This window comes from Massilia sp. NBRC 108631 (assembly GCF_059704565.1).
This window is the reverse complement of record NZ_BAAKJE010000274.1, coordinates 1-57,671: the sequence shown is the minus strand read 5'-3', so window position 1 is coordinate 57,671 and position 57,671 is coordinate 1. Positions and strand designations below refer to the sequence as shown.

Genomic DNA, 57,671 nt, shown 5'->3' with positions numbered 1-57,671 from the left:
CGTAGCCCTTGGACGACACCATGAACGGCACGCACACCGATTCGCCGGCCGGCGCGTCGTACCAGTGCTTGCAGTCGAGCACGCGGCCGCGCAGGTCGAGCGGGCCGGTCGATTCCTGGTTCTGGCCCATGCCGTAGTAATGCTCGTCGGCCGGCGCGCTGAAGGAGGCGCCGGCCTGGTAGGTCTTTTCGGTGTTGACGGTGTGCGGCGCCAGCTCCCAGCCGGTCATGTCGAGCACCGTTTCGCCTTTTGCGTTTTTCACCTTCAGCGCGACCGGTGCGAGCTGTGGCGCGAAGTACTTTTCGCCGCTGGTCGGCACGCGCGGCAGCGGCGCCGGGGCGACGGTGAGGCTCAGTGCGGAGGACGCGAAGGTGTCACCGTCCTTGCCGCCGGTGTGGCGGAAGGCGGAGTTGTCGGCGTTCTTGGGCAGGATGCCATGGCCGGGGCCTTTCAGCGCCTCGGCCTTGTCGGCCGCTATCGTGAGGTGGATAACGTTCGGACCGTAGGCCTCCACCGATACCCATGCGCCATTGCGGTCCAGCGTGGTGATGGGCGCGGCCAGTGCCTGCGCTGCTGCTCCGAGAGCCATCAAGGAAATCGAGGCGGCCAGGGCCTTGCGCTTGTGATGCACTTTCATGTCGTCTCCTGCATGCGTTTTGATAATCCGGTGCATCTTCACAGACTCGCCAACCGGCGGCAATTATGAAAATGACCGACGCTGCGTATGATTTGCCGTAATCAACGCGGCAGCCGTTCCTGGCGCAAAACGATGGTGATAGCATCGCCTCCACTACTGAAAACGGGGGTAAGGAAGAATGAAACATGTACCGCGTATTTGCCTGGCCGCGATTGGCGCCGCCTGCCTTTCCGTCGCTGCCGCGGCGCCGGCGTCGAAGGCGCCGCCGCGCCAGGTCGTGCTGGATGCGGCCAGGGCAAGCGAGCCGCTGGACCGCTTCTTCGACCTGTCCATCGGCTCCGACTATCCCGGCACGCTGATACGCGACGACAGCATGGCGCAGCTGAAGACGCTGACCGGGGAGACCGGCTTCCGCTACATCCGCTTCCACGCCGTCTTCCACGACGTGCTGCAGACCGTGCGCAAGGAGAACGGTGTGCTGGTGTACGACTGGACCCGGCTCGACGAGCTGTACGACAAGCTACTGGCGCGTAACATCAAGCCCTTCGTGGAACTGGGCTTCACGCCCAAGGCGCTGGCCACCTCGAACAACAAGATCTTCTACTGGGAGGGCAACACCTCGCACCCCGAGCACGCTGGCTGGAAGGACTTGATCGGGGCCTTCGTCAACCACATCCAGCAGCGCTACGGCAAGGAAGAAGTGCGGACCTGGTTCTTCGAGGTGTGGAACGAACCCAACCTGGACGGCTTCTGGGAGAAGGCCGACCAGAAAGCCTACTTCGAGCTGTACGACCTGACTGCCAAGACCATCAAGGCGATCGATCCCGCGCTGCGCGTAGGCGGCCCGTCCACAGCGGGCGCTGCCTGGGTGCCGGAGTTCCTCGACTACATGGACAAGAGCGGCGCGGCGGTGGACTTCGTCACCACCCATACTTACGGCGTGGAAAGCGGCTTCCTGGACGAGAAGGGCGTGGACGACACCAAGCTGTCGCCGTCGCCGGACGCCATCATCGGCGACGTGCGCCGCGTGCGCGAGCAGATCACGGCCTCGAAGTTCCCCAAGCTGCCGCTGTACTTCACGGAGTGGAGCACCAGCTACACGCCGCGCGACCTGGTGCATGATTCCTACATCAGCGCACCCTACATCCTGAGCAAGCTGCAAGGCAGCAAAGGCCTGGCGCAGGGCATGAGCTACTGGACCTATACCGACCTGTTTGAGGAGCCGGGCCCGCCGACCAAGCCGTTCGAGGGCGGCTTCGGCCTGATGAACCCGCAGGGCATCCGCAAGAGCGCCTACTTCGCCTACAAATACCTGCACGCGCTGAGCGGCAAGGAAATTCCCGTGAAGGACGCGCAGGTGATGGCGGCCACGGACGGCAATGCGCTGCGTGCGGTTATGTGGGACTTCCAGCAGCCGGACCAGAAGCTCAGCAACCGCTCCTTCTACAGCCGCGTGCTGCCGGCCACCCCGTCGGCGCCGGTGGCGGTGCAGTTCCACCACGCCCGGGCGGGCAAGTACCGCCTGCAAGTGCGCCGCACCGGCTTCAAGGCCAACGACGCCTACACGGCCTACATCGAAATGGGCGCGCCCAATACGCTGACGCCGGCTCAGGTCGACCAGCTGCACACGCTGACCAACGATGCGCCCGAGACGGACCGGGTGGTCACGGTAGGCAAATCCGGCGCCTTCAACACTTCCGTGCCGATGCGCAGCAACGATATCGTGCTGGTAACCCTGGAGCCGCTGAGCCGGTAGCTTCGTCGTTCGCGCCCCGCTTTTCGCGCTTCGTCGCCTGGCCCCTCCCGCGGGGGGCGCGCCGCCTCACATTGCCGTCATGGGTACGATCATGACATGCGAGGGAGGCCGCCTAGCGCCTGGAGTGCAGGTGCACGGCAGCGCGGAAAGGCTGCCGGCCAGCCGCACCTTCGCGCACCTGTTCCCGGACTGAGGCGATTGCCGGGCTAGCGGCCTGCCGGCGCCGCCTGGTATTGCCATTGCACCGTATCGGTGGCGGCGCCCGCCGTCAGTTCGATGCGGTTGACGCCTTCGGCCAGCCGCACTTGCCAGACCGCCACGTGCCCTACCACGGGCTGTGTGCCCAGCTCAACTCCGTTAAGGCGCAGGCTGGCGCTGGCCTGGTTGCTGTACGCCTTAAGCTGCACGTCGGCCGCGTGGCGCTGCACAAGGCGGCGCGAGGTGATGTAGGCCATCGGCCGTGCGCTCCAGTTGGCCTGGTACCAGAAATACGCATCCTTCTTCACGTTGCGGTCGAAACTGACCAGGCCCTTGTCATTGAAACCCGGCCGGTCGCCCTCGTTGCGCCCGGCCGAAGGGAAGTCGAATCCCACCCAGATGAAACTGGCCCACAGCCAAGGCCGTGCGGCCAGCTGTGGCCAGGCGGCTTCGTGGTACAGCGCCTGGTACTGCTCCGGGTGCCAGCGGCCGTCCGGCTTGGGACGGCGCGGCGGATCCTCCTGCTGCAGCGCGCTGCCGCCGGCCCCGTATTCGCTGACCGAGAGCGCCGTGGAAGGACGGCGCGCACTGTTTGCGTCCAGGAAGGGCCCGAGGCCGCCGAACTCGCCGTCGTACCAGCCGTAATACACGTTCGATCCCACGGCGTCCGTGTGCGACGCTTGGGGACCGTCGATGGGCGCGCAGCAGTTGGCGTATGCTGTCGGCCGGCTGTCATCCTCCTTGCGCGCCAGCCGCTGCAGCAGCGCCAGGACTGCCGCGCTGTCGGCGTCCACTTTGTAGATCTCGTTTCCTAGCCCCCATACCATGACGCACGGGTGGTTGCTGTTCTGGCGTATCAGCTCGCGCAGCTGCTGCACGCTGTTGGCCTGGAATGCCTCCGTGCCGGCGACGGAAGCCGTTAGCGGCATCTCGGTCCAGACCAGCCAGCCGTTGCGGTCGGCCAGGTCGTAGGCGCGCTGCGGGTGCTGGTAGTGCGCGTAGCGCAGGCCGGTCACGCCCAGGTCCGCCAGGATGCGGTAGTCGGCATCGATGTCGGCCTCGGAGACGGCGGGGCCCTTGCCGGGCAGGGCGGTCTGGTGCACGTTCACGCCGTGCACCGGATAAGGGGCGCCGTTCAGCAGCAGGCCTTGGGCCGCGTCCAGCCGGATCTCGCGGATGCCGGTCTGGAACGACAGCCGGTCCAGTGCGCGGGCGGGGGCGCCGTCGACGCTCAGTTCGGCCTCGCTGGTGTACAGGTAGGGATCGCTCACGCCCCGCCAAAGGCGCGGTGCGGCCAGCGTGCCGTCCAGCGCAACGCCGATCACGCTGCGCGGGGGCACCGTCACCGTTCTGCGCGCGGTGGCCACCACGCGCCGTGCCGCGTCGCGCAAGCGGGTGGTGACCACTGCGCGCACGGCGCTGCCACGGTCATTGGCGACACGCGCGGTCCAGCTTAGCGAGGCGCGCTGCGCCGAGATCCCGGTGGCCTTGAAGTAGACGCCGGGTCCCCCGTAGTCCAGCATGTCGAAATGCACCCCGCCGGTGGATACCAGCCGTACCTGCCGGTACAGGCCGCCGAACATCGTGTAGTCGCCGCCCAGCGGCGCCACGTTGCCGTCGGGTGCATTGTCGACGCTGACTTCGATGTCGTTGCGCCCTGCCTTTAGCCATGGCGTCACGTCGAAGCGGAAGCGCGCAAAGCCGCCCGCATGGCGCCCGGCCGGCTTGCCGTTGACCCGCACCTCCGTCACCAGCATGGCGCCGTCGAATTCCAGGAAGTGGCGCCGGTCCGCGTCCTGGCGCGGCAATTCCAGCGTGCGCCGGTACAGGGCTTTGCCGCGGTAGGGCTGCGGGCTGGCGCCGTCGCCGGTATCGAAGCTGTGGGGCAGGGCGACGGCTTGCCAGGTCTGGCTATCGGCCTTCCTGAAATGCCAGTCTGCGTCCAGCGGCGTGGTGGCGCGCGTGGCGGCGGGCGCCTGCTGCCGGTGGGCTCGCACCTTTCCTGCTGCAGCGGCGTCGCCTGCGGCACAAGGCGCCATCAGCGCCGCCTGGCAAATCCACAGCGATGCGTGTCGTAACGTGAGCATTTTTCTCCCTTCCAAATAGTTTGCGGCCATTCTCCGCGCGCGCGCGCGGCCCGGCAATCGGGGCAGCGCCGCTTGGCTGATTTCGTTCGCCGGTTTAACGAATTTCACAATTGCCGCAGGCCGGAGCAACTCGCACAATGTTCTGCCAAGTAGAAGAGAAATTCAGAACAATTCAAACGAATGCAGGGAGACGTGCATGGAGACCGCATACAAGCGCATCGTGGTGGTTGGCGGCGGCGCGGCCGGCTGGATGGCGGCAACGGCGCTGGCCAGCGCCCTGCCGGGCAGCACGGTGGAACTGGTTGAATCGGAAGAGATCGGCATCATTGGCGTGGGCGAAGCTACCTTCCCGTCGATCCGCGCCTTTCACAAGATCCTCGGCATCGACGAGGCCGAATTCCTGCGCGCGACCAACGGCACTTACAAACTCGGTATCGAGTTCCGCGACTGGCGCGTGCAGGGCGAGGGCTACTTCCATACCTTCGGCGACTTCGGCGCGCTGGCCGGCCCGCAGGCCCTGTGGGGCCAGCTGCGCCGCGTGGGCGAGGCCGGCCTTGGAACGCTGGGCGAACAATGCCTGCCCAGCGTGATGGCCAGCCAGGGCCGCTTCCAGGCGCCGCCTGAGCGCGAAGAGTACTTCAACTACGCCTATCACTTCGACGCCGTGCTGTACGCTGGCTTCCTGCGCACGCTGGCGCTGCAGCGCGGCGTGCGGCGTACCGAAGGCCGCATCGTCGAGGTGCTGCGGCGCGCCTGCGGCGCCGTGGACCGGATCAAGCTGGCCGACGGCCGCGCCGTGGCCGGCGACCTGTTCATCGATTGCTCCGGCTTTGCATCGCTGCTGCTGGGACGCGCGCTGGACGAGCCCTTCGTGGACTTCAGCCACTGGCTGCCGGTGGACCGGGCCTGGGCCTGTCCCAGCGAACGCAGCGGCACTGAGCTGGCGCCGTACACGCGCGCCACGGCGCTGGAAGCCGGCTGGGCGTGGCGCATCCCCCTGCGCAACCGCACCGGCCACGGCCACGTGTTCGCCAGCCGCTACATCGACGAGGACCGTGCGCGGGAGCAGTTGATGCGGCAGATGGATGGCCCGGCGCTGGCCGCACCGCGCCTGCTGCGCTTTGCCACCGGCCACCGCGAGCGGTTCTGGGTGCACAACGTGGTGGCGCTGGGCCTGTCGTCCGGCTTCCTGGAGCCGCTGGAGTCGACCAGCATTTTCCTGGTGCAGAGCGGCCTGGGACGTCTGATCGAGCAACTGCTGCCCGGAGCGGAGCCCAGCGCGGAGGCGGTCGCCGGCTACAACTCGGCCATGGTGCGCCAGTTCGCGCGGGTGCGCGACTTCATCATTTTGCACTACCGCCTCACGGCGCGGCGCGACAGTGAACTGTGGCGTGCCATGGCGTCGATGGCGTTGCCTGAAACACTGGCCTTCAAGATCCACGCCTGGCGCCAGACCGGCGCGCTGCACCAGTACGGCGACGAGGGTTTCGACGCCACCAGCTGGCTGGCGATCCACGCCGGCATGGGGCACTGGCCTGAGCGCCCCGACCCGGCGCTGGCCGACCTGGCGCCCGGCCTGGCCTTGCAAGCGCTGCGCCAGCGCCGCGACAGCATCGCCGCCGCCGTGGCTGCCATGCCCAGCCATGACAGCTATCTGCGCAGTGTGCTGGCGCGCTGAACCAACTATTTACAGGAGACAGGATGAAGCGCAGAGATTTACTGAAGTCCATGGGCGCTGCGATTCCCGCAGCCGCCTTGTCCGGTGTCGCGCAAGCGGCCGACGCGTTGGCGCAAGCGCCATCAGGTTCGATCGCCGCCGGCCCGTTTTCGCCGGACTGGAGTTCGCTGGAGAAGTACCAGACCCCGGACTGGTTCCGCAACGCCAAGTTCGGCATCTGGGCGCACTGGGGCCCGCAATGCGAACCGGAGTTCGGCGACTGGTACGGCCGCATCATGTACGAGGAGGGCAGCGACGTCTACCGCTACCACGTGCGGAAGTATGGCCATCCGTCGAAGTTCGGCTTCAAGGACGTGATCCGCCAGTGGAAAGCCGAGCAATGGAATCCCGACGAGCTGATGGCCTTGTACAAGCAGGCCGGCGCCAGGTATTTCATGGCGCTGGCCAATCACCACGACAACTTCGACCTGTACCGCAGCCGGCACCAGCCGCAGTGGAATGCCACGGCCATGGGCCCGCGCAAAGACCTGATCGCCGGCTGGAGCAAGGCCGCGCGCGCCAATGGCATGCGCTTCGGCGTGAGCGTGCACGCGGCGCACGCGTGGACCTGGTACGAGACGGCACAGCGCGCCGACAAGAGCGGCCCTTACGCCGGTATTCCCTACGATGGCAAGCTGACCCGCGCCGACGGCAAGGGGCAGTGGTGGGAAGGGCTCGATCCGCAGGCGCTGTACGCGCAGAACCATCCGCTGAGCAAAGCCGACGGCGACGGCGGCGTGCATCACGAGCAGTGGCATTGGGGCGGCGGCGCCTCCATTCCAAGCCAGGCCTATTGCGACAATTTTTTCAACCGCACGCGCGACCTGATCGATTCCTACGATCCGGATATGGTGTATTACGACGACACCGTGCTGCCGCTATGGCCGTTTAGCGACGTCGGCCTGCGCCTGGCCGCGCACATGTACAACCGCAGCATCGCCGCCAGGGGAAAACTGGAGGCTGTCGTCAACGGCAAGATACTCAACGCGCAACAGCGCCGCAGCATGGTGCTGGACATCGAGCGCGGCCAGAGCAACAAGATTGAAGAGCTGCCATGGCAAACCTGCACCTGCATCGGCAACTGGCATTACGACCGGCGCGTCTACGACAACAAGAGCTACAAGAGCGCGCAGACGGTGGTCCATACGCTGATCGACGTGGTCAGCAAGAACGGCAATCTGCTGCTGAGCGTGCCGGTGCGCGGCAACGGCACCATCGACGAGCAGGAGCGCGCCATCGTCGAGGAAATCGGCCGCTGGCTGGACGTCAACGGCGAGGCCGTCTACGACACCCGGCCGTGGCGCATGTTCGGCGAAGGGCCGGTGGCGTCGGAGGCGGGGGCGCCAATGTCGGGCGCGGGCTTCAACGAGGGCAAAGGCAAGCCGTTTTCCTCGGCCGATATCCGCTTTACCGCCAAGGGCGGGGCGGTGTACGCCTTCGTGATGGGCTGGCCGGACAGCGGAAGGCTGGCCATCCAGGCCATGGCCAGCGGCAGCCCGCACATGCCCAAGCCGGTGGCGCGCGTGGAGCTGGTGGGAACGGGGCAGGCGCTGGCATTCCGCCAGACCGGCGAGGGCTTGCAGGTGACGCTGCCGGCAGGCAGGCCCGCGCTGGCCTACGCCAGTGCATTGAAGATCACCTGAGCGGAATTTTCGTTTGTTGTATTGGTGATTTTCGCAATTGCGGCTGCACTTGGCAAGTCGCACAATGAAAGCATCGCCGCCGGGGTTTGGGGTTGGACAGTCAAACCGCTGAAGTGGCGACCTGGAACTAGAAGATAAATATGGGGACGAGCAAATTGAAAAACCTTAGAAAAACCGCGATAGCCATGGGCGTAGCGCAGATCGCACTGATGGCCAGCGGCGCCGCACCGGCGCAAACCGCAAGCCCCGCCGGCGGCAATGGTAACGGCAGCACGGTGGTGGTCGTGGGGCAGCGGGCGGCGCTGGAGTCGGCCCAGAAGCGCAAGCAGGACGCGGACGAAATCGTCGATTCGATCGTCGCAGACGACATGGGCAAGCTGCCGGACAAGTCGGTCACCGAGGTGCTGCAGCGCATGCCGGGCGTGACCATCGACCGCACCATGAACCGCTCCGACCCGCAGCAGGGCGTGGGCGACGGCATCATGCGTTTCGCCGCCGAAGGCACCGGCGTGTCGATCCGCGGCATGAGCTATGTGCGTTCCGAGCTGAATGGCCGCGACTCCTTCTCCGCCAACGGCGGCCGCTCGCTGAGCTTCGAGGACGTGCCGCCGGAACTGATGGCGGGCGTGGACGTCTACAAGAGTCCTTCCGCCGAGCAGATCGAGGGCGCCGTCGGCGGCCTGGTGAACCTGCGCACCGCCATGCCGTTCGACTACAAGGGCCGCAAGGGCGCCATTTCGGTGGAGGCGACCCGTTCGCAGCTGCGCGGCAAGGTGGCGCCTTCGTTCTCCGCCCTGCTGTCGGACCGCTGGGAAACCGGCATCGGCCAGATCGGCGCGCTGATCGACGTGGCGGGTTCGCGCATCAAGACGCGCAGCGACGGCCTGGCCGTGTCGCCCTACATTCCCCGCACCGACGCCGTGGTTGGCGACACCAGCGGCAAGCTGCGCTGGATTCCGGCCGGCGGCTCGTGGAACCGCGGCGATTTCGACCGCGACCGCCAGGGCCTGTACGGCGCGCTGCAGTGGAAGAAGGATGCGTGGGCTTCCTCGCTGACCTACTTCAAGTCGAAGTACGAAATGGACACCACGGAAGCATCGCTGTTCCAGTCGGCCAATCCGGCCACCATCAAGCTCGATGCGGGCGCCACCTTCGACGAAAAAGGCGCGCTGCTCAAAGGGACGCTGCGCGCGCCGACCGAGCCCGGCGTGGGTTATGGCACCAACACGCGCGCTGTGGGCCGCGAGGCCGATACCCGCGACGTTGCCTGGAACCTGACCTGGCGCGCCAGTGACCAATGGGTGTTCCGCTCGGACCTGCAGCACATCAAGGCCACCACCACCGGCTTCGACAACACCGTCGGCCTGGGCGGCTATATTCCCAAGGAGACGCTGGACCTGAGCTCGTCGCCGCCGCGCTTCATTTTCGACGATGCGGACCGCGCCCACCTGGCCAATCCCAACAACTATTACTGGGGCTTCGCCCAGGAGCACCGCGACACGGCCAAGGCTACCCAGACCGCCGGCCGCCTGGACGCCAAGTTCACTTTCGACAGCCCGGTGCTGCAGGACTTGCGCTTCGGTGTGCGCTTCACCGACCGCGAGGCGCAAACGCGCTCCACGCACGACACCGAATGGGCGCAGATCACCCAGCCTTGGGCGGTCGGCGATTCGTGGCAGCCATTGAGCCAGCTGGCCTACCTGAGCGATCCTCGTTTCGCCGGCGGCACCACGCCGCTGACATTCAACAATTTCTTCAACGGCAAAATGCCGACCCCGCCGCAAGTGGTGGCGCCGGACCTGTCCTGGTCGCAGGGTTCGCCGCCGCCGGGCTTTGAAAAGCTGCACAGCTATACGCAGATGGTCTGCAAGTCCCCGTGCACGCAATCCTGGAACTACGCGCCGTACGGCGACGACAAGGGCTTGAACCTGCAGCATGAAAAGACCAAGGCGGCGTTTGCCCAGCTGCGTTTCTCGTTCGAGAACGTGCTGCCCTATCCGGTGGACGGTAACGTGGGCGTGCGCGTGGTGCGCACCACCTCGTCGGCGGACGGCTACACGCTGTTCAACCCACCGGCCAACCTGCTGCCGGGCGTGCCCGCGATTCCGAAGCAGTCGGACAAGCAGACCTTTGACAACAGCTACACCAACACGCTGCCCAGCCTGAACCTGCGCATGAAGGTCAGCAACGAGCTGCAGTTCCGTACCGCCTTCTCGAAAGGAATGACGCGGCCCGACTTCTACCAGATGCAGGCCTACACCACGCTGGAGCAGAAGGTCAACTCCCACCAGGACTCCGTGACTGGTCTGCCGGTGCTCGATTCGGTCGCCTATCTTGGCTCCGCACGCGGCAATCCGATGCTGCGTCCGGTGCTGTCGAATAACTTCGACCTGACCGGCGAGTACTACTTCGGCCGCAGCAGCTCGTTCACCGTGTCGCTGTTCAACAAGCGCCTGAAGGACATCATCATCGGCCAGACCTCGACCTACCGTCTGAACGACACGGCCGGCCAGCCGCATGACTTCCTGATCACGTCGCAGGTCAACGGCGCAACGGGCCGGGCGCGCGGCGCGGAGATCGGCTACCAGCAGTACTTCGACAAGCTGCCCGGCCTGCTGTCCGGCCTGGGCGTGTCCGCCAACTACACCTACATCGACAGCCGCATGAACCTCGGCTCGCCGGTGACACGCAGCTGGTGCACGCCGAAGGACACCATGGAAGCGAACCTGGCCCGCGACCTGGCCGGCTGCGACACGGACGGCCACGTGCTGGGTGGCCTGCCGATGGTGGGCATGTCGAAGAACGCCTACAACCTGGCGCTGCTGTACGACCATGGGCCGCTGTCGACGCGCCTGGCCTACACCTGGCGCGGCAAGTACCTGCAGGCGGCCAATGCCTACGGCACGGCCAGCAACGACGGTATCGACCGCAACCCGGACAGCCCGAACTTCGGCCAGGCCTATTCGGTGAACTACGCCTTGCCGACCTGGGGCGGCGCCTACGGCCAGCTTGACATGGGCATTCACTACAAGGCGACCGACAACCTGAGCGTGGCGTTCGAAGCGCAGAACCTGAACAACGCGCTGTACAAGCAGTATATGCAGCAGGGTATCGGCCTGAAAGACCGCTCGGCGTTCTTCACCGGCCGCCGCTTCACGCTGCAGGCGCGCTACTCGTTCTGAGCGTAAGCGGTCCGCATCAAGGCCTTCCGCGATCCCGCCGGTTGCGGGAGGCCTGTTCGCTTGTTCCATACGTTGCGCCGTGTCCGCCGCCCCCTTCACTTTTGCCCGAGTACATGAACAAAACAGCCAACCTTCTCGCCGTCCTGTGCGCACTGGGCTGCTCCGCCGGCCAGGCCGGCGCCGCCGCCCCGATTCCCCACCTGGTCCAGAAAGACGGGCGCCATGCGCTCATCGTCGATGGCAAACCCTACACCATGCTGGCCGTGCAGGCGCACAACTCGAGCAACTATCCGGCGGCGCTGCCGGAAGTCTGGGCCGGCGTGCGGGACGCGCAGGCCAACACGCTGGAGATACCAGTGGCCTGGGAACAGGTTGAGCCGGCCGAAGGCAAGTACGATTTCAGCTATGTCGACACACTGGTGGCGCAGGCGCGCCAGAACAAGGTGCGCCTGGTGCTGCTGTGGTTCGGCACCTGGAAGAACACCAGTCCGCAGTACACGCCGGCCTGGGTCAAATTCAACAACGCGCGCTTCCCGCGCATGCTGGACAAGGAAGGCAAGACAATCTACTGCCTGTCGCCGCACGGCGAGGAAACGCTGAAGGCGGACCGGCGCGCTTTCGTCGCCTTCATGGCGCACCTGAAGAAGATCGACGAAGAGCAGCGCACCGTCATCATGGTGCAGGTCGAGAACGAAGTCGGCACCTACGGCACCGTGCGCGACTTCGCGCCGAAGGCCGAGGCGGCATTCCGCCAGCCGGTGCCGGCGGCGGTGCTGGCGCGCAAGAAGGCGCCGCAGCCCGGCAAGGCCAGCGGCTCGTGGAGCGAAGTTTATGGACCGTACGCGGACGAGTACTTCCACGCCTATGCCATCGCCAGCTATATCGAACAGATCGCCAAGGCCGGGCGCGCCGTCTACAACCTGCCGATGTTCGTCAACAATGCGCTGCGCGATCCGATCGAGCCGATGGCGCCGTGGAAGGGCAACTTCGCCAGCGGCGGCCCGACCTTCGACGTGATCGATATCTACAAGGCGGCCGCCCCGCACATCGACATCGCCGCACCCGACCAGTACGCGCCGGAGTCGAACAAGGTCACGGCCACGCTGGCACTGTTCCAACGCCCGGACAACGCGCTGTTCATGCCGGAGATGGGCAACTCGGCGAACTACGCGCGCTACGTCTACCAGATCCTGGGACGCGGCGCGATCGGCGTGGCGCCGTTCGGTGTCGACTACGCGGACTACAGCAACTATCCGCTGGGTTCCAAGCTGAAGGACAAGAGCATGGCCGAGCCGTTCGGCAGGATCTACGCGGCATTCCGTCCGATGGCGCAGCTGTGGGCGGGCTGGGCGCTCGAAGGCCGCACCGCCGGCATTGCGGAAAGCGACGCGCGCACGCCGCAGACGCTGGCGTTCGGTAACTGGAGCATCACAGCCTCGTTCCGCGAGTGGCAGTTCGGCGAGCGCCCGGAGGCGGACAAGGCGAGCGGCAAGGACGCACCGCCTGGCACCGAGTCCCCCACGGGCGGCGTGGCGGTGGCGCAGCTGGGAGAAAACGAGTTCATCGTGATTGGGCAGAACGTCCGGCTGCGCTTCGGCGGCGCTGGCGCCAACGCCGGCAAACCGTTCATGCACGACCGTGTCGAGGAAGGGCAATTCGACGCGCAAGGCAAATGGATCATGACACGCAACTGGAACGGCGACCAGGCAGACCATGGCCTGAACCTGACCGGAAAACCGGTGGTCCTGCGGATCACCATGGGTACTTACTGAGGAAATCATGCATATCAAACCGATGACTGTAGCTGTATGGCTGGCACTGGCCGCTGCTGGCCAGGCCCACGCGGCCAGCTTTGAAAAGACCGCCACCGGTGTGGTGGTACGCCCGGACCAGGGCGCGGCGAAGGAAGTGCGGCTGGAAGTCATGCGGGACAACATTATCCACGTCGTCAAGCTGGACCAGCCGGGCAAGCGCCTGACGCCGTCGCTGATGACGGTGGCCGCGCCGTGCGCCTGCAAGTTCACGGTGGCCGGGAAGGGCCAGGCCGTCACGCTCAAGGCGGGCAAGATCTCCGCCACGGTATCGCTGGCCGACGGCCGGGTGCATTTCGCCGACAGCAAGGGCAAGGTCTTCCTCAAGCAGGCGGCGGAAGCCATCGCGCCGGTGACGGTGGGCGGCAAGCCCTATGTCGCCATCACCGAGGGCTTCAACCACGGCACCAGGGACGCCTACTACGGCCTGGGCCAGCACCAGAACGGGCAGATGAACCTGAACGGCGAAGACGTGCTGCTGGCCCAGCACAATATGGACGTGGCCGTGCCCTTCGTGGTCTCGGACAAGAACTACGGCGTCCTGTGGGACAACAATGCGATTTCCCGCTTCGGCGACCCGAAACCGTACGGCCCCATGGGGCGCGACCTGAAGCTGGTGGACGACGAGGGCAAGCCCGGCGGCCTGACGGCCCGCTACTACGTGGGCGGCAAGCTGGTGCTCACGCGGCACGAGAAGGACATCGCCTACCAGTACCTGAAGGACGTGGACGAGAACTGGCCCAAGGAACTGGGCAAGCTGAAGGAACTGAAGGACGTGAAAGTGGTGTGGGACGCCACCCTGAGCACGGACAAGCCGGGCGTGCACAAGATGCAGCTGTACTCGTCCGACTACGCCACGCTCACGGTGGACGGCAAGCAGGTGCTGGACGTGTGGCGCCAGGGCTGGAACCCGTGGTACCACAATTTCGAAGTGAACTTCACCAGGGACAAGCCGGTGAAGCTGCACCTGGAGTGGAAGCCGTCGAGCGGCATGGTGGCCGTCACCCACAACGATCCGCTGCCGCAGGCGGAGCGCCACTCGCTGACCATGTCGTCCGAAGTGGCGGAAGCCATCAACTACCACGTGATCAGCGCCGAGAGCATCGACAAGGTGATAGCCGGCTACCGCCACCTCACCGGCCAGGCTCCCATGATGCCGAAGTGGAGCTACGGCTTCTGGCAGTCGCGCCAGCGCTACGAGACCCAGGAGCAACTGCTGGACGTGGTGCGCGAATACCGCAAGCGCGGCTGGCCGCTGGACGCCATCGTGCAGGACTGGTTCTACTGGCCGCAGGACGGCTGGGGCACGCACGATTTCGACAAGGCGCGCTTCCCCAATCCCAAGGCCATGGTGGACGAGGTCCACAAGAACAATGCCCGCATCATGCTGTCGATCTGGGGCAAGTTCTACGCCAACACGGACAACTACAAGGAGTTCGCCGCCAAGGGCCATATGTGGACCAAGAACGTCGAGGACGGCGCGCTGGACTGGGTGGGCCCGGGCTACAAGAACAGCCACTACGACCCCTACACCAAGGAGGCGCGCGACATCTACTACCGCCAGCTCAAGACCAAGCTGGTGGACCTGGGCTTCGACGCCTGGTGGATGGACAACAGCGAGGCGGATGTGCTGTCCAATTCGCGGCTGGAAGACTTCAAGCAGCTGATCGGGCCCACCGTGTACGGCGCCGGCGAAGTCACCTTCAACCCCTACAGCCTGGTGCACTCTCAGGCCATGATAGACGGCCTGCGGCGCGACCAGCCGGACAAGCGCCAGTTTATCCTGTCGCGTTCGGGCTTTGCCGGCATCCAGCGCAACGCGGTGGCGGTATGGAGCGGCGACACGGTGGCGCGCTGGAACAACCTGTATGACCAGATCTCCGCAGGCGTGAACTTCTCCATGTCCGGCATCCCGAACTGGACGCACGACATCGGCGGCTACGCGCAGGAAGACCGTTTCCAGAGCGGCGACGTGGGCTCGGCGCAGGAAAACCGCAACGCGGGCAAAGTGCAGATCAAGCCGGAGGACCTGAGGGAGTGGCAGGAGCTGAACCTGCGCTGGTTCCAGTTCGGCGCGTTCAGCCCGCTGTTCCGCTCGCACGGCGAAGTGGTCAAGCGCGAGATCCACGTCATCTCGCCGGAAGGTTCGGAGATGCGCGATTCCATGGTCTGGTACGACAAGCTGCGCTACCGCCTCATGCCCTACATCTACGCCACGGCGTCGGACACGCACCACAACGCCGGCACCATCATGCGCGGCCTGGTGATGGACTTTCCTGCCGACGACCAGGTGAAGGACATCAAGGACCAGTACCTGTTTGGCCACAGCCTGATGGTGGCGCCGGTGTACGAATACGGCGCGCGCGAGCGCAGCGTCTACATGCCCAAGGGCGCATCCTGGTATGACTTCGACACCGGCGAAGTGCACAAGGGCGGCGCGTCCGTGACCGTGAAGGCGCCGTACGGCCGCATTCCGGTGCTGGTGAAGGCCGGCGCCATCCTGCCGATGGGGCCGGTGACGCAGTACGTGGACGAGTGTCCGGACGCGCCCATCACGCTGAATATCTACACCGGCGCCGACGGCAGTTTCAGCCTGTACGAAGACGACGGCGTGACCAACGCCTATACCAGGGGTGAATTCAGCCGCATCCCCTTGAGCTACAACGACAAAACCGGTGTGGTGACCATAGGCGCGCGCAGCGGGCAGTACAAGGGCATGGTCAGCAAGCGCGAGTTCCGTGTCCGCTTCATCAAGCCGGGCATGTCCACCTCGCAGTCGCTTGACGACGCGCAGCACACGGTCAGCTATGAGGGCAAGGCCGTCACGGTAAGGGGGAAATAAGCATGAATGATCGGCATGGCCGGGCCATCCGGAAAATTGTCATCGCCGGCGGCGGTACGGCGGGTTGGATGACGGCCGCGCCGCTGGCGCTCAGGCTGGGCAAGGCCTGCGAGATCGTGCTGGTGGAGTCGCCGGAAATCGGCACGGTGGGCGTGGGCGAGGCGACCCTGCCCACCATCGCCTACTACAACCGCGCGCTCGGGCTGGATGTGGCAGATTTCGCCCGCAAGACCATGGCAACCTTCAAGCTCGGCATCGACTTCAAGGATTGGGGCCGCCTGGGCAACCGTTTCTTCCACGGCTTCGGCGATTTCGGTCCGGCCATCGAGAAGCGCTCGCCGTATCTGTACTGGCTGCGGCTGGCGCGCGAGTCCAAGGACATGCCGTCGTACGAGGACTGGTCGGTGGCGACGGTGATGGGGCGGGCCAACCGCTTCATGGAGCCCTACGGCGACCAGCCTGCCGTGACCAACGCCTTCAGCTACGCCTATCACTTCGACGCCGGGCTGTACGCCGCCTATCTGCGCGACTACGCCGTGCAGCGCGGCGTGACGCGCATCGAAGGCATGATCACGGCGGTGGAGCAGCATCCTGGGACTGGCTTCATTACCGCCGTCAAGCTGCGCGACGGCAGCCGGGTCGAGGGCGACCTGTTCATCGATTGCTCGGGCTTCCGCGGCCTGCTGATCGAAGGCGTGTACCAGGCAGGCTACGACGACTGGAGCGCCATGCTGCCCTGTAACAGCGCGCAGGCCGTGCCGTGCGCGCGCGTGGAACCGCTCACGCCCTACACGCGCTCGACCGCGCAGAGCGCCGGCTGGACCTGGCGCATTCCGCTGCAGCACCGCACCGGCAACGGGCATGTGTACTGCAATGGCTTCACATCGGATGAAGATGCGTCGCGTGTGCTGCTGGCCGGCCTGGACGGCCGCGCGCTCGACGACCCGCGCCAGTTGCGCTTTACCACGGGCCGCCGCCGCAAGTCCTGGATCAAGAACTGCGTGGCCATCGGCCTGTCCAGCGGCTTCCTGGAGCCGCTTGAATCGACCAGCATCAACATCATTGAAAACTCGGTGGGCTGGCTGCTGCAGCACTTCCCTGACCGGGACTTCCGGCCCGCGCTGGCGGACGAGTTCAACCGCCTGGTCTCGCAGCGCTACGAGTTCGTGCGAGATTTCATCGTCATGCACTACAAGATCACCAAGCGCGACGATTCGGAGTTCTGGCGCTACTGCGCCAACATGCCGGTCCCCGACACGCTGCGGCACCAGATCGAACTGTTCCGCGAAACCGGCCGCGTCGCCATCTACGATCCGGAAGGTTTCCAGGTGTCGTCCCATATCTCCATCATGGCCGGGCTGGGCATTACGCCCAAGACCCATGATCCGCTGATCGACCTGATGGACCTGCAGGCATTGCGTACCCATTTCGACCGGGTGCGCGAGACCATCGTGCGGGCAGTGCAGGCCATGCCGGACCATGGCGCCTATGTCAGCCGGCTGGCCGGCACGCCGGCCGTTCCGCCGCTGGCTGCCTGACGCTATACATGCGGCGCAGCCGCCGCTCCACTCAGCTAAACCATGGGGCGAGGTACTTGTCGAAGGCCTGCCAAAATTCCTCGGTTCGTTGCTCCGGATCTTCTAGTGCTTCGAAAATGGACTCCAGCAGTTTGAACATCGCGGAATCCTGCATTTTCACGGCGTCCCAGCGGTTGAGAAACTCCTTGTTTTTTCTTAGATATGCCCAATCAAGAGGCACGTTATCGAGTGATCGGTAAAGCGTGCAATCCGTGACGGCTTTCATGCCCGCGCCCTTCTTTCCCGTGTACGCGACGTCATTGTTGGTGCACGGCGGGTTATCGGCGTCGTACTTGACTTCGAAGAATTGGATGGTATTGCCGACCTTGGTGGCATTGCCGCGCAGGCGGAGCGCCTCGCAGTAGAGGAAGAGGGCCTTGTCCTCCTTGGATGCAATAAAATACTTGGAAAAGACTGGCCGCTCGGGCTCAGTCGATTTAGGGTTGATTATGGTCAGGATGTTTAACTGGCCTTTTGGCGAGACACCCGTGATCCAGGGATATTTTGCCTCAATTGTCGGTGCTATCTCCTTCATGGTGTCCACAGTGATGGAAGTACCGCGGTAGATGAGATCCTTGGTTCTATCGTCGGTCATGAAGCAAGTGCGGTCGAGTATCTTCGCTACATGCAGGCCAACGGCCCGGCCGCAGCCCATGCCAAAGCCGTCGTATCCAAGCACCGTGACGCCGTGCGCTTTGAACTGATTGTAATTGGCGAGTTCTTCGTCCGACACGACAAAAAAAATATCGACTTTCTTCAGAAATCGAACCCACCAGAATTTCTCCGGAGCGCCCAGGGCTGTTCCGAGCCATTGGCCGTTCTTGCCCCCCGATGGAATGATGATGGCCGGCAGCGTGGGAAATTTGCATTCCAAACTTGCAAGCTTGGGCAGCGCGAACGCGCAGCATTGCTGGCGGTGGCCCTGCAAGAGATCGAAGAGCATTAATTTCTGGACCAGGCTATCTGTGCAGACTTTGGGCGTCATCTCTATGACGTCGGGGTATTTGATGTTGGATTTGCCCCGATAGTATTCACTCCAGCTGCGGTCCTGGAACTGGATACACATTGTTGGGCAAAGCTCGAGCGTTTCTGCATTGCGGTTTGCAATCTCGGCAAGGCGGAGTGATTTCAGCTGTGCGGCCTTGGTTGGCTGGAGGGCGCAGGTCTGGATGGCGAGGGAGATTTGCTTGCCGGGGTCGTGTTCATGCGGGCCGGTGCTCGTCTTCTCTGCTTGAATCTTTTTTAGCAGCTTTTCGAGCAGCTCTTGTTTCTTTTTTTCGGGCAGGTTCTCACTCATGTTCAAGTATTGGGTGAGGGCGCTATTGACGTCCTTTGCCAGAGTGTCGGCGACTTTGGGTTCCATAGCGATCTTATGCCCCGAACGTGATGGCGCCGGTCTGATGGAAGCCGCATTTTGCCGCCACCTTCAGTGACGGCATGTTGCCCGGTTCAATGGTGAGCACCAGTTTTTCGGTTTTTATGGCGCTTTTCAGTTGCATCAGCGCCTGGCTGGCGATGCCTTGTCCCCACGCGCGGCGGGCAATCCAGTACGAAACGCGGGTGGCCGTTTCGATGCGCGTGGCAAAGGCGGCGCCGAGGAATTGGCCCTGCCGGTTGACGACCGCGTAGCCGGTTTTGACGCCTGGTTCGCAGTTGCCGATCAGTTCAAGGGCGTCGGCGGCGCTGGTCATGGGCTTCATACGAGCGAGACGCCAGACGTCGGGATGAAGAGCATCGCGGAAGTAGGCGTCTGCATGCCGGTCTTCAAGGGGTATGAGCGAAATGGCGCTACTGCCGGGCGTGGATTTCCGGTACCGGCTGACGATATCGAATTGGGCAGCGTTATCCCAATCGCCCGGTGCGGCGTGGGTAAAGAGCGCCAGAATGCGGACGTCCCGGTCGTAACTGGTGAGAATTTCCTTGAAAGGCGGGTACTCATCGAAGAGCGGACCGACAGTCAGGGAGAGGCGAACGAATGTCTCGGCGTCGTCACGGGCGTGGAGCTCATGAACCGCGATTTTTGAGACGGCCGAGGCGAGCCGAAAGTCGAGTTCGGCCGGAGCCAGTCCAGCGACGGCGTGCGGGGCAGAGGTGCGTAGTGCGGCCAGGACGGAACGGGCCAGTTGGCGGCGGCTGTCATGTTCGAAGGTCGAGAGCTGGATAGGGCGGATCGCGAGCATGGGGGGGAGGCCTATGTCAGTCAGGGTGGATGGCAACGCTCGTCAGGGCCGCCTTGGCGGCCCCCTGCGCGCATCGGTCAGCCGCCGGCCGCAAGATCCTTGCACTGCACCAGGCACGCTTCGCGCACCCGTTGCACGGTGGCGGGCGAGTCCATCTGGAACCACTCGTTGTGGCCACGGTCGGCGCGTGCCGCCCGGACCGCCTGTTTGACCGCGAAGAAGGCGGTGGCGGCCAGCGTCATCGGCGGCTCTCCGATCTCCTTGGACGACAGCAGCTCGCTCGCGTCCGGAGCTTGCGGCGCCAGGTCGCGCGGGAACAGGATCACGTTCATCTCCAGCGGGATGGACTGCGCTGCGGGCGGCTTGTATTCCCAGGTGTTGACCGTGTACAGCGCGCCGGGCGCAGGACGGGTGGCCGAGGTCGTGGTGGCGGAGGTGGCTGGCTGGTAGCTCAGCTCCTCGCTCAGCACGTAGCCCAGGCCCTGCACGAAGCCGCCTTCAACCTGGCCCACGTCCACGGCGGGGTTCAGGCTGATCCCCGCGTCGTACACCACGTCGGCCCGCAACACCGTGGTTTCGCCCGTCAGCACGTCGATCTCGACCTCGGTGCAGGCCGCGCTGAAGGTGTAGCCGTTGAAGTAGTCCACTTCTTCGCTTGCGGCCACCAGTTCACCCTGTGCGTTCCTGACCTGCTTGAAGGTCAGGCCGGTGTCCGGCTTGTCGCCGCCCGGCACCGCGATGCGCGCCTGCGCCGACAGGTTGACGCGGGCGTTGAAGGCGCTATCGACGATGATGGCCCACATCAGTTTTGGCGGCGCGCCGTTCGCTTGGGGCATCATGGCGCGCCAGCCTTGCTGGAAATCCCAGAAGTTGATTTGCTTGGTGACGCACCAGGCGTCGCCATGCTGCAGCTGCAGATGGCGGCAGTAGTCCTCCAGCCGCTGCCGCAGCGCCTGGCAGGCTTGCTGGGCGGCCCCGCCGTTGAAGGAGGTGCCGGTCGACGCGCCCGTGCCTTCAGGGTTGGGGACCACGGCGGTATCGCATTCGGCCACACGGATCGAGGCCATCGGCACGTTCAGCGCCAGTGCTACCACCTGCGCCACCTTGGTGTCCAGGCCCTGGCCCATTTCCACGCCGCCGTGGCGCACCAGCACCGCGCCGTCCGGCGAGTAGACCTCGATCAGGGCGCCGCCCTGTTCCAGCGCGGTCAGGTTGAACCCGGAACCGTATTTGACCGGCAGCAGGGAAATGCCGCGCTTGCGCCAGCGGTTGTTGGCGTTGAACTCGTGCACCGCCTGCTGGCGGGCATGGAAGTCGGACTTTTCGATGGTGTAGTCCCACACTTCGCGCATGTAGCAGGACTCCAGCGGTTCGCCGTAGGGCGTGCTGTCCCCCGGCACGTACAGGTTCTTTTCCCGCACCGTATGGGCCGGCAGGCCGACGCTGTGCGCGGCCGCTTCGACCGCATCTTCCACGATCAGCACCGCCTGCAGCATGCCCATGGTACGCATCGAGGTGTTGCTGGTCTTGTTGGTGCGGCACACGTCAGCCGCGCAGTTCCAGTTCGGAATGTTGTAGGCGGTGTCGCTGCGCAGCGCCAGGCAGTCGCTGACGATGGGCGAACATTCGTAGGTGCGGCCGCCGTCCAGCCAGAAATCGGCCTGGAAGCCCAGCAGCTTGCCGTGCGTGGCGGGATTGGAAGCGTCGCCGACGGCGATGTTGTAATTGCCCAGCACCGGATGGCGATGGCCGAACATGGCGCTGTCGACCTGGCGCAGCAGGGCCAGGCGCACGGTGCGGTTCTGCTTCCAGGCCGCCACGGCGGCCATGCTGGAGGCGTAGGCGGAGATGTTGCACTTGCCGCCATAGCCGCCGCCGGTGCGGCGCACCTGCACGCTGACCTGGTTCGACGCCAGCCCGATCACGCTGCATGCCGCGCTTTGCACCGAGGCCGGACTCTGGGTGGACGGATGCAGCCGCAGCTGGCGGTCGCCCAGCACTTCGGCCACGCAGGACTGGGTTTCCATGTAAAAGTGGATCTGGCTGCCGACTTTCTGCTTCGACGACACGCGCGTGCAGGCGACCTGCGTGCCCAGCCCCGGCACGGCAACGCCCTTGGCCACCACCGGCTCACCGGGGTCGGGCTGGCTGGTGTCGGCCTGCGGCAGCCACTGCAGCGTGCTGCCCTCGCGCGTGATCTGCCAGATATGGGTGGGGAAGGGCAGCAGGTCGGGGAACACGATTTTCTCGCGTTCGGCCTTGGTGTCGGGCAGGTCGAGCAAGGGCGGCGTGTCCGGATCGGGCGCGAACAGGCACAGTTCGGTCTGCAGGTGCCAGGCGGCTTCCTGCGCTTCCTGTTCGTCCTCGGCCAGCACCATGCCGATGGACTGGCCAAAGCCGGTCAGCAGCAGCGGCGCGCAGGCGTCGTAGCCGGCCGGCAGCCTGCCGTGCGGACAGGCGGACGGCTCGACGCTGATGGCGAACAGCGGCTCGTCGGCACCGATGCCGATCACCGCCGCCGCCGGCACGTCGATCGCGGTAACGTAGTCGACCACGCCGGGGAATCGCAGGCGCAGCGCGTCGAGCACCTGGGCCGGACTGGCGTAGCCTTCCACGCCCGGCACGCGGTATGTGCAGGTGCCCAGCGCGATGGTGCTTTGCACCGGGGCGCCGTTCAGGCCGCGCCGGGGCAGCGGAATGTCATGCACATACTGGGCTTCGCCGGTGGCTTGCAGGTAGGCGCCGATCTTGATGTAGGGCAGGTTGGCCGGGTATTCGGCCGGTTCCTTCTCGTAGGCCTGGGTGCCGCGCGTCTCTTGCGGCTGGCTGCGCTGCGCCGCCGAGCGCACCGGTTCCGGCACCGGCAGGCCGCGCCATTGCGCCACCTCGATGAAAAACTTGTACAAATAGGACAGGCACAGCGCCCGCTTGTAGCCGCTGGAATAGCCCTCGTCCGGCAGTTCCGCATAGTGAGCGGCATGGCGGCGCATGATGGTGTCCACTTCGGCGCCCAGCGCCTCCAGCGCCACGCCCAGCGTCGCCTCGGTCCAGGGCTGGCCGAGCAGCGCTGCTTCGCACAGCGGCAAGCGGCAAGCCACCGGCGAGATCCCGCCCAGCACCAGCACCGCTTCGGTCACGCGCTGCTCCGCGTCCAGCAGCACCCGCATGCCGCCGTTGACGATGGAATGGGCATTGACGATGCGCTGGGCGGTCTTGTAGGTCTGCGCGTATTCGTTGTCGCGCGTGGCCGGCACCTCGTAGCGCAGCAGCACGCAGCCGCCGTCCAGCTCCGCCGCACTGTTCCACCGCGCGGCGAAGTCCAGCAGGCCGAAGCGGCGTTCGCCTTCCCAGCCGGGTGCAATGGCGAGCACGTTGGCGCCGAGCGCGGCCAGGGCCGTGAAGCAGTCGGACGGAAACGGTACGCCTTGTTCGCCGTGCCGCACCACCAGCATGGTGTTGCCCGCCAGCGTGGCGGCATTGCGCACGATGGTGCCGGCGGTGCGGCCTGCCATGTAGCGCAGGGCCAGCAGGCCGGGCACGGCGGCGGCGCCGGCAGGCGTGTCGGCGATCTGGCGGTCGAGCAGTTCCAGCAGCGCGCTGTAGCGCATGCCGGCGCCGAGGGTCAGCCTGCCGTGCGCCGCGCTGCTTTCACGCAATTCGCGCACCTGGGCCAGGTCGATGAAGACGCGCGGGTCCTCCACGGTGGCGGGATAGATGCCGATGGAGGTGTTGCCGCCGACCAGGCGCACGTTCTGGCGGTCGGGGTATTGGGCAAGCAGAGCCAGGGCCTCGCCCAGGGTGGTGGGGCGGAACCAGCGGGCGGCCGGCGCTTCGAAGGCCAGCGCGCGTGCGCGGCGGCGCAGTTCGTCCGGGAAGGAGAGCGTGAACGGCACCGCCTTGTCGATCGCCTCCGCCGGATCGATGATGCAGGCCATGCTGCCCTGTTCATCGACGGCGGGATTCCAGTCGGACGCGAATTCCTTCTTGAAGCCATACAGGATGGGACGGTAGCCGGTGCAGCGGCAGATGTTGCCGTCGAACAGCCCCTCGATCTCGGCCTTGGTGCCGGGCTTGGGGCCGCGCTCGGCGATGGCGGCCGTCATGTTCATGACCCAGCCGGGCGTGCAGAAACCGCATTGGGTGCCGTTGTTGTCCGCCAAACACTTCTGGACGGTGCTGATGGCCTCGGACTTCACGCTGCCCGTGCCTTCCACCGTGGTGACCATCATCCCGTCCAGCGCCGCCAGCGGCCGCATGCAGGAGTTGATGGATGAATTTTTCACCGTTTGCGTCGCCTCGTCCCACTCCGACAGCAGCACGGTGCAGGCGCCGCAGCCGCCCTGTTTGCAGCCGATCTTGGTGCCGGTCAGCCCAACGTCGGGTGAGCGCAAATAGTCGGCCAACAGCATTTTCGGGTCCACGTTGTGGCGCTGGACGCGCTTGCCGTTCAAATAAAAAACCAGGTCGGCGCTAAAGCCGGGAACGCTGTGGCTGTCGGGCATGGTGAATTCCTGTTCGCTGTTGGAAGTTATCGTTTTAAAAGCTATTACACGCTGGTGATCCTGATAACCTTAGCAGAAGCCAAATGGCAAATCAATCGCCCGAGGTTGAGTGCTTGCCGCCCGAACGATGGCGGCAATTGTTGTTGTTAATTTGGGAATGGCTGGAAATTCCCAAGCTGGATTCTCGAGTTTTCGAATATATTGTGAGGTCGATAGAAATGGGCGGGCCGGCTGGCGGCTTTCATTTCTTAATCAAACTTCCCGGGAGGCTCCAGATGAACGTGAAATCGGGACTGTCTTGCGCCAGCTTCACCGCAGTGCTGCTGTGCCTGTCCCAAGGGGCTGAGAATTCCTTTGAGCCACACCCATATCGAGATCACGCCGGGAATAGATGGGCAAATTTATGATATTGCCATAGACAATGTGTTCGCGCCGGATTATGACCGAACCAAGTGGTGGTTCCGCCGTCCTATGCAAAAAGCTTGACCGCGAACAGCACGGTTTATTTATGCAGCGGCAATCCCCCCCAAAGTGCCGTACGCGCTCAACGAGACCGTTGCCAGCCAGGGTGTCGACTGGGTACATACGAACTGTGCAGCGAGCGGTTATAAGTCGGCTTTTAAAAACGGATTCATCTACAGCCAGAATATCAATTTGACGAATAGCCAGACTTATTGCCGTCTTTGGCCCAATTGATATTGACTACGCCGCGCTGCGCGCTTTATTGGAAAATGCCTGGGGGATGGGGCATAATGAACCTATGAACGCCGCAGCCGACATCATTGTCATAGGGAACTTTCCCCAGCTCCGACTGATCGCATGGAATCGTAATCCGCATGAGGCGATCACCGGGGCGGAGGCGTTCGACCTCTACGAGCACAACTGGCGGTTCGTTGACGCAACTGCCATGCCGCCGCACGAGCGTGCCATGCTCGACCGCCTCACGCATGAATACGGCCATGGCATCTTGCATGTTTGACCGGCCTCGCCACCAGCGCGTCGCAAAGTTCCTCGCATCCCTCAATGCAGATTTTCTTGCCCAGTCCTGCTGCTATTTCGGCGGCGGGACCGCAATCGTGTTGTCGCTGAACGAGTACCGGGAGTCGGCCGATGTTGATTTCCTGTGCAGCTCGGTTGATGGCTACCGTGCTTTGCGCAATACGATCACTAACGCTTCGTTGGGAGACATTCTCAGTCAACCGGTTGAACTGGCCCGCGAGGTGCGTGCGGACCGCTATGGCATTCGAACGTTCGTGCGTGTGGACGGCGTCCCGATCAAATTTGAGATCGTGAATGAGGCCCGAATGCATGTCACAGGCGCGCTGAGTCCTCTGTTTGGTGTGCCAACGCTGTGCCGTGAGGATATGTACGCCGAACAGCTACTGGCTAATGCGGACCGGTACGGCGACCGCTCAGTTGCCAGCCGCGATGCCATCACTTGGCGATGCTGATTGAGCACTGGGGCCCGATCCCTGACGAGGCCTGGGCCAAAGCACGAAGGGCATATGGTCACAGCGTCGATGCGGGCTACAGCAAGGCAGTTTCATTGGTAAGCGATCAGGCATACTTGTCGTCCTGCTTGCAGAAAATGGGCATGCAGCCCGTTTTGGCCGGGCGTATTCTGGCATTGTTGCAAGGCTTCCAGTCTTCCGAAGGCTAGGCGGCAAAGCGCTTGCGTGCTTCCCGCCGTGGCGACGCCACCGCTGCCGGGTGGCGCCATGCATGCCGGGCGGCAGCGGGTCAGGTGGCGGCGGTTTGCGGCCCGTTGGCCGGCTCGGCCGTGCCGTCGTCATGGTGGAAGGGGGCCTTCCAGCACACGATGAAGGATGGGATGGTGGCCACCATGACGAACACGAAGTAGGTCACGTAGCCCATCATCTCCTGCAGGTAGCCGCTGAGCACGCCGGTCACCATGCCGCACAGGCCCATCAGGCCGGTACCGAAAGCGTAGTGGGTGGTGGCGTACTTGCCGGGGGCCAGCTGCTGCATCAGGTAGATCATGAAGCCGACCGCGCCAAAGCCGAAGAAGAACTTCTCGATCACCACGCCGGAGGCGATGGCGAACACGCTGTCGGGCTGGTAGACGCTCATCACCAGGAAGGTGGCGTTGGGGATGTTGATGGCGCAGCACAGCGTGAACAGGGTGGCTTTCAGCCCGCGCCGCGCCACGAACCAGCCGCCCAGCAGTGAACCCAGCAGCACGGCAGCCAGGCCGTAGGTGCCGTAGATGATGCCCAGTTGCTCGTTCGACAGGCCCAGGCCGCCCTTGCTCACCGGGTCCACCATGAAGAAGGGACCGATCTTTTCCAGGAAGCCCACGCTGAGGCGGAACAGGAAGGCGAAGGCGATCATCAGCCACACGCCGCGCTTGGCGAACAGGGTGCGGAAGGCGTCCAGCAGGATGCGGCGCGCTTCGGCCGCAGAGGAGGGCGTGTCCGGGGCGCGCGCGCCGTCCGGCATCACGCGTACGTGCCAGGCCATCATCAGCAGCGTCAGCACGGCGACGATGATGAAGATGACGCGCCAGGCGTCCATCCACTCCGGGCCGAAGGTCTTCGGATCATGGCCGAACACGTCGGCGTGCAGGCGGCCGGACAGGTACACCAGGCCGCCCGAGGCGACGATGGGGCCGACGTTCCACGACAGGCTCTGGATGCCGCAGTACAGCGACTGGCTGCGCGAGTCGAGCGAGGTGACGTACACGCCGTCGCTGGCGATGTCCTGGGTGGCGCCGATGAAGGACATCAGCACGAACATCACCATCAGCACCACCAGCGCGTTCGGGATCGCCATGGCCAGCGCGATGGCGCCGAAGCCGAGCGCCAGCAGCAGCTGCGTGGCCAGCACGAAGAATTTCTTGGTGCGGTACATGTCCACGAAGGGGGCGAACAGCGGCTTGACGGTGTAGGCGAAGATCAGCAGGCTGGAATAGCCGGCGGCCTGGCCGTTGTCCATGCCCAGGTTCTTGAACATGATGGAACTGACGCTGGTCAGCATCACATAGGCCAGCGCCATGGTGAAGTAACCGGTGGGCACCCATAGCAGCGGCGAGGTGGTGGGGCGGGTTGGTGGCATTGCGTGTCTCCGTTGCTGCTTGCAGCTTATTTTACCGGTGGTTTGAAAACGTTTTCACATTTTATGAAAACGTTTTCATGATACCGAGAGACTTTTCATCATGTCAAACAAAACCGCAGTTTTGCGGCAAATTGATTGCCTGGATAGGCGAACTGCCGGGAGAGGCGGGGACGGGGCGGCTTGCGGCAGCCCCGCAGCAGGCTAGTAGAATTCCGGGACCACGATCTCCTGCGGCACCGGGCGGCGTACATAGTCGTCGTTGTATTCGCGCTCGGGCAGCTGGATCAGCGGGCGCTCGACTTCGACATAGGGCATCTGCTGCAGCAAGTGGTGGATGCAGTTCAGGCGCGCCTTCTTCTTGTCCACGCCTTGCACCACCCACCATTTGGCTTCTTCGATGTGGGTGCGCTCCAGCATGATCTCCTTGGCCTTGGTGTATTCCTCCCAGCGGCGGCGCGATTCGAGGTCCATCGGGCTGAGCTTCCACTGCTTGAGCGGGTCGTGGATGCGGCTCAGGAAGCGCGCGTTCTGTTCCTCGTCCGAGATGGAGAACCAGTACTTGATCACCTGGATGCCGGAGCGCACCAGCATGCGCTCGAATTCCGGCACAGACTGGAAGAATTCCTCGTACTGCTCGTTGCTGCAAAAGCCCATCACGCGCTCGATGCCAGCGCGGTTGTACCAGCTGCGGTCGAACAGCACGATCTCGCCGGCGGCCGGCAGGTGGGCCACGTAGCGCTGGAAATACCATTGCGTGCGTTCGCGGTCGTTGGGGGCGGGCAGGGCGGCCACCCGGCACACGCGCGGATTCAGGCGCTGCACGATGCGCTTGATGACGCCGCCCTTGCCGGCCGCGTCGCGGCCCTCGAACAGGATCACCACCTTGTGGCCGGTGTGCACCACCCAGTCCTGCAGCTTGACCAGCTCGGCCTGCATGCGGAACAGTTCGCGGAAGTAGACCCGTCGCGCTTCCTTTTCCTGCTCACTGCGGCCTTGCTGCGGCAGCAGGGTGCCGGAATCGAGGTCGCGGTCGTCCAGCTCCAGTTCCAGTTCCTCGTCGTAGCTGTCGACAATGTCCTTGTGCACGCGGGCGGTCAGTTCTCTCAGTTGGATGTCCATGGTGGGCGTTCGCAGTAGCCTGATGATAGTCGTCCGAGTATAGGCGGGCGATGTGACATGCCTGTGACCGGGCTGCCGGTTTGTTGTGGCGGACAAACGGTACGCCGGTTTAGATTGCGCATTTCGGGATCGAAGTGGTAACGTTAACCTATAAAAATAATCCTGGTTGCGCTCAAATTGGAGAAACCGATGAATCTCGCTTTTCGCCCGCCGCGCCGGGGCTTGCTGCTGGCTTTGCTATTGCACGCGGGCCTGGCCGCCGTACCTGCCCGCGCCGATGTGTACGACGACATGCGGACCAAGTGGCTGAACCGCAGCGCGAGCGCGCCCGCCCTCGCGCCCGACGATCCCGACGTGGCCATGCAGGCTGCCGGCGGCAGTGCCGCCGCCACGCAGTACTGGAGCACGATGAACCGGCGCCCCGGCCGCACCGCGCTGTGGCCCGACTTGCCGCTGGGCGCAGTGTCGGCCAGTATCACTGCCAGCGTGGCGCGTTTGAGCACACTGATGGCGGCCTACCAGTCCGCCGCTTCGCCTTACTATCAGAATCCCGAGGTGCTGCAGGCAGCGCTGGAGGGGCTGGATTGGCTGCTGGCCAACGGGTATTCCGCCACCGGCACCGGCCATGACAACTGGTGGGACTGGCAGATCGGCGCTCCGGCCAATCTGAACAACCTCATGATGGCGAACTACAGCCTGCTGTCGCCGGCGCGTATCGCCGCGTGCATCGCCGCGATCGACCACTACGCGCCCGATCCGACGCGGCGCGCCAGCATGGATGGTTCGATTGCCGCCAACGCCATTGAGGAAGTGGGCGCCAACCGCCTGGACAAGGCGCTCGGCGCAGTGATGCGTGGCATATTGGGCAAGAGCGGCGCCAAGATCGCGGCAGGGCGCGATGCGATCCCCGCGGCGTTGGCCTACGTGGCCACCGGCGACGGCTACTACACCGACGGCAGCTTTATCCAGCACACGCACACGCCTTACGTGGGCGCCTACGGCACGGTGCTGCTGGCCGATATCAGCAAGCTGTATTACCTGCTGAACGACAGCCCTTGGTCCATCAGCGCGGACCCGAACTACCTCAATCCCTACGACTGGGCGATGAACGCCTATCGCCCATTCATCTTCGACGGCGCCATGATGGACAACCAGCGCGGCCGCAGCATTTCGCGCCAGGGCACGTCGGACCACCTTAGCGGCCGTGCGACCGTCAGTGCCCTGGCCGAGCTGGCACAGGTGCTGCCCGCAGCGCAGGCGCTGCAGCTGAAATCGGTGATCAAGGGCTGGGTGGAGCGCGACGGCAGCTTTGGAGAAAGCTATTTCACGCCGCAGTACGGCTCCGGCGTGCCGGTGTTCGACATCGCGCTCATCAAGGCCATCCTGAACGATGCGGGCATCCCCTCGGCGCCGGAGGGCAACGAAACGCGCATCTTCCCGTCGGCCGACCGCGCCGTGTCGCGCGGCGACGGCTATGCCTTCGCCTTGTCGATGTTCTCCAAGCGCATCAGTGCCTTTGAATTCGGCAATGGCGAAAACAAGGTCGGCTGGTGGACCGGCATCGGCATGACCCAGCTCTATAACGCCGACCAGACCCAGTACGGCAACGACTTCTGGCCCACGGTCGACCTGCGGCGCCTGTCCGGCACCACGACCGACCGCAGTGGCGGCACGCCGGTGGCGTGGAAGCACTACGGCAACACCAAGAACGCCATCGGCGGCGCGGAACTGAACCGCCAGTTCGCCACCGCCGCCATGGAGTTCGCGCTGACCAACGCCACGGCCAGTACCCTGTCGGGCAAGAAGGCCTGGTTCCTGTTCGGCGACCGCATCGTCGCCGTCGGCACCGGCATCACCAGCACCGACGGGGTGCCGGTTGAAACCATTGTGGAAAACCGCCTGCTGAACGGAGCGGGCGACAATCAGCTGACCGTCAACGACGTGGCCAACGTCATGCCTGCCCCGCTGGGCTGGAGCGAGGCCATGCCCGCCACAAAGTGGGCGCACCTGGCTGGCAATACATCCTACGGGTCCGATATCGGTTATGTCTTTCCCGATCTCCCTGCGGTGGCCGCGTTGCGCGAAAGCCGTAGCGGCGCGTGGCGTAACATCAACGATGGCGGCAGCACGGCCACGGTCAGCAACAACTTCCTGAGCCTGGCGCTGAACCACGGCGTCAATCCGGTGAACGCGGCCTACACCTACGTCCTGCTGCCAAACCGCAGCGCGGAGGAAACCGCCGCCTTTGCCGCCGCCAATCCCATCAGCGTGATCGAACGCTCCACCACCGCCACGGCCGTGCGCGACAATACGCAGGGCGTGACGGGCGTGGTGTACTGGTTCGACGCGCCGAAGACTGTCAACGTCGCGGGCCAGCCTTATCTCACCAGCGACAAGCGCTCGGTGGTCACGCTGCGGCAGGCGGGCGGCGAGCTGGAACTGGCGGTGGCCGATCCGACCCAGCTCAATACGGGCTTGATCAACCTTGAACTGAACCGCGCCGGCAACCTGGTGAGCAAGGACGACGCCATCGCTTTCCTCAATCCGGGCGGCGCCACCATCAAGCTGGCGGTCAGCGTCAACGGCGCGCTGGGCAAGTCGTTCAAGGCCAGGTTCACGCTGATCAACAGGACGGCGCTGGCGCCCGCTGCGGACGCGTATGTGCGCGATGGCACCTACGCCGGCGCCAACTACGGCGCCACCGCGACCATGGTGGTCAAGCAGGAGACGGTGAGCTATACCCGCAAGGCGCTGCTGAAGTTCGACCTTGCCGCCATCAGTGGCACGGTTACCAGCGCCAAGCTGAAACTGGTGCCGACTTCCGTCGGCATGGCGGGCGTGACGCACAATCTGTATCAAACCGCAGCAGACAGCTGGACCGAGAGCGCGCTGACTTGGAATGGCATGCCGGCCAATGGCGGCTTGCTGGGGAGCTGGGAGGTGCCGGCGGCGAATACGCCGGTCGAAATCGATGTGACGGCGGCTGCCAGCGGCGTGATGGGCGGCAGCAAGGTGTTGTCGCTGAAGCTGGAGGGCGCCGCCAATTACGGCAGCGCCTCGTCGGTGGAATATGGGACCAGGGAGCATGGGAATGCGAATTACCGTCCCACGCTGGTCGTGACTTATCAGTAATTCCTGAAGTAATTCACGAGCAACCCTTTGCCCGTTCCTGCGATTCGCCGGGGCGGGTTTTTTTTGGCCGCAGCGCGAGCAAGGCCGCCAGTCCGGCACCCATCAGCAGCAGCGATGCAGGTTCGGGCAGGGCTGCCGCATCCAGATAGTGAATGGTCAGGACCATGCCCGCGCGGTCCGCCGTGTAGGCGCCGTTGTTGGCCACTGTCCATTGCGCCACGGTGGACCCTCGCAGGTGCATGCCGAACCAGCTGTCGCGCGCGGCCAGGCTGGCCGCCAGCAGGGAAGTGAGGTCGAAATGGCTGATCGCCCGGCCCGCCAGCGTGGACACCACAGAGCCGTAGTTGGCGCCGGGCGCGTTCCAGCTGTAGGCCAGCTTGCCCGCGTTGGCGTCCGCGTCGAAGCCTACCAGCGTGCCGTTCTGCGGCCCGGTCTCGCCCTCCTTGAGTTCAAATGACAGCACCGCGCTGGAAATGGTCTTGCCCGCCAGCGCTCCGATATCGACCTGCATGATGGTGCGGCTCAAATTGCTGCGTTCTACGCCCAGGATGTGCGCCCAGGCGCTGCTGTACATGCCCAGGTAGCCGGTGCCCGCGTAGGTGCTGGCGGTATTGCTGTTCCTGAGCGTGGAGAAGGTGCCGATGTCGTCGAGCGAAATCGCCATCACGCCGGCTTGCGCCTGAGTTGCGGCCAGCAGTGGGATCAGGGCTAACAGTGTTTTCATGATGCGTCTCCGGTGGTGTAGTTGGCAACGTGTTCCGTGCGCGCGCCTTTCTTGTCTGCGCGTCCTTCGAAATAGCGTCCGATTTCCTCCAGCGTCTTGCCGCGCGTTTCGGGCAACAGGATGGCGGCGGCCAGGAAGTACACCACCGTGCAGCCGGCCCAGGCGAAGAACATGGGCGCATAGCCGTGCTGGCCCACGGTGGGCAGGAACACTGCCGCGATGGAGGTCGATACCAGCTGATTGAGCAGCAGGGCCACGCTCATGCCGTTGGAACGGATGCGGTTTGGCATCAGCTCGGACAGCGCCAGCCACACGCACACGCCGGGACCGACCGCGAAGCTGGAGACAAATGCCAACAGGCAGGCCAGCAGCAGCCAGCCTTGGGCTGGCGTGGGCGGTGGACCCAGGCGGGCGCGCTCGATCACCAGCGGCGCGCCTTGCGCCAGCCTCATGTCCGGGAAAGGGTTCAGATGCAGCGCGCGGAAGGCCGCTCCCAGCGCGCTGTCGCCTTCGATACCGCTGGGTGGGGCGATGCTCAGCGCTTGTCCCGGGCGCAGCGTGCGGACCTGGGTCAACGGGCCGTAGCTGTAGGCGATTTCGAGCTGGTAGGCGTCGTTGCCCGCCAGTGCGCGCAGCGCTGGAGCGTCCAGCGTGAGTGCCTGGTTTTTTGCCAGCGGCGCCAGCGTGGCGCGCAGGTCGGCTTTGCCGTGGTCCATGGCCAGGAACAGGGCGCCGGCGGCGCACAGCGAGGCGATGATGCCGCCGCAGCCCAGCATGAGCAGGAAGCGGCGGCCTTTGCGGTCCACCAGCACCACGGCCGCCACCGTCACCAGGGCGTTGGCCAGCTTCAGCGCCACGTCGCCCCAGTTGGCCTGCGATCCGGCCAGGCCGCCCTGTTCAAGAATGTTGACAGAGTAGGCCAGCACCGAGTTCATGCCAGTGGCCTGGTTGCAGGCCAGGATCAGGCAGGCCAGCAGGAAGGGGAGTACAAAGCGGCGCTGCATAAGGCTGCCCTGGTCGGCGGCGCCATGGTTGCCGGCTGTGGCCTTGGTCCCGGTGCTGCCTGCGGCCGCGCCGATGGCGGCCAGCTCGGCGTCGGCATCGGCGTGTGTGCGGGTGCGGCGCAGGGCGGCGAGCGCCTGTTCGCGGCGTCCGCGCGCAAGCAGCCAGCGCGGCGATTCGCTCAGGCCCAGCACGCCGGCGCAGAACAGCAGTCCCGGCGCGAGGCTGAGCCAAAAGATGCGGCGCCAGGCTGCGTCCTGCATGGCGGGCAGCCCGGCGGGATTGGTCTGCGCGACGGTTTCCACCTGCTGCGATACGATCAGGCCGATCAGCGCGGCGGCCACCAGGCCGATGGTGAGCAACAGCTGGAACAAGGCCGTGCCGCGCCCGCGCACGGCCGCCGGCAGCGACTCGGCCAGGTAGAGCGGCACGATCACGCCGACCAGGCCACCGCTGACCCCTTGCAGCAAGCGGCCCAGCAGCAGCGGCACATAGCCGTCGGCCAGCGCGATCATGGGAATGCTGGCTGAGAACAGCAGGCCAGCCACCAGCATGCCGGCCTTGCGGCCGATGGTGTCGGCCAGCGCGCCGGCGGCCAGTGAGGACAGTACTGAGCCGAGCAGCACGGCGGCCACGACCAAGCCGAGCTGTTGCGCCGACAGCTTCCACAGCTGCGCGGCGGACGACTCCAGATAGGGCAGGGCGCCGGCGATGATGCCGACGTCGATACCGTAGAGCAGGCCGCCAAGGCCGGCCACGGCCAGCAGGTAACGGGTTTGGCTAGCGTGTTTCTTAGGCGGGTAGGGGCGCATGGTGTTTTCCTTGTTGAATGTCCAGCGGGTCCAGGGGACGGCCGCGCAGCAGCACGGAACGTACTTGCAATTCGTCGTCCAGCACGACGATGTCGGCGCGCGCACCTGCTGCCAGGCGGCCGCGGTCCTGCATGCCGAGGTAGTCGGCCGGGAAGCGCGACACGCGGTCGCTGGCGTCGGCCAGCATCAGGCCGATGCCGACCAGGTTGCGCAGCGCCTGGTCCATCGTCAGCGCGCTGCCGGCCAGCGAATCGCCGCTGGCCAGGCGCACGCAGCCCGCGCATTTCATGACGCGCTGGCTGCCCAGCATGTAGGCGCCGTCCGGCATGCCGGTGGCGGACGTGGCGTCGGTCACCGCGTACAGGCGCGGGATGGCGCGCAGGGCGGCGCGCAGCGCGCCGGGTCGGGCGTGGTGCAGGTCGGGGATGATTTCGGCGTATTGTCCGTGCGCCAGCGCAGCGCCGACGATGCCGGGCGCATACTGGTTCAGGCCCGTCATGCCATTGAACAGGTGGGTGAACCCGGCCAGGCCCGCCTCGAGCGCCGCCACGCCGTCTTCATAAGTGCCGGCGCTGTGGCCGGCCTGCACCCGGATGCCCATGGCGCACAACTGGGGAATGAGCTCCAGGTGGCCGGCCACTTCAGGCGCCAGGGTCAACACGCGGATGGGCGCCAGCGCATGCCACGCCAGCACCTGTACCAGCGTGCCGGGCGTGACCAGCGGCGGCTGCGCACCCAGGCGGCCGATGTTGAGGAAAGGGCCTTCCAGGTGCACGCCGGCGATGTGTGCGGCATCCGCAGCGGGGGTGGCTATGGCAGCGGCAGCGCCGCGCAGCGCGTGCGCTATTGCCTCCGGCGGCGCGGTCATGGTGGTGGCCAGCAGCGTTGTGGTACCGTGGCGTGCGTGCAGCCGGGCCACGGTCTGCGCGGCGCCGCCGCCCTGCATGATGTCCACGCCGCCCGCCCCGTGCACGTGCAGGTCGATAAAGCCGGGCAGTATCCAGCGGTCGCCGCGCGCGGTGTCGTCGGCTTCGATGGCAACGATGTCGGCTCCATGGCGCAGGCGTCCGCGTATCCAGCCGCCGGGGGTGAGGATGCGGCCTTCCAGCGTCCCGTGCATGTCAGTTGCCATGCTCGTGCTCCGCAATGATGACGGTGATGCCCTGCGCCGCTAGCTGCTCGCGCAGCGTGGGCGCCAGGCTGGCGTCGGTGATGATGGTGTCCACATGCTTGAGCGCGCAAATGCGGTTCAGGCAGATGCGGCCGAATTTGGACGCGTCGGCCAGCACGATCACCTGGCGCGCACAGGCAGCCATGCGTGCGTTCAGGCTGGCGTCCGCGGCGTCGTGGGTGGACAGGCCGAAGGCCGGATCGATGCCGTCCGCGCCGAGAAACAGCTTGTCGAACACATAGCCGTCCAGGCTGGCCTCGGCCTGTTTGCCTTGCAGAGACTGGGACGCGTGGCGCAGCACGCCGCCTGACACGATCAGGTCGATGTCGCTGGAGTGCGCCAGTTCGGAGGCAATCGGCAGGCTGTTGGTAAACACCGTCAGCGTGCCGCGCGCGCTGAGCAGGCGCGCCAGTTGCAGGGTGCTGCTGCCTGCGTCCAGTATCAGCTTGTCGCCGGGCGCAACCAGGGCCGCCGCGCAAGCGGCGATGCGCTGCTTGCGCTCGCGGTGCTGCAGGCGTTTTTCCGCCAGCGGTGCTTCCGGCGGGGCGGAATGCGCCAGCCGCGCACCGCCGTGCTGGCGCTGCACCAGGCCGGCTTCGGCCAGCGCCCGCAGGTCCAGGCGTATCGTCACCGCCGTGACGCCGAGGCGCTGCGCCAGGCGCTGCACGCGCACACTGTCCTGCTCGCGCAGCGCATGCAGGATTTGCCGGCGCCGTTCCTCGCAGCTGGCCGTGGTGTTGCCGTGGTAGTGCGGCGCGGCGCCGCCGGCCGGGGCGAATGTCAGCATGGCGCGGCCACCCCGTTGAGCCGGCACGCGCGGGCGTAGCGCGCCAGCACCAGTGCGACTTTGTGGCGCGCCAGGTCTGCAGCACGCGCGGGCAGGCGCCCGGCGTTGACCAGTTCGGCCTGTTCCGGCAGGTATTGGCTGAGCAGGGGAAGCGGCAACGGGCCCGCGTCCAGGTTGGCTTTCAGCGTGGCGAGCGCCTGCTGTACCGGCGCCGCAGGCCAGTAGTAGCGGCTGCGGTCGGACAGCGCGTAGCGGCGCAGCGTGGCTTGCTGGCCGGGCGTGCCAGGGTAGTGCTTGTTCCAGTAGCCGGGCTGCTCCAGCATGCAGCGCTCAAGCACTGCCTTGAAGTGCGAGCGCTGCTCGACGGGCAGCAGTTCGTCCTCGATGGCGGCCAGCGCGAACCATGCCTCGCGCAGCGCGTGGGTAGCAGCCGGTCCCACCTTGAGAATGGCGAAGTGGCCGCGCACCAGCGCGTGCAGCGCCTGTTCGGACTGGTAGTCGGTGGAATGGGCTTCATACACCAGGCCCGGATGGTCCTCGATGAAGGCCGACAGTTCAAGCGCTTCCGCCGGCGCGTAGTGGCGCACCGTGCTGTGGTCGAAATCCACGCCCGGCTGCACCACCAGCGCGATCACGCGCTGCCATGCCGCCTCCAGGCCGCGCTGCGCGAAGGCCCGGCGATGTGCCTCCAGCGTAGCGGCCGCCGCCTGTGGGCGCGTCACCTGGATGCCGCCTTCCAGCGACGCTTCGCCGCCCGGCACCGGCACCTCGGTGCCAACCACGTACACCGGCGGCGTCAGGCCGGCACCGGCCGCCGCGCGTTCGGCCACATCGGCCAGGTCGGCCGAACGCGCCGCCACCAGGTCGTCCGGCAGCGGCAGCGGGTCTCCCGCGCAGGCCATGCTGCAATCGAGGTGGATTTTTTCAAAGCCTGCTTCGACGTAGGCTGCGATCAGCACGCGCGCATGCGCCATCGCCTGCTCCGGCGGCAGGTGCTGCCAGGTGTTGGGACCGAGATGGTCTCCGCCCAGGATCAACCGCTCCGCCGGGAAGTCCATCGAACGAGCCAGGCCGCGCACGTAGGCGACAAAGTCGCGCGGGCGCATGCCGGTGTAGCCGCCGAACTGGTCGACCTGGTTGGAGGTCGATTCCACCAGCAGCGGGCCGCCGTATTCCAGGGCGACGGCAATAGCCGCCTGCAGTACTTCGGCGTTGCTGCAGCAGACGCTGGCGATTCCCGCGGCCGCGCCGTTGCCGTGCTCGCGTATCAGGTTTTGGAGATGGGACATCAGGATTCCTTTGCAATGAGGTTGGGCTGGCGCGCCAGCAGGGCCGCGCCGCGCGCGCCGCCGGCGTCGCCGAAGAAGGGCGGCAGGATGGGCGGCACCGCAAGACCGGGCAGCAGGTGGGCACTGGCCGCTTGCGCCAGCTCCGTGTACAAGTGCGGCATGCGCGACAAGCCGCCACCCAGTACGATGGCGTGCGGGTCGTACGCCAGCACGATGCGGGCGATGGCCGCGCCCAGCAGGTCCAGGTGCAGCGCCACGACGCGCTGTGCCACCGGGTCGCCCGCGCAGCGCAGCGCGAGCAGGGCCTCCGCGTCCGCCCCGTTGGCGCCGTTGCCGTCAGTCGCACCGCCGATTGCGTGCCGGTGCAGGCGGCGCATGCCGGTGCCGGACACGTAGCATTCGAGGCAGGCTTGGCTACCGCAGGCGCAGTGCCAGACCGGCAGACCGTAGCGCCGCAGCAGGTCCGGACCGATGGGCCAGTGGCCCCATTCGCCCGCGATGCCGTTGCGTCCGCGAACCAGCTGGCCGTCCAGCACATACCCGGCGCCGGCGCCGGTGCCGATGATGAGGCCAAACATGCTGGGGTAACCTTGCGCCGCACCGCCATGCGCCTCCGACAGCGCAAAGCACTGGCAGTCGTTGCCGATGGCGATGGGACGCTCCAGCATGGTGCGCAGCACCGGCAGCAGGTGGCGTCCGGTCAGGCAGGGCACGTTGGCGCTGAGGTGCTTGCCGCTGGCTGCATCGACGATGCCTGGAACGCCCAACCCCACCGGTGCACGCATGCCCAGTTCCTGGTCGGCGCCGCGCACCAGGTCGGCCAGGGCGGCCACGAAGGTGCCGTAGTCGCTGCCGGGGGTGGGCACGCGGCGGCGCAGGAGCACGTTCAGCGCCGCATCGCACGCCACCAGTTCCATCTTGGTGCCGCCGATGTCGATGCCGTAGGTGTTGCCGCTGACCGGCTCAGGCGGCTTCATCGGCATACACCGTTACGCCTTGCACCACGCGGTTCACGGTGCCGTCGGGGAAGGGATTGTCCGGCGTGAGGCCGAGGCGCACCGACTGGTGCAGCGCCAGCGTTTGCGCCAGCAGCACGTAGGCCGCCGCCAGCCAGGCGTCGGGCAGGTCCGCAGGCGCGCCCAGCGCGGCGCCATCGAGCGCAGCCACGCGGCCCGCCACCCCGTCGCGCCGCAGTTCGGCCAGCAGGTCGTGCTCGTAGCGGCGCGCGTGGGCGCCCTGGCTGTGGAACAGCACCACCAGCGTGTCGCGGTTGAGCATGGACTTGGGGCCGTGGCGGAAGCCCAGCGGCGTGTTGGGCATGGCCAGCACCTGGCCTGCGGTGAGCTCCAGCACCTTGAGCGCCGCTTCGCGCGCCAGGCTTTCGAGGGCTGCCCCGCCCAGGTAGACGATGCGCGACACCGCCAGGCTGCCAAGCTGGCGCCACTCCGCGGCGAGGGTGTCCAGCCAGTGGCCGGCCAATGCCGCCACGGCGTCGATGCGCTGCGCCGCCTGCGCCAGCGGGGCAGGTTCCAGCAGCGACAGCGCGGCCAGCAGCATGGTGGTGAAACTGCTGGTCATGGCGAAGCTGCGGTCGCAGGTGGCCGGCGGCAGCAGCAGGGTGATGGTGTCGCTGCGGCCGCCGCCGTCGCGAGCCAGCGCGCCTTCGCCGTTGCAGGTGATATGCAGGAACAGGACGCCCGGCGCCTTGGCGCGCACCAGGTCCACCACGGCCTGGCTTTCCGGGCTGTTGCCGCTGCGTGCGAACGATACCAGCAACAAGGGCTTGCCGGCGGCCAGGTAGAGGGCAGGGTGGCTCAGCAGGCTGGTGGTGGCCACGGCGCGGACTTGCGCCGGCCAGGCCTGGTTCAGGCCGTCGGCGGCCACTTCGCCGATAAAGGAAGAGGTGCCTGCGCCGGTGAGGATGGCTTGCGCCGACGGGTCGGCCAGCAAGGCGTGCAGCCGGGCGCGGTCGGCTGCGGATATGCTGTTGGCGCCGGGCCCGGTTTCGTCCGGCTGCGCGTCGGTTGCCAGCGCGGCTGCCAGCTGGCGCCATACCGCAGGCTGTTGCGCGATCTCGCGCGCTGTGTGCTGTCCGCCCAGCGCTTCCCATTGTGCGCTGGCCAGGTCGTAAGGCTGTGTCATGTCATGCTCCGGTTCGATGGTGGAATTGATCGATCAAATGAATGGTAACGTTAACGCATCGACTTTTCCAGTTTCGCTTTCGGATTTGTTGTCCGAATGCGCAAACGAAGAAACGGAGATAAAAACGCTGGTATTGGCGGATTTTTGTGTGGTATCGTTAACGCATTGTTGCCGCGATGTGGAACCCGGCTTCAGGAAATTTCCCAATTCTTAACAAAGGACGCACTATGAAACCTACTTTGCTCTCCTGGTCCGCAGTCCGGCTGCTGGGCGCCGCCTTGGCGCTGACGCTGCTGGCCGGCGCGCCCGGCGCGGCGGCCGAACGCGCCGTGACGCCTGCGGCAACCCTGGCGGTCATGCAGCGCGTGGCGGACTGGCAGCTGGCCCATCCCAGTACCTACCCTGAGGATGATTGGACCCAGGCGGTTGGCGACGCGGGCATGATGGCGCTGGCCGGCATCGCCGCCGACAGCCGTTACCGCGACGCCATGGTGTCCATGGGCCGGCGCAATGAATGGAAGCTGGGCCCGAGCATGTACCACGCGGACGACTACGCGGTGGGCCAGACCTACGCGGAACTGTACCTGCAGCTGCGCGACCCGGACATGATCGCGCCGATGCGCGCCCAGTTCGACTACATGCTGGCGCACCCGCGCGAAGGCAGCCTGAACTGGATCACGCCCGGCGTGCTGCACCGCTGGGCCTGGTGCGACTCGCTGTTCATGGGGCCTCCGGCCTGGGCGCGCCTTGCGGCCGCCACCGGCGAGCACCGTTACCTGGAGTTCGCGGTAGCGAACTGGTGGCGCACCTCGGATTACCTGTACGACAAGGAAGAACACCTGTACTACCGCGACAGCCGCTTCTTCAAACAGCGCGAAGCCAATGGGCGCAAGATGTTCTGGGGCCGTGGCAACGGCTGGGTGATGGGCGGCCTGGTACGCATGCTGCAGTACGTGCCGGCCGGCCATCCTTCGCGCGCGCGCTTCGTGCAGCAGTTCACCGAAATGTCGGAAAAGCTGCTCACGCTGCAGCAGCGCGACGGCATGTGGCGCGCCAGCCTGCTGGACCCGGCCAGCTACCCGCTGCAGGAAACCAGCGGCACCGGCCTGTACACCTATGCGCTGGCTTATGGCGTCAACCAAGGCTTGCTGGACCGTGCGCGCTTTGCGCCGGCGGTGGCCAAAGCCTGGGACGCGCTGGTGGCCAATGTGGATGCGGCCGGCAAGCTGACCCACGTGCAGCCTATCGGCGAAGACCCCAAGGCTTTCGATCCCGGTTCCACCGACGTGTACGGCGTGGGCGCCTTCCTGATGGCGGGCAGCGAGCTGCACCGCATGCAAGCGCGCGGCGCGGCGAAATAGCGGCGACTGAAGGGCAACGGCCCGTCCTGCTGCCCGGCGCTGTGGAATTCTCCGCAAATCCGGTAAAATAACCTGCATCGAGGCCAAAAGCCCGATATCGTTATCAGTAGCCAAAGGACAGCAATGAAGAAATCGACGGTAACCCTGGTCGATGTGGCCAAAAAAGCGGGTGTGTCAGTGATGACGGCTTCGCGCGCGCTGAGCGGCGAAGGCTATGCATCGGACGAAACCCGGGCCAAGGTGCAGGCCGCCGCGCAAGAGCTGGGCTACGCGCCCAACGCGCTGGCGCGCATGATGAAGGGCGGCCGCACCAATGTGATCGGGGTGGTCGTCAACGATCTGGCGTCCACGGTGGTCAACGGCTTCGTCTCGGCCATCAGCGAGGAAGTGCGCAAGTACGAGATGGACATGTTCATCTACAACTCGCTGGGCGACCTGGGCGACGGCAAGGGCAAGCGCCTGAGCCAGATGCTGCACGGCTTGTGGGACGGCCTGATTTATGTGCTGCCGCGCATGAGCGACGATTATCTGCGCACGCTGGAGGCGAGCACCAGCCCCATCGTCATGATCAACTACTGCAAGCAGGAGACCACCTTGCCGGTGGTGCGCGGCGATAACGTCAACGGCGCGCGCGATGCGGTGGCGCATCTGATCGAACTGGGGCACCGTCGCATTGCCTTCGTGCGCGGCACCGGCTACACCGGCCAGAGCGACGAGCGCGAGCGCGGCTACCGGGCGGCGCTGCAGGAGGCCGGCATCGATTGCGAGCCGGAGCTGATTGCGCAGGGCGATTTCAACGAGCCGTCCGGCGTGGAGGCGGGGCGCGCGCTGATGGCGCTGGCCGAACCGCCGACGGCGATCTTTGCCGCCAACGACGCCATGGCGCTGGGCTGCATGAGCGCGCTACGCGAAAAAGAGCTGCGCATTCCGCAGGACGTGTCGGTGATCGGTTTCGATGACATGGCCGGCGCCTCGGTGGCCCAGCCCGGGCTGACCACGTTGCGCCATCCGGTGGGGCCGATGGCGCAAGCGGCCGTGCAGGAGCTGATGCGGCGCATCCAGTCGCAGCCGGGCCGGCGCCAGCGGATTGAGTTCCCCAGCGAATTCCTGATCCGCGCCTCGACCGGGCCGGGACCGGAAGCGCCTGCCGCCAGGAGCAAGCCCCGCGCGCGCAAGCGGGCGGCCTGAAGATCGGCCCGCGGCCAGCGGCCCGGGCCTTTTTTATAGCTGAATATGATAACGATACCTCAAATTCGCGCAACGCAGGCCGAACTGTTCCGGGACGCGCAGGCTGCGGCGCTGGATCAGCTGGAGCGCCACGCGCTGCGCTTCGGCACCGGTTTCCCTGACGACACCGCCACGGACGGCGTGTACCGCCTGCGGCAGGCGCCCGGCTTCCCGCGCGGCGCCAACGTGGGCTGGACCACCGGCTTCTGGACGGGCATGGGCTGGCTGGCCTACGAGTTGTGCGGGCGCGGCGTGTTCCGGCAATGGGCACAAAGCCACCATGCCAGCTTCGCTGCCCGCGTGGCACAGCGCACCGACCTGGATCATCACGACCTGGGCTTCCTGTACGGGCCTTCGGTGGCTGCGTTCCGCGTAACCGGCGAAGAGCACCACCGCGCCCTGGCGCTGGAGGCGGCGCAGGTGCTGGCCGAGCGCTTCCTGCCTGCGGCCGGCGTGATCCAGGCCTGGGGCAGGATCGGCGACCGCGCCGACCAGCGCGACCAGGGCCGCATCATCATCGACACGCTGATGAACCTGCCCCTGCTGCACTGGGCCACTGCCCAGACGCATGAGCCGCGCTACGGCGACGCGGCGCGCATGCACCTGGCCCGCTCGCTGGCGCTGCTGCTGCGGCCGGACGGCTCCAGCGCGCACAGCTGCCATATTGACCTGGACAGCGGCGCCGCGCTGCGCATCAGCACCGTGCAGGGCCACGGCAGCGATTCCTGCTGGGCGCGCGGCCAGGCCTGGGGCGTCTATGGCCTGGCGCTGAACCACCGCCACGCGCCGGGGCAGGGCGCGCTGGATGCGGCCTGCCGCATGGCGGACCACCTGCTGGCGCGCCTGCCGGACGACGGTGTATGCCAGTGGGATCTGGCGCTGGACTGGCGTGGCGGCGAGCAGCGCGACAGCTCGGCCTCCGCGATTGCGGTATGCGGCCTGCTGGAGCTGGCGGCGCAGCTGCCGCCGGGCGCGCGCGGCCAGCATTACCGGGAGCGCGCGCTGCATATGCTGCAAGGCCTGGCCGCCGGCTACGCTGCGCCGCCCGGACCGGGGCGGGGCCTGCTGTTGCATGGCGTGTACAGCTGGCCCGAGGCGCGCGGCGTGGACGAGGCCAATCTGTGGGGCGACTATTATTTTCTGGAAGCGCTGGCCAGGGTCAATGCCGGCTGGCGCAGCTACTGGAGCGGCGGCGCAGCACCGCAGCACGGTCATGCCGCCGCCTGACCGTGTGCCGCGTGCCGATGTGTAATTCGGGCTGAGTTTCGCACCTGGCTGCTACCGCTGAGTGTCCAAATCGGCTAGCATGCTACAAGTCATCAGCGGGGAGGGGGAGTGGGCCAGAAAGTGCTTTTGCGGCAGGCGCCGCCGCTGCTGCTTGCCGCCGGCCTGGCCTCGCTGCTGCCGCTATGTTTTTTTCTCCTGATGGGGGACCTGGCATGGTCGCTCAAGGAGCGCGCGGTGCAGGAAGTGGTGAAAGCCCAGCTGCGCGAGTTCAGCCGGAATCCCGTGCTGCTCAACGTGATGTTTGGCGCCTTGCCAGCCTTGCTGTCGCTGCTGTTCGGTCCCTTGGTGGGCGCCTGGAGCGATCGCACCCGCACCCGCCTGGGGCGGCGCATTCCCTTTCTGCTGTGCGGCGCGCCACTGCTGTCCGGCTCCCTGGTGGGGCTGGCCTACAGCGAGGCGCTGGCCGACGCGCTGATGGCCTGGTTCGGCATCGGCCCCGCGTTCCGCCGCGAAGCCGTGATTGCCTGCATGGCGGTGTTCTGGGCGCTGTTCGAGCTGTTCAGCATCACCGGCAACGCCCTGTTCATCGCCCTCGTCAACGACACCGTGCCCAAGCCTTTGCTGGGGCGCTTCTTCGGCCTGTTCCGCATTGTCAGCCTGGCGGTGGGCGCTGCCTTTTTCTATGTCGTCTTCGGCAACGACCTGCCGTCGTTTGCGCGCCAGGTCATGCTGGCCATTGCCGCCGTCTACCTGGCCGGCTTCGCCCTGCTGTGCGCCTTCGTGCGCGAACCGGACTGTCCGCCGCCCAGCGCGCTGGCGGCGCCGCCGGGACTGGGCCGCTTGCGCGCGCCGGGCGGCGAAGCGCCCTGGTTCTATGTGCTGCTGTTCGCCGCGCTGGGCCTGGCCACCACCAGCCTGCTGCCAGTGAATATCAACAGCTACAACGCCATCAGCCAGTTCGGCGTGGACCGCAACAGTTTCGGCCATGCGGTGGCGCTCACCTATTGCATCTCCATCGTGCTGGCGCTGCCGCTGGGCTGGCTGGCCGACCGCGTCCATCCGTTGCGGGTGGGCTTCGCCGCGCTGGCGCTGTATGCGCTGTGCATGCTGGGCGCCTGGCTGCTGGTGGTGGGGCGCACCTCCTTCCTGATCTGGTTCGTGGTGCACGGCGTGCTGGCGGGCGCTTTCCTGACCGGTACCGCCGCGTTGCTGCCGGCCTTGCTGCCGCGCGCGCGCTTCTCCGAGCTGGCGGCATTCTCGGCCTCCGTCACCGCGCTGCTGGCGATGGTGTTTACGCTGGCGATGGGCGCCGCGCTCGACTGGAGCGGCAGCGATTTCCGGCTGATGTTCCTGGCCGCCGGCCTGGTGGCGCTGGCCGGAGCCTGCCTGTGGTATGGCGTGCTGCGGCTGTTCCGGCGCGCGGGATTTAGGTCCCCATCGCAGGATCACTGACGCCGTGTTGCCCGGTCTCGAGACGGCCCGCGAAACGTCTCATCCAGCCGCCGCACTGCACGCTGTAGTCGTACCAGTAGCGCTGTGCGTCCAGCGGCAGCAGGATGCGTGCGCTTTCGCCGGGTTCTAGGGTGCGCAGCTGCACCGGCGCGCTGCCATAGGCAAGCTTGCGCAGCGCCACCTCGCACGGGGCCGCGCCGCCATTGCGCAAGCTCAGGCGCAGGCCGCCAGCCACGGTTCCCATTGCGGTTTCCAGCGCGGCCTCCAGCGTCATCGCCAGCGTGTCCGCCTCCACGCTGCCCTGCAGGTGGCGGTGGAAGCCATTCGGCCCCAGCACCCATAGATCATACTTGCCCAAGTCGCCCGGTGCGGGCGTCCACAGGTCCGACAGCGATTTGCCCGCTTCCACTGTATAGCGGCGCGGGATGCGCTCCAGGTGCAGCTTGTCGTACACATGGAATACCGCACCGGCCGCGCCGCTGTTGATGAATTCCAGCGACACGGCGCGTGGCTGCGCCGGAACGGTTTCGGACCGCAGCTCCAGGCGGTAGGGCAGGGCGCGCGATGGGCGCTCGCCCGCAGGCTGGCGCGGCGCGTCCTGGCTGCCCTCAGGCGGCACCTCGATGCCGCCGCGCGCGCGCTGTTGGCGGCGCCAGGCGTCGGCCCAGGCCTGGCCGCGCGGCTCCAGCGGCGGCGGTGCCGCGTCCGGCGTGCGGAAGTCGAAGCAGCTGGTCAGGTCGCCGCACACGGCGCGCCGCCAGGGGCTGATGTTCGGTTCGTGCACGCCGAAGCGCGCTTCCAGCAAGCGCAGGACGGAGGTGTGGTCGAACACCTGCGAATTGACCCAGCCGCCCTTGCTCCAGGGCGAGATCACCAGCATGGGCACGCGCGGTCCCAGGCCGTAGAGCCGGCCGTCCGAGTGGCATTCGGCCGCGTAGTCCACGGTGGATTTTCCGGCGCGGCCGCCGTCGCGCTGGAGCGCAGGCGCGGCGGGCGGCGGGGCATGGTCGAAGAAGGCGTCGTTCTCGTCGTACATTTGCAGCAACACGGTCTTGCCCCACACTGCCGGATCGGCCAGCAGCGCCTCCAGCACCATCTGGGTATACGCGCCGCCCTGTACCGGCGTCGATGGCCCCGGATGTTCGCAGTACAGGCGCGGCGGAACGATCCAGCTCACCTGCGGCAGGCGTCCCGCCAGCACGTCGTCCTTCAGGCCCTGCAAGCTGGCGTTGCGCAAAGTGCTGCTCAGCCCCTTGTCGGCCAGCGGGTGCGGACGGTTCAGGTGCGCCTCGCGGAAGCTGCGGAACACGGTCAGCAGATTGCAGTCGTAGTTGTCGTCCATGTCCTGGTACACCTTCCAGCGCACGCCGGCCTGTTCCAGGCGCTCGGCGTAGGTGGTCCAGGTAAAGCCCTGCGCAGCCGGCCCCAGGCCTTCCATGCGGTTGTCGATGGCAGGTCCGCCGCTGGCGCCGGCGGGGTCGTTGGTGCCGGTCAGCAGATACAGGCGGTTGGGATTGGTGCCGCCCTGCAGCGAGCAGTGGTAGGCGTCGCACAAGGTGAAGGCATCGGCCAGCGCGAACTGGAACGGCAGCTCCCGGCGCGTGTAGTAGGCCATGGAGGCGTCGGTCTTGGCGCGCGGCCAGTGGGCCATGCGGCCGTCGTTCCAGGCGGCTTGCGCGTCCGGCCAGGTGTGCGGCAGGTCCAGCGCGCACTGGGCGTTGCCGGCTTCCTGGTCCAGGTGGTAGGGCATCACCGTGCGGCGGCCGTTGTGCTGCTGCCAGACTGTGCGTCCGTCTTGCAGCGGGATGGTGAAGCGCTCGCCGAAGCCGCGCACGCCGGGCAGGGTGCCGAAGTAATGGTCGAAAGAGCGGTTTTCCTGCATCAGGATGACCACGTGCTGCACGTCCTGCAGCGTGCCGCTGGCGCGGTGCGCCGGCACTGCCAGCGCCTGCCGCAGCAGTGGCGGCATGGTTCCCATCAGGCTTGCAGCCAGGGCCTGGCCCAGGAAGCGGCGGCGTTGTTGCGGCATGGCGGTCTCCTCGCTATCAAAAAAGGGCGTACACGGATGACCGGTACGCCCAGTGGGAGAAATCCTCCCGGAGAGAAAAACTGTTACAGCGGCTGATACATCATTGTTGCATCAGAACTGCATGTCGGCGCGCACCGAGAAGTAGCGCTGGTAGTCGCGGGCCGGGGTCCAGTTGGTGGTGTTGACCGGCACCACGGCGTTGGGCGCCTTGGCGCTCCAGGTGCCGTTCACCCAGCTGTTGGCCAGGCTGGTGGCGTAAGACTTGTTGAACAGGTTGTTGACCATGAAGCTCAGCTTGAAGCCATCCTTCTTGTCCTTGATGCCGGCGCCCAGGTTGACGATGCCGTAGCCGCCTTGCTCGGTCATCGGGTCCTGGTTCAGGTTGAACTGCGTGCGGCTCTGCCAGCGGAAGGCCGTGGTGATGAAACCGTTGTAAGAGCGGTCGGTCAGGATGTCATACTGGCCGCCCAGGTTCAGCTTGAACTTCGGCGCGTTGGGCAAGGTGGCGCCCGCCAGGTTGGCCACATTGGTGTTGTTGTACTTCGGATTGGCCGCGCAATTGCCGCCCGGGACCGTGCCGGTGCCGGCGGCGTTCAGCACGCTGTGGCAAGGCCCGTTCTCGAACTCGGTCACGATGGCCTTGGTGTAGGCAAAGGCGCCGTTCAGCAGCAGTTCGCGAGACACGCGCCAGTTCAAGTCGGACTCGAAGCCGCTGGTGCGCAGCCCGCCGATGCTGTGCAGGGTGGTGCGGAAGATGCCGTCGGCATCGGTGAAGCCGGCCGACTGCTGGAAGCCGGTGAAGTTGGTGCGGAACACGGCCAAATCCAGCGACATGCGGTTGTTCAGCAGGCTCAGTTTCACGCCCGCCTCGATGCTTTTGGCGTCTTCGCCCGGGACCGGCTGGGTCTTGGCAATGGCGGCGTTGAAGGTGCTGGTCAGGTCATATGCCTTGCCCTTGTGGCCGGTGGTGTAGGTCGCATAGGCCATGGCCGACTGGTCGAGGCGGTGCTCCAGCCCCAGCTTGCCGGTGGTCTTGCGCTCGGTGTCGTCGCCCCGGAAGTATTCGGTCAGCACGCGGCTGGTGGCGGGCGGCGGGTTGTAGCGGCTGAAGGTGTAGCCGGTGTCTTCCTTGTTGTAGCGCAGGCCCGCCACCACGCTGGTCTTCGGCGTCAGGTCGAAGCTGCCCTGGCCGAAGATGGCGTAGTTGGTGTTGTAGGCGGTGGCGCCGTAGTCGGTGACGTAGGTGGTGACCGGAGCGCGGGTCAGCTCGCGTTCCAGTTCGTTCTTGCCGTACCACAGGCCGGCCACGTAGCGCACCGCGCTTTTATCGGGCGAGGTCAGGCGCAGTTCCTGCGTCTTGGCCTTGACGTCGAACTTGCCGAACTGGTACAGGCCGCCGCTCACGCCGATGGGCTTGTTGCCGATCAGCGCCTTGCCCAGCACGTCGCTATCGGTGCCGTCGCCGTCCTGGTAGTCGTTCATCTCGTAGTGCGACCAGGAGGTCACCGAGGTCAGGGTGTGCCTGGCCAGCACGCTGTCGTCGCCGAAGGCATAGCTGACCTTCAGGCCGGCGCCCACGTCGCGCGCCTTGCCGCCTGCGGGGTAGTCGTTGCGCACCGAGACATTGTCCGGGCCCGGTACGATGCCTTTCAGTACCTGCGACGCTGGCATATAGTTGCCGGCCGCGTAGGTGGTGCCGTTGTTCAGGTTGTACACGGCGCCGGCCATGTTGGACATGGAGTTGAGCGGCTGGACGCAGCATGCCTTGGTGAAATTGCTGGCGCGTGGCGAGAACACCACGGTCCAGTTGTCGTCCGGGGTCCATTCCAGCTTGCCGGACAGATTGGTGTCGCGTGAGCCGTTCAGCTTGCCGCCGTCGTAGAGGTTTTTCACCACGCCGCCGAAGCTGGTCTTGCCTCCCGCCAGGCGCATGCGCACGGTGTCGCTCAGGGCGCCCGAGACCGAGGCGCCGGCACGCCATTCGCCGTCGCTGGTGAGCAAGGTGGAGGTCTTGGTCTTCCAGATGCTGTCGATCGGCTTGGTGCTGATATTGACCGCGCCGGCAATCGAGCTTTTGCCGAACAGCGTGCTCTGGGGGCCTTTCAGTACTTCGATGCGGTGCACGTCGGCCAGGTCCTTGAAGGCGTTGGCCTGCATCGCATACGGCACGTCGTCGATGATGACCGAGACGTCCGACTCCACGCCGATGCCCAGCGAGTAGGTGCCGATGCCGCGCATATTGATGCTGAAGTTGCCCGGCTGGGTACTGTAGGAAACGCTCAGGGCGGGCGACAGGGCGGGCAGGTCGTCGAAGTCTTTCACGTTATTGCGCTGCAGGACGGCGTCGTTCAGTACGGTGATCGCCATCGGCACGTCTTGCAGGTTCTGGGCGCGCTTGTTGGCGGTGACGACCACTTTCTCCAGTTGCACTTCGTCTTTGGCTGCCGGCGCCGCTTGCTGTGCGTGCGCCAGGCTGGCCATGGCCAGCGCGACCGCCGCTACGACAGGCCGCACTGCGAATCCGGCGGCTGAATGCTGATTGTTCGTGTTCATGTACTCTCCTCGGTCGAAATTTAACATGTGCTTGCCAGTTGCAGTGCGGCTGGCGTCTCTTATTTATGCGAACGTTATCACTCGGCGTCCTAAAAAACACAGCGGACAATGCTGTGTTGCTGTGATAACGATACCAGCAAATTTTTTTGATCACAAGAAAATTTCATATGCTTGCGCGAAAAACGACAGATTTCTTGCGCGCGGAAGCACGAATTGAATTGCATTTGCCGAAATGCTTAGGTAACGTTAACACATCGCATTTTCCGTCCCTGCAAACAAGGAGTATTGATGACACAGACAGCACCCCCAGTCCTGCGGCAACGCCGGCTGCACGCGGCCCTATGCCTGGCTTTGCTGGCGGCGCCGGCGGCAGCGCTGCGCGCCGAACCTGCAACTGCCGCGCGCGCGGTATCCAGCCACGCCGGCGCGGCCGCCGTGCTCGGCGTGATGCAGCGCGTAGCGGACTGGCAGCTGGCCCATCCCAGCAGCTATCCGGAGGATGACTGGACGCAGGCGGTTGGCGATGCGGGCATGATGGCGCTGGCCGGCATCTCCGGCGAACGCCGCTACCGCGACGCCATGCTCGCTGTGGGCGAGCGCAACCGCTGGAAGCTGGGCCCCAGTATGTATCACGCGGATGACTACGCCCTCGGCCAGACATACGCCGAGCTGTATCTGCAGACGCGCGAGCCGAAGATGATTGCGCCCATGCGCGCCCAGTTCGACTTCATGCTGGAGAACCCGCGCGACGGCAGCCTGTATTGGGAAACGCCGGGCGTGCTGCACCGCTGGGCGTGGTGCGACGCGCTGTTCATGGGGCCGCCGGCCTGGGCGCGCCTGTACGCGGCCACCGGCGACCAGCGCTATCTCGATTTTGCGGTGAAGAACTGGTGGCTCACATCGGACTATCTGTACGACCAGGGGGAGCACCTGTACTACCGCGATAGCCGCTACTTCAGCAAGCGCGAAGCCAATGGCCGCAAGGTGTTCTGGGGGCGCGGCAACGGCTGGGTGATGGGCGGCCTGGTGCGCATGCTGCAATATCTGCCCGCGAACCATCCGTCCCGCCCGCGCTTCGTGCAGCAGTTCAGCGAGATGGCCGCCAAGCTGTTGACGCTGCAGCAGGCCGACGGCACCTGGCGCGCCAGCCTGCTCGACCCGGCCAGCTACCCTTTGCAGGAAAGCAGCGGCACCGGCTTGTACACTTATGCGCTGGCCTACGGCGTCAACCAGGGCATACTGGACCGCGCGCGCTTTGGACCTGCTGCGGGCAAGGCCTGGGACGCGCTGGTGGCCAACGTCAACGCGGACGGCAAACTGACCCACGTGCAGCCCATCGGCGCGGATCCGAAATCCTACGATCCCAACTCCACCGACGTCTATGGCGTGGGCGCCTTCCTGATGGCGGGCAGCGAGATTTACCGCATGCGGCTGCTGGAAGGCGCGCGGTCCAGCGTGGTCGTGGTGCGCAACGGCGGCAGCCTGCACCGGGCGGACGAATCGGTGGAGGCGCCGCTGGCGGCAGGCATGGCGGGTGCCACGGGTGCGGCCCACGCCACGGGTGAGATAGCGCTGCTGGACGCAGCCACCTCGCGCATCGTGCCCAGCCAGCGCGTAGAGCAGGGCGTGCTGTTCCAGGCCACGCTGGCGCCGGGAGAAACGCGGCGCTACCACGTGCTGCCGCGCGCCGCGCTGCCGGCCGTGCCGCCGGTGGACGCCAAGGCCCATGCCCGCTTCGTGCCGGAGCGGCTGGACGATTTCGCATGGGAGAACGACCGCACCGCGCACCGCGTCTACGGCCCGGCCATCATGCGCGATCCGAAGGAGATGCTGGTCAGCGCCGGCGTGGACGTGTGGTCCAAGCGCACCCGCGCGCTGGTGATGGACAAATGGTACGCCAGCGGCGACTACCACACGGACCGGGGCGAGGGCATGGATTTCTACAAGGTGGGCAAGGCGCTCGGCTGCGGCGGACTGGCCGTGTTCGACGGCGGCCGGCTGCATCCCGCGTCGTCCAACTTCAGCAAGTGGAAGGTGCTGGCGGACGGCCCGCTGCGCGCCGTCTTCGAGCTGACCTACGAGCAGTGGGACGCGGGCGGGCGCCAGGTGTCCGAGCTGCGCCGCGTGTCGATCGACGCGGGCACCAATTTCAGCCGCGTGGAGAGCCGCTTCGCCGTGCGGGGCGCGCCCAAGGCCGGCCTGGAGATCGGTGTCGGCATTGCGCAGCGCGAAGGCGAGGGGCGCTACAGCCAGGGCAAAGGCTGGATGAGCTATTGGGAACCGCCTCACGGAACAGCCGGCGCGGACGGCAGCGCGGCGTGCGCGGTGCTGCTGGACGGGCGACACATGCCGCATGAGGGCCAGTACCTGGCGGTTGGCAAGGCGCAGGCGGGCAAGCCCTTTGTCTACCACCTGGGCGCGGGCTGGAGCAAGAGCGCCGACTTCCCCACGCCGGAAGCGTGGGAGCGTTACGTCAAGGAAGCTGCGCAGCGCCTCGCCGAGCCACTCTCCGTCAACATCGAAGCCGGAAAATAACGTTAATATTCGCCCCTACGCGGGGCGATCCTATAAAGGAATAACTGATGAAGTTTGCGACACTTGCAGTGATGCTGGCGGCAGCGTGGGGCGGGCATGCGCGGGCAGCGGATACTCCGCCCGCGGTGCATATCGATTGTTCGGCGGCCGCAGCCGGCGCGGGCAGCCTGCGGCAGCCCCTGAACAGCCTTGCGCAGCTGAACGCCATCCGCTTCCAGCCTGGCACGCGCATCCTGTTCAAGCGCGGCGCCACCTGCCACGGCAGCTTCCAGCCCATGCCGGGCAGTTCGGGAACGCCGGGCGCACCGATTGTGGTGGACAGCTACGGCGATGCGGCCTTGCCGCGTCCCGCGATCGCGGCCGGCTGCCGTTCATCGCGCCCCGACCCCACGCAGGAGAGGACCGAGGCCAGCAAGCGGCCCGAGGGCGTGAGCCCCTACCATACGCTGTGTACCGCCGGCGACGGCCCGGTCAACCGCGCCGCGCTGCACCTGTTCAATGTCGAGCACTGGGAAATCAACGGGCTTGAACTGAGCAATGACGGGCTGGAGGAAGCGGGGCGCGTCGGGCTGCTGGTGCATCTGGAGGACTTCGGCACCGGACGCCACTACCGCATCAACGACGTGCTGGTGCACCATGTGCGCGGCTACCTGAAGGACGAACCGGGCCGCAAGCTGGCCTACAAAGCCACCGGCGGCATCCTGTTCGAGGTCACGCGCGACAGCGAGCGCAGGGGCGCGCGCCAGAAGAAGACCAATTTCGACGACGTGCTGGTTGAAAACAGCGAGATCTACCACGTGGACGGCATCGGCCTGTCGAACCGCTCGGCCTGGATGTGCCGCCCGCGCGGCGCGCCTTGCGGCGATTTCCCGCCCTATAAGAACAACCCCGGCTACCTGCAGGAGAGCGCGGCGCAGGCCGCGACCGAGTTTTATCCGTCCACGCGGCTGGTGTTCCGCAACAACCGGATCCACGACATTGGCGGCGACGGCATCGTGGTGCGTACCGCAACGGCGCCGCTGGTTGAAGCCAACCTGCTGTACGACATCTGGATGCGCTCGCCCGGCAACAGCGCCGGCGCCTGGGCCATCAACACGGACGGCGCCGTGTTCCAGTACAACGAAGTGCATGGCGTGCGGCTGCGGCCGGAACTCGAGGCGGTCGACGGCATGGCTTTCGACGCCGACATGGGCACGCGCGGCACGCGCATCTACGCCAACTACAGCCACGGCAACGCCGGCGGCCTGATGCTGTTCTGCGCCTGCGGCAAGGATGGACTGGGCCAGCGGGCCATGGTGGAGGATGTGGTGGTGGAGCGCAACCTGAGTCTGAACGACCGGCGGCGCGCCATCCTGATGGCTGGGCTGGACAACGCGGTCGTCAGCGGCAACCTGATCGTGACCGCCGGCGCCACGCCGCTGCTGGAAAGCCACGACAACGGCACCAGCGACACGATCGAATTGCGCGGCAACCGGTTTGTCGACACCAGCGGCAGCGGGGCATTGTACCGCCCGTTCAAGAAATCCGGCAGCTACGCCCGCCATGCCTGGCGCGGCAACACTTTCCACGGCTATCCGGCCAGCGCGGAAAGCGGCACGGCGGTGCCGGCGGCGGAGGCCGATGCAGCGGCGCTGGTCGAGCAATGGTTCACCGACACCCAGTTCCGCCAGCGCGGCTACCGCCCGCGCTGAGTCGGGCGGCAAGGCGGCCCGGGGCCGCTTCAGGGCCGCTTCAGTTCGAAGCGCGCCTGATGGGATTTACCCGCCGAGCCTTTCACCGCCACGGTCATTTTGATGGTGGGGCTCAATTGCTGCACCGTGATGGCCGGGTCGTGCAATAGCACGGCGCGCGCGCTGCGGTGCAGCTCCAGGTGGATCACGTCCGTGTTCTCCTGGGTGGGATCGGCCACGGCCAGCTGCAGGCCGGCGCCATCCTGCTGCACCACCACGGCGGCCTTGCGGTCGCTGGCCAGGTAGGGCTTGCCCGACACCTTCACGGTCTTGGCCGCGTCTTCCCAGAACACCATGCCGGTCAGGCCCAGCGCGCTGTCGGTCACCGCTGTGGCGCTGGCCGAGCGTTCCGCCACGCGCACCGGGTTGGCGGCCGCGAACGCCGCCACCTGGGCCGCGCTGCGGTTGGGCAGCAGGATGAAAGTGTAGGCGCCGTCTGTAGGGCGCACGCCATGCGGCAGCGCCAGGCTCAGATAGCTGGCGCTGACTTGCCGGGTGGAGCCTTCGGCATTGATGTCGCGCCAGGCGCCGGTGCGCGTCTCGCGCAGGCCTTGCACGGTGGGCGCATCCGGGAACACATAGCCGATGTCCGCGCCGGGCACGCTGCCCGCGAGGTGCGCCCATTTCGTGTTCGGCAGCGCCTGCGACCAGCCCGCGCCAGCCGGCTGGCGCATGCCGTTGACGGTCAGCGCATTGTCGCCGCCGGCATTGAGCTTGCGGTTCTCGACGATGGTTTCCACCGGCCTGGCGGCAGGGTCGGCGGGGGCGGCGGAGATCGCCGAGCCCACCGCCACCACGCGGTCGCCGAACAGGAACCAGGCTTTCCTGCCCTGCAGGCCGCTGTCGCTCCATGCCTTGGTGGAGAAGTCCATGCCGATGGCGGCATGCTGGCCCGCCAGCTCCGCGCCGCCCACGGCGGACTTGTCGTTGCTGTACAGCTTCCATTTCTCCGGCGTGCCGCTGCCGCCATGGTCGGTGGTGGTGCCGGGCATGCGCCATGCATCGGCGGTGGGCCAGTAGTTGCCGCTGTACTGGGTCTGGTCGGCGTTGTAGAGGGAGTGCGTGCCGGCGCCGGTCCACCAGCCGCGCAGGTTTTCGCCGTTGCCGGATTCGAAGGAGCTGATGCGCTTCGAGAACATCGCCAATGCGAAAGCGTGACCGGGACGGCGCTGCACGGCGCGGTCGGTGGCCGGGTAGTAGCGGGTTTCCACCGCCTCGGCCAGTGGCGCCACGGCGGCATCCCGCTGCAGCGCCTTCAGCAGCCCCATTTGATAGACCGGCAGGCCGGCGTAGATGCCGGGCACCGCCGTCGCCACCGGCGTGAAATAGGACGCGCCGAAAGTGCGGTCGCGCTGCAGCCAGCCTTTCAGCACGGCTTTCAGCTGCGCCCCCTGCGCGGGCGGCAGCACTTCGGCCAGTTCCGCCATCGTACCCGTGACCGTGCGGCCCACGCCGTGGTCGGAATAGAATTCGCGCGAAATCGAGCGGCCGCGCTGCATGTCCATCATGGCGCCGTCGTAGATGAACGGGCGGTAGGCCCGCATGGACCACTCGAAGGGCAGGCCGGCATTCGGGTCCGTGAGCTGCCAGGGCGAGCCGTTCAGCACATAGTACAGCGCCGCGATATCGGCCATGATGACCACGCCGTAGCCGCCGATATAGGTCACGTAGCTATGCTGGACAAAGGAGCCGTCGGTATAAAACCCGTCGCCGCTGCTCACGTAGGGCAAGGCCTGGCTGATGGCGTCGCGGCCCTGGGCGATCTTGGCGGCGTGCTTGCCGTTCACGCCGCGCATAATGGCGACGAAAGCCTTGTCGAGGCGGTTGGCGCCGGTTTCTTCGGTGCGCGACAGGGTGCCGGATGGCGTGGTGCGCCAGGCGGGATCGGGCACATGGAAATCGATGGCGGCCAGGCAGCGTTCCAGCTGTTCCGGCGCAAGCAGGCCGCGCACCGCCAGCACGGCCTCGTTGAGCGCCATCGGCGCGCCGATCTGCCAGTCCCACCAGTTGTTGTAGGCATGCCGGCCGGCGGTGTAGCGGTGCTTGCTCATCCAGTCCAGCCCGTCCACCACGGCAGCGCCCAGCGCGGCATTGCCGTGCAGCGCAGACTTGGGCGAGGCATACACGGCGGCCATGGCGGCCAGACGCCGGTAGGCGCTGGTGACGTGGGCGGACACGGTGGTGGAGGCCAGGTCGGGCCAGAGCGCGGCGCGTTCCGGCGCGGTCTGCATGGACGACCAGTAGCGCTGCGCGTTGGCGTCGTCGAGCTGGAGTTGGGCGGCGATCTGCTGGTCGGCGGTATCGGCCGCAGCGCCGCCGGCCGCGCGCAGCAGCCACTTGGCGCGCATGTCGTCGAAGTCATCGGCCAGCGCCGGCGTCACCGGCTGGCAAGCGTGCAGCACAGCGGCCAGCAGCAGGCTGCGCCGCCAGGCCGGGCGAAACGGTGGTAAACGATGCCGCATCAAGCTCTCCTCAAGATTATCGGTTCGAGCCTATGATAACGTTAACCTAGCCGTCGCGCCACATTTGGCTACACCCGCTGGCAGTCCTGCGCTTCCCCGGTGCTCACTTCGAAGGCGTGCAGCTGTTCTATCATCGCCGCCGGCGTGAGCAGCACTTCGGGCAGGTAGCGGCCTGCGGCCGCCGGAGCGCCGCTGTCCAGTCCCAGCAGGCGTTCCAGTCCCAACGCCACGCCCAGCGCGGTCAGCGGCGCCGCCCATGTCCTCGTCGTCCAGCACTGCACCTATGCCGACGGTGTCGAGCGCGGCGAATTCATTGGCGACATGCAGCACCGGGAAGACGGCGGCATAGCTTGCAAGCGCATGCCGCCTTGCCTGACGCTTACGCCGGCTGCTGGCGCTGCCTGCGCGGGGAACGCATGGCCAGCAGGCCCACGGCCATCAGCAGCGCCGTGCCGGGCAAGGGGATGGCGTTGATGGCGAAGGATTGCAGCGGCGAATCGTCCAGCTGCGCCGGGCTGTAGAAGGCGTCATTGCTCCAGTCGAACAGGCCGTTGCCGGCCGAGGTGTCCAGCGTCAGCGTGGCGCCCAGGTCCAGCAGCGTGAGGTAGAAGCCGGCGTCCTGCTCGCCAGGAACCGCCGGATTGGTGTTGGCCAGGAATACCCACGATTCCGGCTGTGCGTTCTCCAGGTTCCACACCTTGTCGATGGTGGTGGTCTGCGCCAGGTCCACCAGCGTGCCGGTGATTTGCGTGATGCGGTATGGCGAGGCGCCGTCGTAGTAGAACTGGCCGCTGAACTGGCCGTCGCGCCAGGTGGCGTCGAGCTGGTACCAGCCCATGTGCGCAGCCAGGGCCGATGGCGAGAACAGGCTGAGCGCGAGTGCGCCCAGTGCGCAGAGTGCATAGAACTTTTTCATTTGGTTTCCTTGTTATGGCACGAGCAGTTCGTCGATATTGGCCAGGCTCTGGCCGGTGGATTCGAAGCGCAGCGTGTTGTTGCTGCCGGCGGCCAGGTTGACGGTGGCGGTCATGGTGGTCCAGGCGGTCCAGCCGCCGGTGATCTTGAAGGTGATGGGCTGCGGCACGCCGTTCACTTTCAGCACCCCGGTGCGCGGCGTCGGATTGCCGTTGGCGTAGCGGATGGTGATGGTCTTGGCGCCGCCCGCGCCGCCGTTGATGCGGCCGAATTCCGCGCTGCCGCCGCTGGACGGGAAGGACAGGAAACCGGTGTGGCGGTATCCCGCGCGGTCGGTTTTCGCAGCCGTTCCGCCGCCCACGATGGCCGTTTCCGCCTGCACCGTGCCGCTGCCGTCGTACGGGATGTGCACCGGGTCCTGCGGGAAGGACGTGGCGCCATGGCCCAGGTAGAAGCTGGGGTGCGGCGGCTGGTTGTAGCCGGCGTTCTGTCCCGCCACCTGGGTGCGGTACTGCGGGTTGTGCATCAGGGTGTTGATGCGCGTGGCGGTGGGAATGGTGGTGCTGTAGACCTGCAGCTCGGTATTGGCGGCGTTGCGCCAGACGACTTCCTCGCGCCAGTCGCCGAACAGGTCGGCCGTGAGCACCGGCGTGGCCTTGGTGCCGTTGTTGGAGGCGGCGCCGTTGAGGGCCGCGTCCACGATCTTGCTGCCGGTGCGGGTGACCGGGTCGAACTTGTCGATCGAGGTGCTGCCCATCGGTTCGCGCAGCAGGTCGCCGTCCCACCAGGCCGCGA

Annotated in this window: 36 protein-coding genes (1 of these 36 running past the window's edge); 16 read left to right on the top strand and 20 right to left on the bottom strand. The window is 66.2% G+C overall.

The window, feature by feature from the left end:
- Positions 1-637, bottom strand: partial view of a glycoside hydrolase family 31 protein gene (locus tag AC6H42_RS30610; RefSeq protein ID WP_497549692.1) — the 5' portion only. It extends 1,712 nt beyond the left edge of the window; only the first 637 of its 2,349 coding nucleotides appear in the window; the start codon lies at positions 635-637; its stop codon lies beyond the left edge, outside the window.
- A 178-nt stretch (positions 638-815) separates the two neighbouring features.
- Between AC6H42_RS30610 and AC6H42_RS30605 the strand changes: the two genes are divergently transcribed.
- Positions 816-2,393 carry a GH39 family glycosyl hydrolase gene (locus tag AC6H42_RS30605; RefSeq protein WP_497549691.1) on the top strand — a complete coding sequence of 526 codons (1,578 nt, stop codon included), beginning with the start codon at positions 816-818 and terminating at the stop codon, positions 2,391-2,393.
- A 206-nt stretch (positions 2,394-2,599) separates the two neighbouring features.
- Here AC6H42_RS30605 and AC6H42_RS30600 read toward each other — a convergent pair whose 3' ends face one another.
- Positions 2,600-4,678, bottom strand: a complete 2,079-nt coding sequence (locus AC6H42_RS30600; protein WP_497549690.1) for a glycoside hydrolase family 2 protein — start codon at positions 4,676-4,678, stop codon at positions 2,600-2,602.
- Between the two features lie 196 nt (positions 4,679-4,874).
- Between AC6H42_RS30600 and AC6H42_RS30595 the strand changes: the two genes are divergently transcribed.
- The 6 genes from AC6H42_RS30595 to AC6H42_RS30570 all read left to right on the top strand — a co-directional run bounded on the left by AC6H42_RS30595 (position 4,875) and on the right by AC6H42_RS30570 (position 17,411).
- Complete coding sequence (locus AC6H42_RS30595) at positions 4,875-6,356, top strand: tryptophan halogenase family protein (protein WP_057153801.1); 1,482 nt, start codon at positions 4,875-4,877, stop codon at positions 6,354-6,356.
- A gap of 23 nt (positions 6,357-6,379) precedes the next feature.
- Positions 6,380-8,038, top strand: coding sequence for an alpha-L-fucosidase (locus AC6H42_RS30590; RefSeq protein WP_497549689.1), 1,659 nt, complete (start codon positions 6,380-6,382; stop codon positions 8,036-8,038).
- 185 nt (positions 8,039-8,223) lie between these two features.
- The gene (locus AC6H42_RS30585) at positions 8,224-11,220 is read left to right on the top strand and encodes a TonB-dependent receptor (protein WP_497549688.1); all 2,997 of its coding nucleotides are present in this window, start codon (positions 8,224-8,226) and stop codon (positions 11,218-11,220) included.
- Between the two features lie 113 nt (positions 11,221-11,333).
- Positions 11,334-12,992, top strand: coding sequence for a DUF5597 domain-containing protein (locus AC6H42_RS30580; RefSeq protein WP_497549687.1), 1,659 nt, complete (start codon positions 11,334-11,336; stop codon positions 12,990-12,992).
- Positions 12,993-13,014: 22 nt separating this feature from the next.
- Complete coding sequence (locus AC6H42_RS30575) at positions 13,015-15,873, top strand: glycoside hydrolase family 31 protein (protein ID WP_497549686.1); 2,859 nt, start codon at positions 13,015-13,017, stop codon at positions 15,871-15,873.
- A 2-nt stretch (positions 15,874-15,875) separates the two neighbouring features.
- A complete protein-coding gene (locus AC6H42_RS30570; RefSeq protein ID WP_497549685.1) occupies positions 15,876-17,411 on the top strand; it encodes a tryptophan halogenase family protein in 1,536 nt (511 codons plus the stop codon).
- A 31-nt stretch (positions 17,412-17,442) separates the two neighbouring features.
- On the opposite strand, the gene AC6H42_RS30565 is transcribed toward AC6H42_RS30570, so the two are convergent.
- The 3 genes from AC6H42_RS30565 to AC6H42_RS30555 all read right to left on the bottom strand — a co-directional run bounded on the left by AC6H42_RS30565 (position 17,443) and on the right by AC6H42_RS30555 (position 24,132).
- A complete protein-coding gene (locus AC6H42_RS30565) occupies positions 17,443-18,813 on the bottom strand; it encodes a hypothetical protein (protein WP_057153806.1) in 1,371 nt (456 codons plus the stop codon).
- A gap of 7 nt (positions 18,814-18,820) precedes the next feature.
- Positions 18,821-19,630, bottom strand: coding sequence for a GNAT family N-acetyltransferase (locus AC6H42_RS30560; protein WP_497549684.1), 810 nt, complete (start codon positions 19,628-19,630; stop codon positions 18,821-18,823).
- 77 nt (positions 19,631-19,707) lie between these two features.
- Positions 19,708-24,132, bottom strand: a complete 4,425-nt coding sequence (locus tag AC6H42_RS30555; RefSeq protein ID WP_497549683.1) for a molybdopterin cofactor-binding domain-containing protein — start codon at positions 24,130-24,132, stop codon at positions 19,708-19,710.
- Between the two features lie 760 nt (positions 24,133-24,892).
- Between AC6H42_RS30555 and AC6H42_RS30550 the strand changes: the two genes are divergently transcribed.
- The gene (locus AC6H42_RS30550) at positions 24,893-25,111 is read left to right on the top strand and encodes a hypothetical protein (RefSeq protein WP_497549682.1); all 219 of its coding nucleotides are present in this window, start codon (positions 24,893-24,895) and stop codon (positions 25,109-25,111) included.
- Positions 25,104-25,583, top strand: coding sequence for a nucleotidyl transferase AbiEii/AbiGii toxin family protein (locus AC6H42_RS30545; RefSeq protein ID WP_497549681.1), 480 nt, complete (start codon positions 25,104-25,106; stop codon positions 25,581-25,583). The genes AC6H42_RS30550 and AC6H42_RS30545 overlap by 8 nt, the downstream gene beginning before the upstream one ends.
- A gap of 289 nt (positions 25,584-25,872) precedes the next feature.
- On the opposite strand, the gene AC6H42_RS30540 is transcribed toward AC6H42_RS30545, so the two are convergent.
- Positions 25,873-27,207, bottom strand: a complete 1,335-nt coding sequence (locus AC6H42_RS30540; protein ID WP_497549680.1) for an MFS transporter — start codon at positions 27,205-27,207, stop codon at positions 25,873-25,875.
- A gap of 201 nt (positions 27,208-27,408) precedes the next feature.
- Complete coding sequence (gene ppk2 / locus AC6H42_RS30535; protein ID WP_057153813.1) at positions 27,409-28,326, bottom strand: polyphosphate kinase 2; 918 nt, start codon at positions 28,324-28,326, stop codon at positions 27,409-27,411.
- A 189-nt stretch (positions 28,327-28,515) separates the two neighbouring features.
- Between ppk2 and AC6H42_RS30530 the strand changes: the two genes are divergently transcribed.
- Positions 28,516-31,458 carry a polysaccharide lyase family 8 super-sandwich domain-containing protein gene (locus tag AC6H42_RS30530; protein WP_497549679.1) on the top strand — a complete coding sequence of 981 codons (2,943 nt, stop codon included), beginning with the start codon at positions 28,516-28,518 and terminating at the stop codon, positions 31,456-31,458.
- Between the two features lie 13 nt (positions 31,459-31,471).
- Here AC6H42_RS30530 and AC6H42_RS30525 read toward each other — a convergent pair whose 3' ends face one another.
- The 7 genes from AC6H42_RS30525 to AC6H42_RS30495 are packed head-to-tail and all read right to left on the bottom strand — an operon-like array spanning position 31,472 to position 39,385.
- A complete protein-coding gene (locus AC6H42_RS30525; RefSeq protein ID WP_497549678.1) occupies positions 31,472-32,182 on the bottom strand; it encodes a PEP-CTERM sorting domain-containing protein in 711 nt (236 codons plus the stop codon).
- On the bottom strand, positions 32,179-33,996 hold the full coding sequence (locus AC6H42_RS30520) for an MFS transporter (protein ID WP_497549677.1): 1,818 nt from the start codon (positions 33,994-33,996) through the stop codon (positions 32,179-32,181). Before AC6H42_RS30520 ends, AC6H42_RS30525 begins: the two co-directional genes overlap by 4 nt.
- Positions 33,977-35,116: an N-acetylglucosamine-6-phosphate deacetylase gene (locus tag AC6H42_RS30515; RefSeq protein ID WP_497549696.1), complete on the bottom strand. Its 1,140-nt coding sequence runs from the start codon at positions 35,114-35,116 to the stop codon at positions 33,977-33,979. The genes AC6H42_RS30520 and AC6H42_RS30515 overlap by 20 nt, the downstream gene beginning before the upstream one ends.
- 1 nt (position 35,117) lies before the next feature.
- The gene (locus AC6H42_RS30510; protein ID WP_082551584.1) at positions 35,118-35,954 is read right to left on the bottom strand and encodes a DeoR/GlpR family DNA-binding transcription regulator; all 837 of its coding nucleotides are present in this window, start codon (positions 35,952-35,954) and stop codon (positions 35,118-35,120) included.
- A complete protein-coding gene (locus AC6H42_RS30505) occupies positions 35,948-37,243 on the bottom strand; it encodes a D-tagatose-bisphosphate aldolase, class II, non-catalytic subunit (protein WP_497549676.1) in 1,296 nt (431 codons plus the stop codon). The genes AC6H42_RS30510 and AC6H42_RS30505 overlap by 7 nt, the downstream gene beginning before the upstream one ends.
- Positions 37,243-38,220, bottom strand: coding sequence for an ROK family protein (locus AC6H42_RS30500; protein WP_057153958.1), 978 nt, complete (start codon positions 38,218-38,220; stop codon positions 37,243-37,245). Before AC6H42_RS30500 ends, AC6H42_RS30505 begins: the two co-directional genes overlap by 1 nt.
- A complete protein-coding gene (locus AC6H42_RS30495; protein WP_497549675.1) occupies positions 38,207-39,385 on the bottom strand; it encodes an SIS domain-containing protein in 1,179 nt (392 codons plus the stop codon). Before AC6H42_RS30495 ends, AC6H42_RS30500 begins: the two co-directional genes overlap by 14 nt.
- Positions 39,386-39,612: 227 nt before the next feature.
- Between AC6H42_RS30495 and AC6H42_RS30490 the strand changes: the two genes are divergently transcribed.
- The 4 genes from AC6H42_RS30490 (at position 39,613) to AC6H42_RS30475 (ending at position 44,652) form a co-directional block, all read left to right on the top strand.
- The gene (locus AC6H42_RS30490; protein ID WP_497549674.1) at positions 39,613-40,746 is read left to right on the top strand and encodes a glycoside hydrolase family 88/105 protein; all 1,134 of its coding nucleotides are present in this window, start codon (positions 39,613-39,615) and stop codon (positions 40,744-40,746) included.
- A gap of 123 nt (positions 40,747-40,869) precedes the next feature.
- Positions 40,870-41,934, top strand: coding sequence for a LacI family DNA-binding transcriptional regulator (locus AC6H42_RS30485; RefSeq protein ID WP_057153821.1), 1,065 nt, complete (start codon positions 40,870-40,872; stop codon positions 41,932-41,934).
- A 45-nt stretch (positions 41,935-41,979) separates the two neighbouring features.
- Positions 41,980-43,200, top strand: a complete 1,221-nt coding sequence (locus AC6H42_RS30480) for a glycoside hydrolase family 88 protein (RefSeq protein ID WP_497549673.1) — start codon at positions 41,980-41,982, stop codon at positions 43,198-43,200.
- A 108-nt stretch (positions 43,201-43,308) separates the two neighbouring features.
- Entirely contained in the window at positions 43,309-44,652 is a 1,344-nt protein-coding gene (locus tag AC6H42_RS30475) for an MFS transporter (RefSeq protein WP_057153823.1), read from the top strand.
- Here AC6H42_RS30475 and AC6H42_RS30470 read toward each other — a convergent pair.
- Both AC6H42_RS30470 and AC6H42_RS30465 read right to left on the bottom strand, forming a co-directional pair.
- Positions 44,627-46,681 carry a phosphocholine-specific phospholipase C gene (locus AC6H42_RS30470; RefSeq protein ID WP_497549672.1) on the bottom strand — a complete coding sequence of 685 codons (2,055 nt, stop codon included), beginning with the start codon at positions 46,679-46,681 and terminating at the stop codon, positions 44,627-44,629. The genes AC6H42_RS30475 and AC6H42_RS30470 overlap by 26 nt on opposite strands.
- Positions 46,682-46,792: 111 nt before the next feature.
- The gene (locus AC6H42_RS30465; protein ID WP_497549671.1) at positions 46,793-49,234 is read right to left on the bottom strand and encodes a TonB-dependent receptor; all 2,442 of its coding nucleotides are present in this window, start codon (positions 49,232-49,234) and stop codon (positions 46,793-46,795) included.
- Positions 49,235-49,522: 288 nt separating this feature from the next.
- Between AC6H42_RS30465 and AC6H42_RS30460 the strand changes: the two genes are divergently transcribed.
- A complete protein-coding gene (locus AC6H42_RS30460) occupies positions 49,523-51,769 on the top strand; it encodes a glycoside hydrolase family 88 protein (protein ID WP_497549670.1) in 2,247 nt (748 codons plus the stop codon).
- Between the two features lie 47 nt (positions 51,770-51,816).
- A complete protein-coding gene (locus AC6H42_RS30455; RefSeq protein WP_497549669.1) occupies positions 51,817-53,460 on the top strand; it encodes a right-handed parallel beta-helix repeat-containing protein in 1,644 nt (547 codons plus the stop codon).
- A 29-nt stretch (positions 53,461-53,489) separates the two neighbouring features.
- Here the strand turns inward: AC6H42_RS30455 and AC6H42_RS30450 are convergent, their stop codons facing one another.
- The 4 genes from AC6H42_RS30450 to AC6H42_RS30435 all read right to left on the bottom strand — a co-directional run.
- Positions 53,490-55,961: a polysaccharide lyase 8 family protein gene (locus AC6H42_RS30450; protein ID WP_497549668.1), complete on the bottom strand. Its 2,472-nt coding sequence runs from the start codon at positions 55,959-55,961 to the stop codon at positions 53,490-53,492.
- Positions 55,962-56,029: 68 nt separating this feature from the next.
- Positions 56,030-56,242 carry a hypothetical protein gene (locus AC6H42_RS30445; protein WP_200953925.1) on the bottom strand — a complete coding sequence of 71 codons (213 nt, stop codon included), beginning with the start codon at positions 56,240-56,242 and terminating at the stop codon, positions 56,030-56,032.
- 98 nt (positions 56,243-56,340) lie between these two features.
- Positions 56,341-56,877: a hypothetical protein gene (locus tag AC6H42_RS30440; RefSeq protein WP_057153829.1), complete on the bottom strand. Its 537-nt coding sequence runs from the start codon at positions 56,875-56,877 to the stop codon at positions 56,341-56,343.
- A 12-nt stretch (positions 56,878-56,889) separates the two neighbouring features.
- Positions 56,890-57,671: rhamnogalacturonan lyase family protein (locus AC6H42_RS30435; protein WP_497549667.1), on the bottom strand; the 782-nt coding region annotated here is incomplete at its 5' end.

Coding starts and splice junctions, on each gene's coding strand:
- AC6H42_RS30605 (WP_497549691.1), top strand. CDS start 816: ATGAAACATGTACCGCGTATTTGCCTGGCCGCGATTGGCGCCGCCTGC.
- AC6H42_RS30600 (WP_497549690.1), bottom strand. CDS start 4,678: ATGCTCACGTTACGACACGCATCGCTGTGGATTTGCCAGGCGGCGCTG.
- AC6H42_RS30595 (WP_057153801.1), top strand. CDS start 4,875: ATGGAGACCGCATACAAGCGCATCGTGGTGGTTGGCGGCGGCGCGGCC.
- AC6H42_RS30590 (WP_497549689.1), top strand. CDS start 6,380: ATGAAGCGCAGAGATTTACTGAAGTCCATGGGCGCTGCGATTCCCGCA.
- AC6H42_RS30585 (WP_497549688.1), top strand. CDS start 8,224: ATGGGCGTAGCGCAGATCGCACTGATGGCCAGCGGCGCCGCACCGGCG.
- AC6H42_RS30580 (WP_497549687.1), top strand. CDS start 11,334: ATGAACAAAACAGCCAACCTTCTCGCCGTCCTGTGCGCACTGGGCTGC.
- AC6H42_RS30575 (WP_497549686.1), top strand. CDS start 13,015: ATGACTGTAGCTGTATGGCTGGCACTGGCCGCTGCTGGCCAGGCCCAC.
- AC6H42_RS30570 (WP_497549685.1), top strand. CDS start 15,876: ATGAATGATCGGCATGGCCGGGCCATCCGGAAAATTGTCATCGCCGGC.
- AC6H42_RS30565 (WP_057153806.1), bottom strand. CDS start 18,813: ATGGAACCCAAAGTCGCCGACACTCTGGCAAAGGACGTCAATAGCGCC.
- AC6H42_RS30560 (WP_497549684.1), bottom strand. CDS start 19,630: ATGCTCGCGATCCGCCCTATCCAGCTCTCGACCTTCGAACATGACAGC.
- AC6H42_RS30555 (WP_497549683.1), bottom strand. CDS start 24,132: ATGCCCGACAGCCACAGCGTTCCCGGCTTTAGCGCCGACCTGGTTTTT.
- AC6H42_RS30550 (WP_497549682.1), top strand. CDS start 24,893: ATGAACGCCGCAGCCGACATCATTGTCATAGGGAACTTTCCCCAGCTC.
- AC6H42_RS30545 (WP_497549681.1), top strand. CDS start 25,104: ATGTTTGACCGGCCTCGCCACCAGCGCGTCGCAAAGTTCCTCGCATCC.
- AC6H42_RS30540 (WP_497549680.1), bottom strand. CDS start 27,207: ATGCCACCAACCCGCCCCACCACCTCGCCGCTGCTATGGGTGCCCACC.
- ppk2 (WP_057153813.1), bottom strand. CDS start 28,326: ATGGACATCCAACTGAGAGAACTGACCGCCCGCGTGCACAAGGACATT.
- AC6H42_RS30530 (WP_497549679.1), top strand. CDS start 28,516: ATGAATCTCGCTTTTCGCCCGCCGCGCCGGGGCTTGCTGCTGGCTTTG.
- AC6H42_RS30525 (WP_497549678.1), bottom strand. CDS start 32,182: ATGAAAACACTGTTAGCCCTGATCCCACTGCTGGCCGCAACTCAGGCG.
- AC6H42_RS30520 (WP_497549677.1), bottom strand. CDS start 33,996: ATGCGCCCCTACCCGCCTAAGAAACACGCTAGCCAAACCCGTTACCTG.
- AC6H42_RS30515 (WP_497549696.1), bottom strand. CDS start 35,116: ATGCACGGGACGCTGGAAGGCCGCATCCTCACCCCCGGCGGCTGGATA.
- AC6H42_RS30510 (WP_082551584.1), bottom strand. CDS start 35,954: ATGCTGACATTCGCCCCGGCCGGCGGCGCCGCGCCGCACTACCACGGC.
- AC6H42_RS30505 (WP_497549676.1), bottom strand. CDS start 37,243: ATGTCCCATCTCCAAAACCTGATACGCGAGCACGGCAACGGCGCGGCC.
- AC6H42_RS30500 (WP_057153958.1), bottom strand. CDS start 38,220: ATGAAGCCGCCTGAGCCGGTCAGCGGCAACACCTACGGCATCGACATC.
- AC6H42_RS30495 (WP_497549675.1), bottom strand. CDS start 39,385: ATGACACAGCCTTACGACCTGGCCAGCGCACAATGGGAAGCGCTGGGC.
- AC6H42_RS30490 (WP_497549674.1), top strand. CDS start 39,613: ATGAAACCTACTTTGCTCTCCTGGTCCGCAGTCCGGCTGCTGGGCGCC.
- AC6H42_RS30485 (WP_057153821.1), top strand. CDS start 40,870: ATGAAGAAATCGACGGTAACCCTGGTCGATGTGGCCAAAAAAGCGGGT.
- AC6H42_RS30480 (WP_497549673.1), top strand. CDS start 41,980: ATGATAACGATACCTCAAATTCGCGCAACGCAGGCCGAACTGTTCCGG.
- AC6H42_RS30470 (WP_497549672.1), bottom strand. CDS start 46,681: ATGCCGCAACAACGCCGCCGCTTCCTGGGCCAGGCCCTGGCTGCAAGC.
- AC6H42_RS30465 (WP_497549671.1), bottom strand. CDS start 49,234: ATGAACACGAACAATCAGCATTCAGCCGCCGGATTCGCAGTGCGGCCT.
- AC6H42_RS30460 (WP_497549670.1), top strand. CDS start 49,523: ATGACACAGACAGCACCCCCAGTCCTGCGGCAACGCCGGCTGCACGCG.
- AC6H42_RS30455 (WP_497549669.1), top strand. CDS start 51,817: ATGAAGTTTGCGACACTTGCAGTGATGCTGGCGGCAGCGTGGGGCGGG.
- AC6H42_RS30450 (WP_497549668.1), bottom strand. CDS start 55,961: ATGCGGCATCGTTTACCACCGTTTCGCCCGGCCTGGCGGCGCAGCCTG.
- AC6H42_RS30440 (WP_057153829.1), bottom strand. CDS start 56,877: ATGAAAAAGTTCTATGCACTCTGCGCACTGGGCGCACTCGCGCTCAGC.